Origin of the sequence: Pseudoalteromonas sp. SW0106-04 (assembly GCF_001293805.1) — a bacterium.
Lineage (GTDB): Bacteria > Pseudomonadota > Gammaproteobacteria > Enterobacterales > Alteromonadaceae > Pseudoalteromonas > Pseudoalteromonas ruthenica.
This window is the reverse complement of sequence record NZ_BCAI01000001.1, coordinates 1-57,671: the sequence shown is the minus strand read 5'-3', so window position 1 is coordinate 57,671 and position 57,671 is coordinate 1. Positions and strand designations below refer to the sequence as shown.

Sequence of the window (57,671 nt, the reverse complement as noted above, 5' to 3'; positions counted from 1 at the left end):
ATTGAAATTAAATAGCTTTAAGCGCACAGGTGTACGCTGAATTTTTTTGTTTTTTATCTTGGTATCGGCTGAGACAGAAAAGGCGGGCGAGCTGTAAATCAAAACAATGGCCAAAAGCTTGGGTAGTAAAGATAGGAAAAGGCACAGAGCCTGTGTCAGAAGGAACCGAATTTTACTGGGAGTAACTGTGCTAACACATCAGGTGCAATTGCCAGCTCAACGCCCCGCTTGCCTGCGCTGACATAAATACGCGGCTGTTGCAGTGCACTTTGGTAAACAAAGGTCGGCAAGCGCTTTTTTTGCGCAAATGGGCTGACTCCCCCAAGCACATAGCCGGTAATGCGCTCAACTTCACTCGCACTGGCCATCGCCACCTTTTTACACCCCACTAATTTTGCCAGCGCTTTGGTATCGACCGTACGATTGACTGTCGTAATGGCGACAACAAAGTCATTATTCGCAGTTTTAAGAACCAAGGTTTTGAACACGCTTTCACAATCTAGAGAGAGCTTGGCAACGACTTCCTGGCCGTAATTGTCAGCCTGAGGGTCATGGCTAAAACTGAGCAACTCGTATGTGTGTTTGTGCTTTTCTAACAGGGTCACAGCGGGGGTCATAGTGTGTCCGTATCTTTATCATCTGTAGCTTAGAGCATACTGCTGGGTTAGATCTTTGTCTATGTTTCAGAACCTAGCTAACTACTAGCTAACTATATGATAACAAGGCTCTTATGTTAATTCAGTGTAACTTTAATCTAAGTTTCATAAAAGCTTCGTTAGGATGTCATGAAATCACATATAAGGGGTTGTCTACGTATTGATTAAGTGCGTCTCGAGGGATATGATAATAGCTATCATTTACACTTATACTTTTCGGTAATCTAATTATGAAAACATGGTCACACTCTATAAAACTCGCGGGCCTTGGCCTTGTTCTAGCCTCTGCCGTAGCCACTCAACCAGCCTTTGCAAACGGTCCAATTGGTGAGCACGTAAATCACCTACAGGAAAACTTAAAAGACTATTCAGAAGAAGTTGAATGGATGGTTGGCAAGGTTGATACCTTAGTCAGCAAATATGAACAGCAAGGCAAGAAGTCAGTAAACAGTGATGAGCTCATTGAATACTGGGAATCGGTTAAGTTCCACAGTGCCATTGAAACTAATTATGTGCCGGTTTATGCCTCGATTTGGCAAGGTTTGTATGGTGTAAAAATGGCCATTGATAATGGCGAACCTAGCAGCAACGTGCGTACCCAGCAACAAGCCATGAATGCAGCCTTGTGGCAGGGTCTTGGGGCTGTTAAACTTGCCGCGCAGTACCAACAAAAAGGCTTGCTTGAGAGCGTTAAAACCACAGCAACAGAGTCCATGACCCAAAGTGCGACCATTGTTGAAATCAAGCACAAACTAGACCGCGTCGTTGCCAAATACGCAGAGCGCCTTAATGAAGAAGCGACCAGCATTGTCCACGATACCTACTTGCACCTTTTTGAAGGCGTAGAGGGCACGCTGATTGAGCAAGACGCTAACCTCGTTGAAGTACTAGAAAAAGATTTTAACGTTACGCTGCCTAAAGCCATCGCCGATGATAAAGGCGTTGATGCGGTGCGCAACGTTGTCATTGATATGCAAACAAAATTAGACCGCGCTAAGGCGTTGATTGAGAAAGCCGAAAAAGCACGTAAGGATGTATTTTAAGTGAAGCGTAGGACCTTTATTCAAGGCCTAGCTGCGTTAGGGGTGGCTGGTGCCTTGCCGCTGCCTCTGTCACGTGCATTTGCCGCGACCACAGCCAGTCCTGTTTCTGTTGATCAATTACCGCGTTTAGAGGGGAAGCTGACGCTTTACCTTGGTCGCGGTGAAGGTGGCCTGTATGAAAACGTGTTACAAGCCATCCAAGACAAAAACCCCAAACTAGAGCTTGGGATCCGTCGTGGTCCGACTGCCGCTTTGGCTAATACTATTGTGGCCGAAGCTAAAATGGGCGTGCGGCGCGCCGATTTATTCTGGGCCGTCGACTCTGGCGCTATAGGTCTGGTCACCGATGCAGGACTAGCTCATCCCCTACCAGATGATCTGTCTGCCCAGCTTCAGCCCCAGTTCCGTTACCCTGGTTGGGCACCGGTGACTGGCAGGGTTCGCACTTTACCCTACAACACTGAACGTCTCAGTGCTGAGCAGATCCCAACGGATATTATGGATATTGCCGAGAGTGACTTGAGCATAGGTTGGGCACCCGCTTACGCTTCGTTCCAATCTTTTGTCACGGCCATGCGCCTCATAGAAGGTGATGACAAAACCGCTAAATGGTTAAAGAAGGTGCAAAAACGTGCCAAATCCTACGCTGGCGAGCTGGGCGTAGTGATGGCTGTTGAACGCGGTGAGGTAGATATTGGTTTTGCCAACCATTATTACACCTTAAGGTTGAAATCCGGTAAGCCCGATGCCAATTTAGCGTTAGCCTTTACCAATGATGATGCGGGCTGTTTAGTCAATGCCTCTGGTATCTTGGCTCTGAGCGAGGACCCATTAGCGGTGAATTTTATGCGCTACTTACTAAGCGCCGAAGTGCAAAGTTATCTCGCCCAAGAAGCCTATGAAATTCCACTTATAAGCGGTGTTTCGCAGCCACAAGGGCTGCCGCCACTGGCCAGTATTTCACCACCCAAAGTAGACTTAACGCAACTAGCAGATTTGCGACCGACTCTCGATTTAATGCGCGCCAGCGGTGTGTTGTAATGCGCCTACCTGCGTCTTACCCTCTAGCGCTGCTCGCGGCGCTAGTTGCCCTAACCCCTGTGTATGTGCTGCTGAGCTTAGCAAGTGACGCTAACACCCTATTTGACAGTCATAATCTCGAGATTCTCGGCAACACCTTAGCGCTCATGGCATTGACCGTGTTGGGCTCTATCCTTATCGGCGTGCCTTTGGCGTTTATAAGCGCTTATGTGCATCTGCCACTGAAGAAGTTTTGGCTCGTACTTTTTGCCGCTCCCCTCGCTATCCCGAGTTATATCGGTGCATTTACCTTGTATGCCGCATTCGGTCCTGGTGGCGAAATAGAAGGGTTGTTTGGCCTGACCACCGCGCCTATGTATGGTCTCAGCGGCGCAGCGATAGTGATGACCCTTTATACCTTTCCTTTTGTGATGATGACCACCCGCTCGTCGCTATTAAGCTTAGATGCCAGTATGGTCAACGCTGCGCGCACTTTAGGAATGTCCATGACCGGCAGTATTTTTAAGGTGATTTTACCGCGCGTGGTCAATGGTATCGCCGCCGGCTCGCTACTGGTGGCACTGTATACCTTATCCGATTTTGGCACCCCAGCGATGATGCGCCTGGATACTTTCACCCGTGTTATCTACGTTGAATACAATGCCTTTGGCCTAAACCGAGCAGCAATGCTGTCATTACAGTTGATGTGCATTGTTGGCTTTTTATTGTTTTTAGAATCACAGATAAAAACCGCCACCGAGCGCCATGGTCGTGCGCTTATCCTGTTCCCCAGTCGCTTGCAGTTAATGGGTTTATTTACCATTTTCACACCTATTCTGATGCTTGCTATTGGTTTGCCTTTGGCTATTTTTATGCTTTGGCTCGCCCGTGATGGCGTTGCCGATTTTGACATCAATATCGCCTGGAACTCGGCGTATGCTTCGATTATAGCCGCGCTCACCGCCGTGATTGTCGCTATCCCCGTTGCCCATGCAGCACTGACCGGCAAGGCCGGGCGTATAATGGAGCGCGTCACCTACTTTGGTTTTGGTATTCCCGGAATTGTTATGGGCACCGCATTGGTTTATGGTGGCCTGCAATTACCCCTGCTCTATCAAACCCTCGCTTTATTAGTGATTGCCTATGTACTGCGCTTTCTCCCTTTAGCCGTAGGTAGCATTCGTACCAGCACTGAACATTTGGATGGCAGTTTAGTCAAATCGGCGCGTGTATTAGGTGCTTCTCCGAGGGAGGCCTTTATGCGCGTGACTTTGCCCCTGACTGCACGCGGCATTGTCGCTGGTGCTGCACTGGTATTTTTAGAGTCTATGCGCGAGCTCGAAGCAACTTTATTGCTTGGTCCAACTGGCTTTGAAACCCTGTCTACCTACCTATGGCGAGTGTATGAGGCCGGATATTTTGGTCGCGCAGCAATTCCAGGGCTACTTCTAGTAGTGATCTCCGCCGGCGGCCTCGCTATTATGCTTTCAGGCGAGAAACGCAGCAGTTAAACGTGAAGAGGAAACCTAAACATGCTATCTGTAAGTAAGCTGTCTATCGATTACGGTAGCAATCGCGTTGTCAGTGAACTCGACCTGGCCCTTGATAAAAGCGAAATCTTGATGCTCGTAGGCCCCACAGGTTGTGGAAAAAGCACGATTTTACAGGCCCTCGCCGGGCTTATTCCCATCAGTGAGGGGCAAATCGATGTTGGTAAGTGGTGCGCTACCCCCACGCAAACGGTGCCTCCTGAAAAACGCAGCGTAGGTATGGTATTCCAAGACTTTGCGTTGTTCCCACACCTAAATGTGCAGCAAAATATTTGCTTTCGTTTAAAAGACCACACCTTGGCCGATCATTGGATTGACTTACTTGGCCTAGAGGCGTTTCGCGATAAAAAGCCAGCCACCCTCTCCGGCGGCCAAAAACAGCGTGTTGCCCTGGCACGCACCTTGGCGCATCAGCCAGATTTTGTGCTACTGGATGAACCTTTATCAAATCTAGATGCAGCGCTCAAAGACACGCTACGCTGGGATATTCGCAACGCTTTGAAAGAAGCCGGTGTGCCCGCCATTTGGGTGACCCACGACCAAGAAGAGGCGCTCTCTGTGGGCGACCGCGTCGGGGTACTCCGCGATGGTAAAATTCAACAGATTGATAGCCCAGAAAAATGCTTCAGCATGCCTAGCAATCGCTTTGTGGCACGATTTTTGGGCGAAGCAAGCTTTATTCGCGGACAACATCAACACCACCAAGCCAGTACCGCGATAGGAATAGCGCCAATAGCAGGCATAGACGACAACGCAGCGGAAGTAGATGTGTTGTTGCGCCCAGACGATGTGTTATTAGCGCAAGATACAAACAACAGCAATGGTGTTGTTACTTGGGTCAGGTTTGAAGGCGGCAGCAGACTGTGCGCGATTGAACTACCTTGCAAAACCACGGTTACCAGCCGCGTGAGCCATGAAATGCTAGTGCGCCCTGGCGATAAGGTGCATGTTTCCTTAAGCACCTCACACCCATTAGCCGCATTCACAATCCAGAGCAGCACCTAGTTACGGGATAAAACTCGCTCTCACCGCTGGTTGTGTACTAAGGTTAGTTAAGGTATACGAGCAAGTGGGAGAGAGACAATGCTGAGTCGAAATATCCGCCTTGCCAGCTTAGCGGTCGTGGCGGTACTCCTTACGTGGCTGATTTCAGGTGAGTACGATTACTGGCAGCATCAACGTCAATGTGCAGCACGGTGCGAGCAACTAACGCGTAGCGCGCCATCCGTACACGAGGTGAGATACCAAGAAGATGTGCAGTTGTGTCGTTGCTCAGACGTTACAGAACAAGCATTGCTGCTCAATTGATACAAAAAAAGCGCCTTAAGGCGCTTTTTTACTTTGGCGAGCTCACCCTTACTTGGTTAAGTCATCAAAGAACTTTTTCACCCCGTCGAAGAAACCTTTCTCCTTCGGGCGGTATTTTGAGCTGTCTTTACCCAAGCTGCTTTCTAACTGCTCAAGTAACTCGCGTTGCTCACTGTTAAGGTTCACTGGCGTTTCAATCACCACCTTACAGATTAAATCACCTACTGAACCAGAGCGCACTGACTTGACCCCTTTACCGCGCATACGGAACATCTTTCCAGTTTGCGACTCTGCTGGGATTTTCAGCTTAGCGCGACCATCTAGCGTTGGTACTTCAATCTCACCGCCTAACGCTGCTGTGGTAAAGCCGATAGGTACTTCACAGTACAGATTGTTGCCATCGCGAACAAAGATAGGGTGTTCGCGTACACTCACTTGTACATAGAGATCGCCTGCAGGCGCACCATGAGCACCGGCCTCACCTTCGCCAGCAAGACGAATACGATCGCCAGTATCCACTCCTGGGGGAATTTTCACCGACAATGTTTTGGTGCGTTCTACGCGACCTTGACCATGACAACTATCACAAGGGTCGGAAATAATTTGCCCCGTCCCCTGACAAGTTGGACACGTCTGTTGCACTGCGAAGAAACCTTGGCGCATTTGTACCTGCCCTGCACCATGACAAGTATGACAGGTTTTCGGTTTTGAGCCTGGTTTGGCACCTGAGCCATCACAAGGCTCACAGGCCACCCAAGTAGGCACTTTGATTTCGACGTCTTTACCACGCACTGCCTCTTCTAGGCTTAAGTCCATGTTGTAACGTAAATCGGCGCCACGTTGTTGGCGTGACTGACGACGACCGCCGCCAAAGATGTCTCCAAAGACATCCCCGAAGATGTCACCAAAATCGCCTGCGCCACCGCCAAAGCCGCCGTGGCCGCCACCGCCGCCTTGTTCAAATGCTGCATGGCCGAACTGATCATAAGTTTGGCGTTTTTGCTCATCACCGAGGACTTCATAGGCTTCTTTGACTTCTTTGAACTTATTTTCAAGCTCTTTATCGCCGGCAGTACGATCCGGGTGATATTTCATCGCCAGGCGCTTATAAGCCTTTTTAATATCTCGGTCACTGGCGTCCTTTGCTACGCCAAGGACTTCGTAATAATCGCGTTTTGACATATCTACCACTACTGTTAATAAATGCAGCAAGGCTGCAAAGTGAAAAAGGGTTTACCGTTGAGCCTTAGCCATGGCAACCCTCATTCCTAAAATCTACATACACTAAGGGCGCGTCAAGCGATCTCGCCAGCGCGCCCTTACAAAGTTCAAGACTTATTTATTCTCGTCTTTCACTTCTTCAAACTCAGCGTCAACAACATCGTCGTCTTGCTTTGCTTGTGATTGCTGCTGTGCACCGGCATCAGCGCCACCTTGCTGTTGGGCTTTCGCTTGCGCGATTTCCATTAGCTTTTGTGACTTCTCAGCAAGCGCTTGGGTTTTCGCATCGATTTCTTCTTTGCTTTCACCCTTAATCGCAGTTTCAAGTTCCGTTAACGCACTTTCGATAGCTGTTTTATCTTCTGCCGGTAAATCATCACCCGCTTCTTCGATTTGCTTACGTGTACCGTGTACTAAAGCATCAGCTTGGTTACGCGCAGTCACTAGCTCTTCGAACTTTTTATCTTCCTCGGCGTTTGCCTCGGCATCACGTACCATTTTTTCTACTTCATCATCGCTTAGACCTGAAGAAGCTTGGATAGTGATTTTTTGCTCTTTACCTGTGTCTTTATCTTTTGCTGACACATGTAAGATACCATCAGCATCAACATCGAAAGTGACTTCGATTTGCGGCTCGCCGCGACGCGCTGGACGAATACCCTCAAGGTTGAACTGACCAAGCGACTTGTTGTCGGCAGAGCGCTTACGTTCACCTTGCAGCACATGAATCGTTACTGCATTTTGGTTATCTTCCGCTGTTGAGAACGTTTGCGACTTCTTCGTTGGAATGGTCGTGTTTTTCTCGATCAACGCGGTCATCACTTGGCCCATGGTTTCGATACCAAGAGACAGTGGGATAACATCAAGCAGAAGTACGTCTTTTACGTCACCAGCAAGAACACCACCTTGCACTGCCGCACCCATAGCTACTGCTTCATCTGGGTTTACGTCTTTGCGAGGTTCTTTGCCGAAGAACTCAGTAACCGTTTTCTGCACTAATGGCATACGTGTTTGACCACCTACTAGGATAATGTCATTCACATCACCGACCGATAAATCGGCATCCGCAAGTGCTTTTTTCAGTGGCTCGATAGACTTGGTAACAAGGTCTTCAACCAATGACTCAAGTTTAGCGCGAGTCAGCTTCACGTTCATGTGCTTAGGACCGCTAGCATCGGCCGTAACATAAGGAAGGTTCACCTCAGTTTGCTGTGCACTTGAAAGCTCAATTTTAGCTTTCTCGGCGGCTTCTTTAACACGCTGCATCGCTAACGGATCGTTATTAAGCTCAATACCTTGCTCTTTTTTGAACTCTTCTACTAAGTAGTTGATAACGCGGTTATCAAAGTCCTCACCACCTAGGTGCGTGTCACCATTGGTTGCCAGTACTTCAAAGGTGTGCTCGCCTTCTACTTCGTCGATTTCAATGATAGAGATATCGAAAGTACCACCACCGAGGTCATACACGGCAACCACGTTGTCGCCTTTTTTCTTATCCATACCATAAGCAAGCGCAGCGGCCGTTGGCTCGTTAATGATACGCTTAACTTCTAGACCCGCGATACGACCTGCGTCTTTTGTTGCTTGACGCTGTGAATCGTTGAAGTATGCAGGCACAGTGATTACAGCCCCTGTTACTTCTTCACCTAGGTAATCCTCGGCGGTCTTTTTCATTTTCTTCAAGACTTCAGCAGAAATCTGAGGAGCAGCACGCTTTTCGCCTTTTGCTTCGACCCAGGCATCGCCATTGTCTGCTTTAACAATCTTAAACGGCATGATGCCGATATCGCGTTGTACTTCTTCGTCTTCAAAACGACGACCAATTAAACGCTTGATTGCAAATAGTGTGTTAGTCGGGTTGGTTACCGCTTGGCGTTTCGCCGGCTGACCTACTAGCGTTTCACCGTCTTCAGTGAATGCGATAATAGAAGGAGTCGTGCGATCGCCCTCGGCGTTCTCAATTACGCGTGGCTTATCACCGTCAAGTACTGCTACACACGAGTTAGTAGTACCTAAGTCGATTCCAATAATCTTACCCATGAATCTTCTCCAACTTCAAAATTCTGTTAACGTGTTCGATGACTACTAGATAGGGGCCGCTTTTGTTAATTCAAGCGTCATAATTAAAAAAATTTCGTTTTTTTGTCATTTTTTTCAATTTTCCCCCTCGCCAAGGAAGAATTTGCCGTTAAACTGGTCTGACAAGTTTGATTAAGGTGAGACAGATGACCTTTGATACCCTATTGGCCAGCGTGACTGGCGAGAACCAACAAACGCTCGAATTTCCTGCTTCATGGACACAAGGGCGCACAGCTTTTGGCGGCTTGTCTTGCGCATTAGCCTTGCAATCCATGCTGAAACATTGCGATAGCGACCGTATTTTACGATCGTTTAGTGCACAATTTATTGGCCCCATTGCTCCAGACACGCCCTTTACCCTGACCTTCCACCATTTACGCGAAGGCAAAAGCTCTAACCAATACAGCGCAACCATTGAGCAGCATGGACAAGTGTGCTTATCTGTCCAAGGATTATTCGCCAAAGACCGCGCCTCCGAGGTTGAAGTGCCAGTGGCCGCTGTGACCGTCCCTAAAGCCGCAGATGCAGAAAACTGCTTACCCTATGTAGAGAATGTCATGCCGGCTTTTTTTCAGCATGTGGACTTAAACCTAACCGAGGGCAATATGCCTTACAGCGGCGCCGAGTGCACTGACCTAACAGGCTGGATGCGCTTTAAAGGACAACAGCAGCAGTACGACTGGACCCATGTCATTGCCCTGATTGACAGTTGGCCACCATCGCAATTACAAGCATTTAAGCAACCGGCACCAGCAAGTAGCATGAGTTGGCATGTAGAGTGTTTAACGCTACCTCAATTAGCGGCGTCACAATGGCTAGGCTTGCACGTACACACCACCGCCGCACATAACGGCTACGCTTATGAAGACGCCACTGTTTACTCTGAGTCAGGGCAGGTGCTTGCGCGCTCTAAACAAACTGTGGCCTTATTTGCTTGATTGGCGCTGAGCATACGATGGCGCGCTGGCAAGCAATGCTTTGTAGCGCGGTGTTTTTTTAAGCTCTGCAAGACCTTGGTTGAAGCGCTCACGCAGCTGTGAATCAGTAAATACCACGTGTCGGGGAGAAGGAGGCCAAAGCGCATGGATGGCAACTTGCTTTGTCTGTTGCCCTTGGCTCATTGCAAAGGTGTGTAAGTAATACTGAAAAATGCGCTTCTCCAACACAATCACATCCACCCACCCCTTCATGAGGTGGTCTATTTGCGCATACTGATTGACTACCTCATCATAACTCAAGGCCTTAGTAATGGCCTTGGCATAGTCAGGTCCAAGGTAGTTTTTTGCATTCTGAAACGCAAGAATGCTTTTACCATGTAAATCACTGAACTGCTCAATGCTGAAGTTATGCTCAGCTAAGCTAATAGCTACATTCTCAAAATACAATAAGGGCTCACTGTAGTAGCCTTCGAGCCCTGACTCTTTCGGAATATTAATCGCGCCGCTAATTTTACCTTGGCGTAACTGCTCCTCAGCACGGCGATTGCTTAAAAAGTGCAATGTTAATGGCCCAAGCTGCGCTTTTTCCAAAGCATGTTTGATAATGTCAATCTCAATCCCATGGTGTCCATCTTTAAATACATAAGGTGGGATGTAGGCACTAGCGGAGAGCTCCACAGCGTCATCGTCGAGGTTATTGGCAGCATTTGCCGTGCACATAAACAACATACACAGCATTAGCTGACTGACAGCTAGCCAGTTATTTGTTGCCAGACCCCTTACCATAACCCGTCCTTAGTCACTAGGAATTACATAAAATAAGCGCTATGCTCTAACATTAGCAGTTAACTGGATAAAGTTTGAGAAAACATGCAACTGGCCTGCCCGCAATGTGATCTAGTGGTCGATGTGCCGCGACTCCGAGCCAAACAAGTTGCCCAGTGCCCTCACTGTCACTCGAGCTTAAATGCAAGCAACGTCAATAACGACCCTAAAGTTGTAGCCCTCACCCTGAGTGCCATTATTTTATTATTGAGCTCAGTGTTTTACCCTTTTATTTCGTTCTCCAGTCGAGGCATCACGCAAACCATGACCTTGCCTGATGCTGGACGCATGCTTTTTAACTACGACAGCCCCCTGTTAGGGATATTTATTGATATCAGTATCATTATCTTACCCTTGGTGATGTTGTTGTTACTGCTGCCTTTGCACTTAGGTTTTTTGCGCACCTTGCCAAAGCATTGGGGACGCAAGCTGCTGAAATTGACCCTGGCATTGGATACCTGGGTGATGTCGGAGATTTTCCTCGTCGGCGTATTGGTCAGTATGGTCAAGATAATGTCTATGGCTGACATTACCTTTGGCATTAGCTTTTGGGCCTATGGCGGGTTTGTGCTGACATATATAGGTGCTCTATCTTACGTCAACCGTCCTCGACTGTGGCGACAGATTGCCCCTCATAAAGAGGTCGCCGTTCCACAAGGAGTGAGGGCAATTGATGTCAATCTACGAGCCTGCCATGTTTGCCAACAACTTACCTACAACAAACTATGTCCACGCTGTCATAGCACTACGCATTATCGCAACATGCAAAGTGTACAAAAAGCCGCTGCCTGGCTGGTGACTTCGGTACTGTTGTACATTCCTGCCAATGTACTGCCCATCATGTATACCACCAGCTTGGGTGACAGAGAGCCATCAACGCTAATTGGCGGCGTAATACTGTTATGGCAAAGTGGTTCATACCCCATTGCTTCGATTATCTTCCTTGCCAGTGTGGTGGTGCCATTTGCTAAAGCATTAGTGCTTGCGACCTTATGCGTGATGGTTTATCGCCAAGCCAGTCGCCGCTCTATGGTGTACACTCGGCTATATCAGGTTACTGAATTTATTGGCAAATGGTCGATGATTGATGTATTTGTTGTTGCTATCTTGGTAGCCTTGGTACAGCTAGGCAACCTGATGTTGGTCGAACCCGGGTTGGGCGCGTTATGTTTCGCAGCGATGGTTATTTGCCAAATGATGGCGGCCCATGCTTTTGATCCACGTTTGATTTGGGATCCCCCTGAAAAAGTGAAGAGAGTCGTGAATGAGTAATACTGCGCGCATTAAAACGGCGCCTAAACTGTCCCCTATTTGGCTGATCCCTATCATCGCCCTGTTTGTTGGTGCATGGATGTTACTGCAACACCAGCTCTCACAAGGGCAAACTATTTACATCAAAATGCCCCATGCTGAGGGCATCGTTGCAGGTAAAACAGAAATCAAAGTTCGCAGTGTAAAAATAGGCACTGTCGATGCAATTCGATTGGCGTCAAGCCGCGACCATGTCATCGCCCGAGCTCAAGTAGATAACCATTACGATAACTTACTCACTGAAGATGCAAAAATATGGGTGGTCAAACCGCGCGTGGATGAAAGTGGCGTCACCGGCTTTAGTACTTTATTTTCGGGTGTTTATTTAGAATTCGCCCCCGGGGAGAGCAAACAGCTTACCGAGCGTTTTGAATTGCAAGAGGAGCCTGCGCTGATTGCCAATGATGTCAAAGGCGGGCGTTACAAGTTAATCAGCCGAGATGCTGAAGTGCTCGAGGTGGGCACAGGGGTTTACTTCAAAGGGTATAAAATCGGCCAAATCGAAACTGCCAATTTTGATTGGCAACAACAAGTGATGCGTTACGGTTTATTTATTAATGCGCCGTACGAAAACCTAGTGACATTGAACACGGTCTTTTGGGTTAATTCAGGACTCGAATTTGACCTATCCGCTGATGGCATCAACGTCAAAACAGGGTCAATCGCGAAAATGCTAAAGGGAGGTATTTCGCTGGCCACCCCGGAGGGCGATCCTCCAGGAGCCATCGCCAAGCAAGATCATACCTTTAGCCTAAGTGACAGCTATAAAGCCGCATTAGAACAGCGATTTTATGATTACCAGCACTACCTCATTGAGTTTGAGCAGTCTATTCGCGGCCTACGAGAGGGCGCGCCGGTCGAATACAGGGGCATGCGCATAGGCACTGTCGAGCAAGTCCCTGCTGAGGTTATAATTGATGGTCGCCCTGCTCACTTTAGCAATACCAGCAATGCCGTTCCGGTACTTATACGTATCGAGTATGGACGCCTGTACCGCGACTCAGCACAAGCGAGGGAGTTTTGGCAATCCCATGTTGATGAGCTCCTGCAACAAGGCCTTAAAGCTTCTTTGAAGCCTGGCAACCTGCTTACTGGCGCCGTTTACGTTGATTTTGATATCTACCCTGATAGTGAATTGGTCGGCTTAACACAACGCGGCGACTACACTGTTTTCCCCAGTACCTCCAGCGGCATCACGGTGCTGGCCAACCAAGTTAATGATGTACTCAATAAGGTGAAAGGCCTTCGTATAGAGGAAAGTTTGGCTCAGTTTGAAAGCACCATGGCCCGTTATGAAACGCTTGCTGTGGATATGCGCCAGTTCATGAGCGACCCGAGTATGAAAGCGCTGCCCAAAGAGTTTACCCAAGATATGGCAGATATTAGCCAAAGTATGCGCCAATTTGAGCAAAGCATGGAGCAATTTGAGGTCACCATGGCGAGCTTCCAAAATGGTTCGAAAATGTATCAACAAATGCAGTCTTCACTTGAGCAAATGCAGCGCCTAATGGATGAACTGCAGCCCTTATCGAAAGGGTTAAAGGAGCAACCTAATATGCTGATCTTTGATAAAGAGCTACCTGCTGATCCGCTGCCAAGGAGTGATAACTAATGCTTCGACTTATTTTATTACTGATGCTGCCATTACTGGTACTAGGCTGCGCCACGGACTCGCGAACTAGCAATATCCGCTACTACCAGTTAGATAGCGCGCTGTTTAATAACAATCTGCTACGCACCGATGAGCAGACCCAACACCTATTGCGTTTAAGCCCTATCAGTTTACGCGGTAACCTTAATAACCGCGCCATGGTAGTACGACGCTCACCGCAAGAAATATACAGTGCTAATTACCATTTTTGGGCCGATAGCCCAGCACTCATGCTCGAAAGTAGCGCCCAGTTGCAGCTAATGGCTACATTAGAGCAAGTGCTGGTCGTCAAAGGGGCTGATGTCTATGCCGAGCAGCTGCAGTCATCGTTTTATCAACTCGATATCGACATCGACCATTTTAACGGCGGCCTCGATAACAATGCAGAAATAGCAGGCTTGTGGCGTTTATCCCGAGTTGATGAGAAAGGTAAGTTACACGTACTCAGTATGGCGCGCTTTAGCCAAAGCGAGCCTCTGGCACAAGATGGCTACGCTGCTTTGGCATCCGCCCTGAGTAAAGCATGGCAAGCCAGCTTGAAAGAGATTGCTAACGCCCTTCCTCAGCACTTTAATCAAGACTAAATCAAACACATAAAAAAGGCTCCCATGGGAGCCTTTTCTGCACGTTATTATCCAGTAAACTACTGCTGCCAGCTGATTTGCTTTTGGAAGTCAGCCACCGATTCCACCTTGGTTTGCTCAGGTAAATCAGCGAAGTCCTTGTCGGCAAATTTACTGCCACGAAGCTGCACGTTGAGCCTTGCGGCTTCTGGGTTCATCATCGTTTGCTGGTAGAATTCTTGAATGTCTGCAAGCGTCAGTTGCTCGACCGCCGCAATCAGTTGGCTACGGCTGTTGAAATCAAACTGTTCGCGATACCAATCGGTAATAAGGCGTCCAAGTTCATCTTTTAGATTTTTTGGCTGCTCTTTGAGCGCCACGAGAGTGGCATTTTTGAGCTGCGCAAACGTCGCCTCATCCATCTCATTAAGCTCTTGTTGATATTGTTGCTTGAAGCTATCAAAACGGGCCTGCATAGCCTTCGGGCCTTTGACCGGAGTTTGAATAAACAACCCTATGGCGGCATAGTCCTCAAGTGGACGGGCGATAGCACCGACGGCGTAAGCAAGCTGCTCTTCGGTGCGCAGTTTATCAAAGGCCACTGTGCGGAAATGCCCTTGTAATACCGCCGCTGCTGCTTTTTGCGCATAACCTGGGGTTGGGTGATAAACCATGTCAATAATAGCGACATCAGCCACCTCTATGTCTTTATGAACAACATAGGTTTCGCCCTGCTTAGGTTGCCAAGACTGAGAACGCGTATACGGGCTATCTTCTTTTTGCGCCGGCAGCGCCTGAGTAATGTTTTTGGCAATAACGTCAATACTGCTTTGATCATAGTTACCAAAAGCAAATACCCGCACCGTGTTATGCGCCAACACTTGGTTCATCAATTGCTCTAAGTCCGCCACCGTAAGTGATTGCGCTTTGGCAATTAGTGCCTCGGTGTCGTAACTGCCAGAGCGAACTAGATTCGAGTACTCATCAAATGCTTGGTAAAAAGGAAATTGCTGCTGCGCATTGTTTAGTGCCCGTACATAGCGGTCCACGGCTTGGTTAAATGCTTGTTCATCGACCTCAACCTGCAAGTTGCTTAACGCTTCACTCAATAACTCTGGCTGTTTATCGGTGAACCCGCCGACAGTGAGGGTAAACCCGTTACCAGGGTCCATGCCTACCGACATGCCAGCAATAGAGGCCTCGGTTGCCAACGCGGTTTGCGACAAATTGTATAAATCGGCCCACAAATTCATTAACACCTTTGCAGCCATGTTGTTTTGTGGCGCTGGTGAATTAACATACACCTCGACCAACCCCTTAGGCTGCTCAGCAAAATGTTGGCTCGGCTGCTGCCAGATTTTGATACCGTTTTTATCGTAGCTCACAACCGGTTTAGTTTGCGCCGCGTAGCCTCGGGTTTTGATATCAAAATGCTGTGGCAGCAGACGATTAACGCTGGGTAGAGACAAAGCAAACTCGCTCGCTTGCTGCCAACTAGCTTGCTCTTCGCTACTGATATCTTCAATGCGGTATTCGCCGTCGTAGAAGTGCAGTTGACTATCGGTTTGCTCTTGCTGGGAAATATACCAAACTCGCAAGGTCTCGCCGTTAAGCTGTGTCAGCACATCCTGCACTGCCTGCGGATTAAACTCACCATAATAGTAAGGCGCGTTAATTGTATTGGTGAGCGGATAATCCTGCATGCTTTGCGTTAACGAAGAAACATAACTAAATTCATCGCTTTTCTCTAAGAACTGAAACTGGTTATTCAGCGACGTTCGAATTTCGTCGAAGTACTTCTCATCAACACCATTTTCCTTGATAAGCTCAATGTAACGCATAACCGTAGCGACGATTTGTTCACGGTTTTGCATCCCTGCATCCGTCAGTTCAATATCCACTGACAACGCGCCATAATTGCCGTACATATTCGCTGATGCATTGGCACTCAATTGTGAGACCCAGCCCTTATCACGCAGTATTTGCGCTGGAGAGCCTGGCATTTCATTGCTAAGTAAGTAGGCCACAAAGCGGTTCGGCTTAAGGGCAAACTTATCCATGTTATTTTTAATAGTGAAATCAAGCTTCAGCTGTTTCACATCTTCATTGGGCTTGTAGTAAATACGTTTGCCACCAGCCTGATCAAAATCCAGTTCAGCCTTCACTTGTGGCTCATCAATGTTTTTATTTTCAATATCTGCGAAATATTGCTTCGCTAGCTGGCGCATTTCATTGAGTGGGCGATTGGAGATCATCGCTACTTTCATTATATTCGCGGAGTAATACTGGTTATAGAAATCAACCGTTTCTTGGTGTAATGAGCTCCCTTCTTTATCGCCCAACGTCTCTAAATTACCAATCAGGAAGCGGTTTGCTGGGTGCTCACCCATCATTTTACGCGCGAGTTTAAACTGCCCGAAAAAGTCCATTTCGCGGCGCATTGACCACTCAGCATTGACCGCATTTTTCTCTTTATCAGTATACTCAGGGTACAGCTTTGGCGATTTGAAAAAGTCACTGAAACGGTCAAGCCCCTCTGCGTAGGCATCGTTATTCACTTTGAACATGTAGTTGGTGATATCGAGCCAGGTATAAGCGTTATGAGCACCGCCGTTTTTGGTCATAAAGTCACTGTAGCCCTTGGTATCGGGGTAGCGTTCAGTGCCTAAAAACAGCATATGTTCGAGATAATGCGCCATGCCTTGTTGCGACATGGGGTCGTGCAAAAGCCCGACGCCCACGCTTAACGCCGCCGCAGATTTCTCAGCACTGGGGTCTGAAACCAGCACCACATCAATGCCATTGTCCAACGTTAGTGTCTCATAGGCCCGCTTGTCGTTAGGGCTAACAACTAAGTTTTCCGGGATCAATTGCTGAGCCAGTTCGCTTTGTAAAGGCGCCGATGTACTTTTACAACCAGCCAGTACGGCGAGGCTCAGGGCACTCAGGGCACTCAGTGCTAATGTCTTTTTCATGAATTTGTCTCTTATCAGTGGACGTTTTCTTTTATGATCAAAAATCACTGATGAAAATGCAATGAAAAAGCTATCAAGTTTGTAACAATGTATGAAAACACTGACTATCTTTGCTAGCACTCGAATAATAAGAGTAATTCAGGTATTGTCTGGGATGTGTATAAATAATAACGAGTAATGGGAGATTAACGTGCACCAATGGCTTATTTTGGCAATGTTCGCGCAAGTACTGTTAACCCTTGTGGTGATGGTAATAATGGGGCGACGTCGTTTTGCTGCCGCACGCAACAAACAAATTAAAATGCAGCAATTTGCCACTATGGCTCTCGACAACGCCCCGGAATCAGTGCAAGTGGCTGGGCGTAACTTTATTAATCAATTCGAAATCCCAGTTTTATTTTATGTTGCTGTGCTCACTGCATTAATTACACAAACCACCGGCTACGCTTTCACCGCCTTGGCTTGGGGGTTTGTACTACTGCGCCTTGCGCATACTGTGGTACATATTAGTAGTAACCACCTAAAAACACGTTACTACCTCTTTTTGTTTGGTTGCATCACCGTGCTGGCGATGTGGATCATGTTAGTGTTGCGCATGCTTTAGTACCCGCCCAAGAAACGGCGCGCTATCGATACTATAGCACGCCGACTAGGCTTGTCTTACGCACGGCGCCAGCGAGTCAATAAGCTCAGGGGTAACAACCACCAAAATGCACCTGAGCTTGAATCATCACCTGACTCGACAGGTTCATCAATTAATGTATTTTCAACCGGAGTCAGGTTTGCCGCCGAATTGGGGTCATCATCAATGACAATAACGTCGTTAACAATAACTAGATTGTTTGCCGTTAGCTCAGCGCCTTGCTGGCATTCGTCAGTACTGTAATCAACGACCGGCGTGCTGGAACACGTAGGCAGTGCATTAATGGCTTTAACAACCTCCATCCCCTCACCTATTACCTGACCAAACACCGTAAATCCACCGTTTTGCAGATCTAAGTTACTACTGTTATCGGCGACATTGAAAAACCACTGACTTGACGCGCTGTTAGCGTTGCCACTGCGTTTAGCCATGGCGATGGTGCCAGCAACATTCGATAGCACAGGCTCATTATCTACCGTCCCCTGGGATTCAATGGCCACGGCTCCGCCATCGTAAATAAACCCGCCGCCCTGAACAATAAAATCCTGCTCGGAGCGATGCAGATAACTAAACTGATAATCGCCACGCTCAACATAACCTAGAAAATTAGCCACTGTTTTTGGTGCATGCTGATCAAAGAGGTTAATTTGAATGCTACCTTGGGAGGTTTGCATTTCAACGATAGTCGCGTGAACAGGTTGCGCAAGAGTAAGCCCCGCTGCGACCAGACCAAAGCCAATAAGTTTATTCATGGGATTTCCTATATTGTTGTTTTAAGCCACTTTACATTGACTCAGGCCATGCTTCCATGAGGCACAGTGAATAACAACAAATTGATACCTGGGGGTAAAACCCAGTTACAAATTGGTTAACAACATATAACTATAAAGTATCTTTTTGCGCTTTTTTAAAACAGATTCGACTTATCAAACTATCAAGAGTTCTCTAGTATGTGCATATCATTTGAGCAGCTAAAAACAACAACTATGGATAACAGCAACAACCTCATTTGTGACTTTGGTGTTCACAAAGGCGAGTCGTACCGCCAAGTGCCTGCATCGTTTTTAAACTGGATGGTTGGTGTCAATCATCATCAAGCACCCGTAGCACGTGCTGAGTTACGCCGTCGTGAACAAGCAGCACTGGCCAGCGTCTCGTCTTGTGCAAGCCAGCACAGTGAGTTAACTGGCTGATCTGTTGCGGCTGAGCCCGGTTGCTTCAACAAATATCTTAAGTGGGGGATAAACAGGCAGATTTGCACAGTCCGTCTCAGACTAGTGAAATTGTCATAAAATTTAATTAAAATCAGGCGCAACGATAATCGCCGATAGGAATCCCCTGTGCGCCTAATTACTCTTTCAGTGCTTACACTGCTCAGTGCATGCTCTGCCTCCACGCCGACACCCGAGCTACACTCCAACTCCGCACAAGCGCACTATATTAGTGTGTTTCATACTAACGATCATCATGGCCGTTTTTGGCATAACGATAAAGGTGAATACGGTATGGCCGCGCGCGCAACATTACTAAAACAGTTGCGCGCACAAGCTAAACAACGAGGCGATACCGTGCTGTTGCTCTCAGGGGGGGATATCAATACTGGTATTCCTGAGTCTGACTTACAACAAGCGGAACCTGATTTTAAAGCTATGACATTGTTAGGCTACGATGCCATGGCCATTGGCAATCATGAGTTTGATAACCCATTAGCGGTATTAGACAAGCAGCAGCGTTGGGCCGACTTTCCGATGCTGAGCGCAAATATTATCGATAAACGCAATGGCGAGCCTGCTTACACTCCTTATACTCTGTTACAAAGAGATAATCTAAATATCGCTATTTTAGGCCTGACCACCACCGACACCGCGAAGATTGCGAACCCTGATTTTATCGGTAATTTTGATTTTATTGAGCCCGCAACCGCGACCAAAAACATACTTCCTAAAATTGAGCGTCGCAACCCTGATATCGTTATTGCCGTCACGCACATGGGCCACTACAGCAATGCTCAACACGGCATTAACGCGCCCGGCGATGTAACCTTGGCTCGCAACTTACCCAAAGGGGCGGTGGATATGATCATCGGCGGCCATTCCCAAGAACCAGTGTGCATGACGGCACAGAACAGCAACAATGATGATTACCGCCCAGGCATGCCATGCCAGCCAGATAATCAAAACGGTATTTGGATCATGCAAGCCCATGAATGGGGCAAGTATGTGGGTCATGCCCGATTTAAACTGCTAGATGAAGAGTTGACTCTTGAAAGCTACGAGCTGATCCCAGTAAACCTTAAAGATGCGACCGGTGAATGGGTCGGTGATTACATCAACAAAGACCAAGAAATGCTCGACTTTTTAACTCCTTATCAGCAAAAAGGCCAAGAAAAGTTAAGCGTGACTTTAGGGCATACCGAAGTTCACCTTCAAGGCGACAGAAACAAAGTTCGCTTTGGACAGACGAATTTAGGACAGCTGATCACCCAAGCTCAAATGAATCATGTCGATGCTGATTTTGCAGTCATTAGTGGCGGCGGTATTCGTGACTCAATCAGCCAAGGAGATATCGATTACAAAGATATTCTCCGTGTACACCCGTTTAAAAACCGCATTGGCTACATTGAATTTAGTGGTCGTGAGGCTTTTGCATACATCAGTAAAGTCGCATCATACCCTGTTGATTCTGGCGCCTATGCCCACTTCAACCAAGTGGCGCCGGTGTGCGAAGGGGATGAATTGGTATCAGTGCGCATTGACGGTCAGCCGTTACAGCTAGATAAGACCTATCGTATGAGTATCAATAGCTACAATGCGGCAGGTGGTGATGGCTATCCGCGTTTGAACACCGACACCCGCTTCGTTGACACTGGCGACTCAGATGCCAGTATTTTGAGCGAGTATGTAAGCAAGCACAGCCCAATTAAGGCAATGAAAGTGCCTCATCCGGTTACTTGCCAATAACCTCAAAATCATCGTCATTGACGGCCCTAAGCCCATAGTGATGGACACGCGAGCGTGACCCTTCACCATGGGCTTTAGGCGGAAAATAAGGTTCTTTATCTTGCGAGTCTGCTGCAAACACTTCATCCAGTGCAGCACGAATTTCACTCAGCGTTTTCTCTAAACTATTGCCAAAGTTGGGGCGCTTTCTAATCGTGTGTCCTAAATCGATAAGGCGGCCAAAATACTTATGAGCCAAATCCAATAGCTCTTGTGGCACCTCTTTATTTTGATTTAACGTCACCTCAGGGTATTCAATGCCAAATTCCAACAGCGCCAGATAAAAACAGAGGGGCTTGTTCGCTAATTGCACCTGCCTGCCCTGCTCACCATAGCGTAGGCTTTTATTCGCTAAATCAATAAGTAGGCGCTTGCGCTCGAGTATCGGCGTACCCGCTTCTCGCGCTTTATCTAATTTGCTTTGGAGGGTTTTAAACCATGCTCGCATGGCGACAGACAGCAGCAGCACGATGAGTAAAGGCCAAGGGCTCAATAGCTGGGATAGAGGCATCACCGCTGGTGACAGCGTCACGGTGAACGTCTCACCACCTGTGCGAACGAGGTTGAAGCTCTCAAGATTGCTTGTCTCATTCCCGATCGTAGTACCCGCTATTGCATGCACTTGAATTGCGTAACCTTGTGATGCGAGGTGAGTGTTGAGCTGCTTGAGATAATGCACCACGCGTTTGCGATCGCCCGGTACCTCCAACAACCTATTGGGTAGTCCAATGTATTGAGCATCCAGGGCGATGCGTGTTTTGACCTGGGCTATCGCTTGTTGCTGTTGATGATGCCAGCTATTCAATGCCCCCACTGCGTAACTGCAGTAAGCGATAATCATAGCCAAACATGCAAATAATACCGTGGCGATATTGGCATTAAAGCGCCGAACCCAGCTGTGCACATGCTTTAGCAACGCAATTTTAATCGCTCTCACAGCGGCTCTCCTTGAAATGTTGCGGGTGCCGAATCACTACATCGCCAATAAGGTTTGGCTTGTTTAAAGTATTGTGCCGATTGCTCTTCTGCTTGGCTTAAAATAGCGCCCTGAATAGCGCAGGCTAAGTCAGGATTGTCACTGGCTTGGCGTAAAAACCAATGGCTACCACTGATATTGTCACTGATTGCGGTTATATAGTTTGCAGAAAAGCGCTCGTTATCTGCTTGTTGCCAATAGGAACTAATGATATCCACTTCACCTAGCGCTAACTTATCTCGCAACGCACTGTGCGAGTTCACAAAAGTGATATTCAGGCTATTCATATTAATATCAAGCTCCTTGAACACTTGCTTGGGCATAATGTGACCGGAGCGACTGGTGGGATATTCAATTAAGCCAATGCGCTTATCAAGAAAGTAGCTTTTCTCTAAACGCGGTTTTTCTTTACTCGCAATAAAGTAGGCCGTGTATGAAGGATAACCGACAAGGGGCGAGTAGCCATAGGTTTCATGGGCGGTAAAGGCACTGAAGAGGTTTTCCTTCGCAAGGATTAAATCCGCTAGACCTTTTCCTAGCACATTCACCTCAAACTCAGAAGAGCCTCCCCAAAAAGCTTGGACAGCGCCGTATTGCTTAGACACAGTGGTGTCACCACATAGCGATTGAGCCAATCGTTTGACGACATTTTCGCTTGGAGCAAACAACGTAAGCTGCGTTTTATTTTCTGGCTGGGTGGTATTACAACTGTAGTGAGTCGCTATAACATTACCCAGTTGCGTGGTTGCCAGGGTAAAACGCATTGTTCCGATAAGGTAACTAGTTAACGCCAGTACCATTAATGTAACCAGGATAAGCGCAGTGTCACGTCTGTTAAATATGCTTGTCACGGGCTTTTATGCTGCTTTTATTGAATTCAATTACTATTTCAACAATTATAATTACTTATTGCAATAGGTAATTTTATTTATAAACCATAAGCAGTTGTTTTATATACTTTATTAACAAGTAATTATGAATCCCATCAAGTCCTGTTTTTTCGCTTAAAAATCCGGACAATTTGCCTTCACTTAAGCAAGCCAGTAACGTGACAACAACAATGAGTTTACAGTTCAATTATACGCATCTGAGCAAATTGCCGCTTATTTGCACCCTCGCTTTTGTTAGTTTTTTCGCAACGAAAGTGAGCGCTTGGGGCGCCAACGGTCACCGTATTGTAGGAGCCATTGCTGAACACCATTTGGACGCCGAAGTAAAGCAACAGGTGTCTACCATTTTAGCGGGCCACAGTATGGCCAGAGTCAGTACTTGGGCTGATGAAATGCGCTCTTCCCCCGATACATTCTGGCAAAAGCAGGCCAGCCCATGGCATTACATCAATATCGACTCCGTTGAGGAGTTTACGCACCAGCACTTCACAGCAAAAGAACACAAGCATGATGTAAAAGACGCTTATACAGCCATCCTAACGGCTATGAAGGCACTGCGCTCACCAAAAACAAGCCAACAACAACAGCAATTCTATTTGCGTTTTTTAATTCATATTATTGGCGATATTCACCAACCTATGCATGTCGGTAATGCCGAGGACCGAGGCGGTAACCGCATCGATGTCACCTTCTTTCGTGAGCAAACCAATTTACATCGTTTATGGGATACCGACCTTATTGGGAGCCAAAAGCTGTCTTATTCCGAATACGCAGACTTTCTATGCTGCGTTGATACCAAGGCAATCAATAAAGACCTAGATATTAAAAGGTGGCTCATTGAGTCTCACCACTTAGCGCAAGACATTTACGCCAATACCGGTGAGCAAGTCAGCTACGACTACTTATTTACCTACCGTCCAGTGATGGAGCAACAACTGCAGCGTGCGGGTGTACGCCTAGCAGCGGTACTTAACGCACTATACGGACAACAATAGACCGAATTAATAACAATAAAAATATTCACTCGATTACACACTGTTTAACCAATGAAACAAAACACGGGAAACAACATAATGAAAAACGTTCGCTTAACGAAAGTGGCCGGCGCGCTCGTACTCGCTTTGGGCGTGTCAGCAAACGCTTTCGCAGCCGATACTTCATCATCTCTGCGCGGTAAGATCACCACGCCTAAAGGCGATGCTGCAACTAACGTGCAAATCTCAGTGATTCACGAGCCTACCGGCACCGTAAGCACCTTCACGACTAACGATTCTGGCGCGTTCATCGCCAAGGGTTTGCGTGTAGGTGGTCCGTACCGCATCCTCATTGACTCAGATAAATACAGTGATGCAGAGCTGGATAACATCTACCTTGAACTAGGTGAAACTCGCCGAGTGACTTCTCAGCTTGAGCCTATCAACGTTGAGCGTATCGAAGTATCAGGCTACCGTATTTTGCAAAAAGCAGGCGGTTCAAGCAGCGTATTTGGCCAAGACACAATTGCTAACACTCCGAGCTTTAATAACGATATCAAAGACATTGCTCGTTTGAACCCGTTAGCAAGCATTAATGGTAGCGGCGAGCTAACCATTGCCGGTAGCAACCCAAGAAGTAACAGCTTAACTGTTGACGGCATCGGCCAAAATGACGATTTCGGCTTGAACTATGGCGGTTACCCCACTGAGCAGCCACCTGTTGCGCTAGACGCTATTGAACAAGTGTCGGTGGATACCTCTCCGTTTTCAGCGAAAAAAGGTAACTTTGGCGGTGGTGTTATCAACGCGGTAACTAAATCGGGAAGCAATGAGTTTGAATTCACCGGTTTCTATGAATTCACTAACCCAAGTCTTGCTGGAGAAGTAGAGAGTATTTCTCAGGTATACGCAGATGGAAGACCGGCACTCGACGAGAATGGTCGCCGCACCTTCGAAACAACCAAGTCAGACCCGATTCAATCTGAAAAGCGTTTCGGGATCAGCACCGGTGGCGCCATCATCGAAGACGAATTATTCTTCTTTGTGAACTACAACAGCTGGGCCAGTGAACTGGAAATGGACTATGGTTTTGAAGGCTCAGGTGCTACGCACGAGTACGATACCTCAGAGCAAAACTTTAATGAGTTCCTTTCTGTACTAGACAGCACCTACGGTCTGAGCGATGAGCTTGGTGGTGACCCGGAAGATACCAACGACAGCTTACTGGTAAAACTAAGCTGGAACGTGGCTGAAGATCACCGCGCTGACTTCACCTACCAATGGCAAGATGACGCCGACGAGCGAAACTACGGTACCGGTGGCGACACAGTAATGTTGGCTTCGAGCCGTTATACCTACGAAACCAAGTTTAACAACTTTGCTGCTAAGCTATACTCAGATTGGTCAGGTAATTTCTCGACCGAAATCGGTATTGCCTATAAAGATGTCAGTAGCGACAGCCTCACCAACTCAAGCATTGGTAGTGTTAAGGTAGAAGAATACTATCGCGGCCCAGCCTATCAGTTCGGCACCGATGAATATCGTCATAAAAACCAATCGGAAACGGAAAACCTCACCCTGACCTTCGATGGTACTTACTTCTGGGGTGACCACGAAATCAACTTTGGTGCTCAGTACGAGTCACTGCGCCTATACAACCTATTTGCAGCAGGTTCATTAGGTGTGTGGGAATTTGATAGCCTAGAAGGTTTCCAAAACCGCGAAGTGGGTAACTACAACGGTAACTACGACTTCGATTATAGCAATGCCTACACTAATAACGCCGATGACACGGCTTATGACGCACGTCGTAATCAGTTTGCTGTGTATGTTGAAGACAAATTCTACCCAACTGATGAGTTGGAACTTACTGTCGGTCTTCGTTATGAGCGCTTATCATCAGATGATAAACCCACGCTAAACGAAAACTTCCTAGCCACTTATGGGTACTCAAACCAAGAGAACCTTGATGGCTTAGATATTATTCTGCCGCGCGTTGGCTTTAAATACTACGCGTCCGAGAACCTCACCATCAATGGTGGCGTAGGTCGCTTCCAAGGCGGTATTCCAAACGTTTGGTATAACAATCCATACCAAAATGATGGTCTAACTTATGTAGCAGCCACTTCGCAAGCGATTGCGGATTACTATTCACAAGACGGTGTTGAAGCGGATATCACCCGAGTACCTGAAGCAATCCAAGCTTCTATGACTCAAGGCGCGGGAAGCACTAACTACACCGACCCTAACTTTGAATTACCGTCTTCAATTCGTGCTCAACTTGGCTTTGAATATGAGTTTGATTCAGAGCTACTAGGTGATGGCTTTAGCTGGACCGGTGAAGCGGTTTATCACAAAAAAGAAAACGAAGCAGTATGGCACAATACCGCTTTGGTTCCAGTGGGTGAATCAGCTGACGGTCGGGTGATTTACAAGAGCCGTTATGATGGTGAGCGTGAAGAAAATTACGATATCATGATGACCAATGCTGACGAAAACGGTCGCTCAGTGATCCTAGCCACGGCACTTGCCAAAGAGTGGGACAACGGTCTGTATGCGTCTGTGAGCTACGCGCACCAAGATATTACTGAAGTAGCGCCTGGTTCATCATCACGCGCGATCAGTAACTATAAGCATGCGCTAGTCGAGAGCCGCAATATTGATACTGTGGGCCGTGGTCACTATGAAGTAGAGCACAGCTTTAAAATTAACCTTCGCTACAAGACCGAGTTCTTTGAAGGTTATGAATCACAGTTCAACATGTTCTTCGAGCGTCGTTCGGGTCGTCCTTACAGCCATTCAATGGGCTTCTACAATGATTACGACTTCGGCGATATCGGCAGTGAGTTCCAAAGCCACTCAGCCTACCTAGCCTATATTCCATCTGGCGCTGATGACGCAGCGGTCAACTGGGATGAGTCACAGGTGACGTGGAATGAGCTAGAAACCTTGCTAAACCAAGCTGGCATTGCTGAGCGTGGTGAGATCATCGGCCGTAACACCGGCACACAACCTTGGGTAACCACCATGGATGTAAGCTTCAAGCAAGAGATCCCTGGGTTTGCCGAAGGCCACAAAGGCCAGCTTTACGTGATGGTTGAGAACTTCGCCAACTTACTTAATGATGATTGGGGCGTAGAAAAGCGCCTAAGCTATTCAGACCAAGCAGTCTATGACTTTGGTGGCTTAGATGACGAAGGTCGCATCATCATTGACCGTCGCCACAATGGCTTCGACACTCGTAACTACAACTCTATTTCAAAGAGTTCGTCGGGTTGGCAAGCTAAGATTGGTGTACGCTACACTTTCTAATTAGTTAGAAAATCGCAACCTCAAGCCCACCTCCTCGGTGGGCTTTTTTATACCTAGACTTCCCTCTTCCCTAGGGTTATTCGTGATCATTATACCCCTGACACTCTGGTGTGCTTTTATGCAACCGCCTCACCCGACGATATATACATCCCGCTGCTAGTTAATACTCCAACTTACAGTTTATAAACAAAGTTCAATCTAAAGCGGACAAATGGCCTTTAATTTGCTGAAAAAGAGTGACTAAGCTGGCTATGATGGGTACAATTCACCCACTTTCAACAGCCACTAAGCCAAGCGCATCAGAGTGTGTCGATATACTGGCATCTATGAGCCGATGAACTAGGCTTAGCTGTTAATATATTTAAAGCAAGTAACAATAAGAGTCACGCCGTTGAGCAAGTTAAGGGCTTATTTTTGCAATAAAATGTGCAATTTTAGCTTTTCGCAATACCACGGTAACAATAATAGTTTTTAATATCTTACGATAATTAATGACCGTCTAACTAATGACACTTAAACACGGGAAAACAACATGAAAATGCAACTTAGGAAATCGGCACTGTCGATGGCCATTGCCGCTACTGTGGGCATGTCTTCAGGTGCTTTTGCTAACGAAACCGCATCCTCAGTCAAAGGTCAAATCACTGGACCAAACGGCAACCCGGCTGCAGGCACTGAAGTGACCATTATTCACTTGCCGACAGGCTCTGCAAAAACCGCTGTAGTCAATGATGCTGGCTACTTTAGCGCTAAAGGCTTGCGCGTTGGCGGCCCATACAATGTACTGATCGACTCAGATAAATTTGAAGACCAAGTCGTTGAAAATGTTTATCTATCACTGGGTAAAGAGTACCCAGTAACAGTGCAACTTCAAGCGAAAGGCGATATCGAGCAAATCGTAGTCACCGGCCGTCCTATTAGTTCATTTTCAGGTGGCACCGGCCCGGCCGCGACCTTTACTCAAGCAGATTTAGAATCAGCACCAGCCATTAACCGTGACATTAAAGATATTGTACGTGCCGACCCACGTATTTATGTGGACGATAGCCGCGATGCGATTCACTGTGGTGGCGCTAACCCGCGCTTTAACAGCCTAACCCTTGATGGCGTTCGTATGAACGACAACTTTGGTTTGAATTCAAATGGTTACCCAACAGTGCGCCAGCCGTTCTCGTTTGACGCGCTAGAGCAAGTCGCCGTTGAAATGGCCCCGTTTGACGTTCAGTACGGCAGCTTTACCTCTTGTAACATCAACGCCGTTACTAAATCTGGTACTAATGAGTTGCACGGTGGCGTATTCTTTGATTACACCAATGACTCGATGAAAGGCGATAGCATCGACGAAATCGATGGCGACATCGATAACGGCAACTACACCGAAAAACGCTATGGCTTTAATGTGGGCATGCCACTAATTGAAGATAAGCTATTCTTGTTCACCTCTTACGAGAAGTTGGAAGGGGTAAAACAGTTCGATTACGGCCCTGTCGACAATGGTAATATCAGCCAATCAGATATCGACCGCATTCGCCAAATCACCAGCGATGTTTATAACTACGATATCGGCGGAACGCCAGGCAGCATGCCTATTGAAGACGAAAAGCTGTTGGTAAAATTGGACTGGAACATTAACGAAGATCACCGCGCCAGTGTAGTGTATAACTACAACGATGGTTTTGATCTTTCACAGTCTGATGCTGACAACGACGAATTGGCATTTTCTAGTCATTTCTACGAGCGTGGCGCAGAGTTCTACTCTATCGTCGGTTCACTTTACTCAGACTGGTCAGCCAACTTCTCCACTGAAGTACGTATCGGCAAGTCAGATCTAGATGCTCGCCAAGAGTCACTTGATGCAGCCAGCGGTTTCGGTGAATTCCAAATTACTTATGGACCGAATGACGACACCGTATACATCGGCCCGGATGATTCACGTCAGTCAAACGACCTTAACTGGGACAACCTGACTGCGAAAATCTCAGGTACATATTACCTTGACCAACACACCATTACTGCCGGTTATGAGTATGAAGATTTGAACGTGTTCAACCTTTTCGTACAGCATACCGAAGGTGAGTTCCGCTTCGACTCAATCGAAGATTATGAGCAAGGTATCGCTGATCGCGTTTATTATTATAACGCAGCGGGCAGCAACAATCCGAACGACTTAGCGGCAGAATTCTCATACCAAGTGCACACTCTATACGTTCAAGACGAATATAGTTTCACTGATATCGATGCGACCTTGTTGTTTGGTTTACGCTATGACAAATACCAAAGTGACGACTATCCAAACTTTAATGCGCAATTTGAAAATCGCTATGGTTTCTCTAACCAGCAAAACCTAGATGGCGTCGACTTGTTGCAACCGCGTGTTGGCTTTAACTGGTTCGTAGACGATGCCCTTGAGATTCGCGCTGGTTTCGGTCTTTACTCAGGTGGTAACCCGAACGTATGGGCTTCAAGTGCTTACCAAAACGACGGTGTAACACAAATTCAATTGAGCGCATCTGGTGTAGATCTGTTCAATACTGCAATGACCAATGGTGACACTCCGGGTTACGGCGTACCACAGTCACTGTTTGATGAAATCGCGGCAACCACTCCAGGCGCAGGTGATTCAGCAACTCACTCTATCGACCCTGATTTTGAAATCCCGTCAGAGTGGAAGTACTCAGTCGGTGCTACGTACACCTTCGAAAATGACTATGTTGTTAACCTAGATGTATTGCACACGCAAAAACAAGATTCAGCGTACCTACAAGACATCGCTTTACGTGATAGCGGCGAAACAACCTTTGACGGTCGTCCTATTTTCGAAAGCATTGAAGGTCGTAACCAAGAGTACATGCTCACCAATGTGGACGGCGATGATGGCGAATCAACCATTATCTCGGCAGCACTAAGCAAGTCCTACGATAACGGCATCGACTTCACTGTGGCCTATGCATTTACTGATTCAGAAGATGTAAACCCAATGAATAGCTCAGTGGCGGCATCGAACTACAGTAACTTCGCAACCACCAATCCGGGTATGCCAGGACCGGCCACTTCAGATTACGAAGTACCGCACCGCTTTACGTTGCGCCTTGGCTACACCCAAGAGTTCTTCGATGGTTACGAAACTCGCTTCAACCTACTCGGTCAAGCAAGCGAAGGCTTACCTTACAGCTACGTATTTGATACCGCAGACAGCCAGTTCGGCGATTTCAACAACTATGGCTATGGTTCACGCCAATTACTGTACGTACCGTTGGAAAACGATCCAAACGTTGTTTATAACATGAGTGCCGAAGACCTCGCTGCATTCAATGCATTCATCGAAGAAGAAGGCTTGAAGCGTGGCTCAGTGACTGATCGTAACTCTGAGAATGCCGAGTGGTACGTGAAGTTTGATTTGAAAGTAACGCAACAGCTGCCTGGCTTCGCAGAAGGCCACAAAGGTGAAGTGTTCTTTGTCATCGACAACCTAACTAACCTGTTGAACGACGATTGGGGCACTTATAAAAAAGGCTCATTCGTAGGCAACCGTATGGTTGATATGAATATCGACAGCAATGGTCGTTATGTTTATACCGGCTTTAACGATGGCAACCAAGACACGTCTGTACAACGCGACGCGTCACTGTGGGAAATGCGCATCGGTGTTCGCTATACGTTCTAATTGCTAGTAAACACGATAATAGGAGGCTCACCTAAGGTGGGCCTTTTTTATGCCTGACGACTGGCGCTCGCCTCTGCAGCGCGGTTTAATTTCTGCAAACAACCTTTCAGCAAGGCCTGTTCCTGTGCGCTTAGCTCGGTTATTAAGCTCTCTTGCCACTGCAAAGCCCTCACCTCTAACTCATCCATCAATGACTCGCCCAAATGCGTTAAACGCACTTGTTTGGCGCGCCTATCCTCCGCACAAGGCTGCACCTCAACCCATAATTGTGCGTGCAAACCATTAATTGCCCGCGATGCCGTTGATTTGTCTAATAGCGCATAGTCACATAGTTGGCGTGACGTTAGGCCTGATTTTTGTTGTCTTAAATGACACATAATGCGCCATTGGGGAGTTGATAATGAATCTTGATAAACAGAGGCAAAAGCAGCGCTGACTTTGGCCCCAGACAAGGTGAGTAGATAGGGGATGAAGTTATTTAAATCAAATGGCATCGACTTTACACGTAAAATTTATGTTACACCCGCCCTGTGCGTGATGTTTGAAATTACTCTCACATGAGAGTATGTTGGCTAACAATACAACAGGAGCCTACTAATGAGCAAACATACACTGCAATACATGACCGGCTTTGGCAATGAATTTGACACCGAAGCCCTTGCCGATGCCTTGCCAATTGGTCAATTCAGCCCACAGAAGGTCAACTATGGCCTTTACGCTGAACAATTCTCGACAACCGCGTTTACCGCGCCGCGCGCCGACAATCGTCGCTCTTGGCTATATCGTATCCGCCCATCGGTGGTTCAAGGAGATTATCAACCCCTGGACAATGGCTTACTGCGCAGTGCCCCCATCACCGAAGTGCCAACACCACCGACCATGCTACGTTGGGATCCCATAGACATTCCCGTTGAGCACACCGACTTTATTGATGGTCTGGTGACCATGGCAGCAAACGGTAGCGTCACCGGTCAAGCCGGGATTGGTATTCACGTCTATGTGGCCAATACCTCGATGCATGAGCGCTACTTTTATAACGCCGATGGCGAGATGCTGTTTGTGCCGCAACAAGGCGGCCTGCGACTGCGTACAGAATGCGGCATCATCGAAATTGTCCCTGGGGAAATCGCGGTGATCCCTCGCGGAATGAAGTTCCTTGTCGAATTAATCGATGGCCCCGTGCGCGGTTATATCTGCGAAAACTACGGCCACCCCTATATTCTTCCCGAGCGCGGTCCGGTGGGCGCCAATGGCTATGCCAATGACCGCGACTTCCAATACCCTGTCGCTGCATTTGAAGACAAAGAAGGTGACTTTGAATTGGTGGCCAAGTTTAGCGGCCAACTGTATCGAGCAGATATCACTCATTCACCACTGGATGTGGTGGCTTGGACCGGTAACAGCGCGCCATACAAATATGACCTGTCACGTTTTAATGTCATGAACACGGTCAGTTTCGATCACCCAGATCCATCCATTTTCACGGTATTGACCTCTCCTTCAGGCACCCCTGGAGTGGCCAATGTTGACTTCGTTATTTTCCCAGAGCGATGGATGGTCGCCGAGCACACCTTTAGACCACCTTATTATCACCGTAATGTCATGAGTGAATTTATGGGTCTGATTAAAGGCACCTATGACGCGAAAGAAGCGGGCTTTGTGCCAGGTGGCTCGAGCCTACACAATTGCATGTCACCACACGGCCCAGAAGCTGAAGTGTTCGACAAGGCAAGCCAGGGCGAGCTTGAGCCGGTTCGCTATGAAAACACCTTAGCCTTTATGTTTGAATCCCGCTATATCATTGCCCCCACAAAGTACGCGTTAACTGGCAAAGAGGGCCAAAGCAACTATCTTGATTGCTGGAAAGGGATAAAAAAACACTTTAACGGAGAGAAATAATGAAGCTATACAGTTATTTTCGCTCATCGGCGGCTTATCGCGTGCGCATTGCACTAAATTTAAAGGAGCTGGAGCATGACATTGTACCGGTCAATTTGCTCAAATCCGAGCAGCGTGGCGAGCCCTATCTCAGTAAAAACCCCCAAGGCTTGCTACCTGCCATTGAAACCGAGCAAGGCGTACTTAGTCAATCACTGGCTATTTTAGAGTGGTTGGACGAAATAGCCCCGCAGGCGCCGCTGGTTAGTGGTGATGCCTGGGAAAAAGCACAAATTCGCTCGCTGGCATATGCCATTGCCGTCGATATTCACCCCATCAACAATCTGCGTGTGCTAAAGTATTTAACAGCAGAGCTCAATGTCAGTGATGAGCAGAAAACCAAGTGGTATCAAGACTGGATAGTGACTGGCTTTGACAGCCTTGAAAGTCAGCTCGGCGCGGGTCCATTTTGCTTTGGCAGTGCGCCAACACTTGCCGACATCTGCCTGGTACCTCAAGTGTTTAACGCGCTGCGGTTTAAGGTCGATATGGACCGTTACCCCAAAATCATGGCTGTCTATGAGCACTGTAATACGCTCAAAGCCTTTGCTGATGCAGCGCCGCAGCAACAGGTGGATGCCACCTAAACACGCAAAGCAACAGGTATCACAATTGTGTCTGTTGCTTTGACATAACGATTACACCTCGGAGAAACCGATATGCGCACAGCGCTTGTGGTATTGATAACACTGATGTTCGCCCCGCAAGGGGTGGCCGATACCAAGAAAACCAAAACGCGTGTTTGGGTCGATGCGCAGCACACATCGGTGTGTTGGTATGAAGAGCGTCGTTACAGTGAAGGGGCGGTAATTGATATGTTTGGGGCGCCGAAAATCTGTGCCCGTAAACACCCAAACCAGGATAACGGCGCGCTTATCTGGCGAGCTGTAGACAAACAGGGCCACCCTGTTTATCCCGAGCAGCAAGGCAAAATCCGCGTACACTAACTAATGCTATAAGGTGATTGAGCCCAATGATCTGGGCCCAATCACTTTGTGCTTTTAAGATGACTCTTCGTTGCGCTGCGGAGCCATTACACGCAATGATGAAGGCTGAATTTCAATGACCAACTCATCTGCCTGACGAGTTTCACCATCAATTACGTAATCAATAGGCTCATTGGCTGTAACACGCACTTTACGGGCATTGGTATGGTGCGCATTCACGTCAAGTTGAGTTTGAGTCACACTGTTAAACGCAAGCTCAGCAATACTAAGTACGTTAACGCTGGAGTCTTTGGCCGGTTCGAGCCAATTGACATCTAATAAACCATCGTCATGCTCAGGTTGCCCTCGCCCTTGCGCTAACAAAGTGAAAATAGGCGCTGCGTTGGCAATAATCATACTGTTTGTATGCACGGACTGAGGGGCCATATCATCCAATGTTAACTCGTAATCTTTGGCCTTATGCTCGCCAAGCGCTTGCCAGAAGCCTTGCAAATAGGCGAACTGGCCGCTGCTATTTTTGGCGTCGCGATGAGCGCTTTCAATCATTTTTTGCTCAAACCCTAGGCCGATGAGTAGCAGCGTTAACTCATCATTACAGCGCGCTGTGTCTATGGCCTGAACATCTCCACTGATCAACACATCAAGGGCCTTATCAACCCCAAAGGCTTTAGACTCAATCCCCATAATCACATGCGCTAAGGCGTTGGCTGTGCCCATGGGAATAATTCCTAGGACGATATCGCTATTACAGATCACAGAGGCAACTTCGGTGACCGTGCCATCGCCCCCGCAAGCGATGATCATATCAGGATGTTCGGCCAACGCTTGCTCGGCTAGCATCGCCGCATTAACCTCCTCTGTGGTGGTTTTCACCGACATATCAAAATAGCCATTGAGGCGTGACATGATCTCGTGCTTTTTTTCACCCCATAACTTACGTCCAGAGACTGGATTAGCAATTAAGCACACTTTATTGCGTACTTCGAGTTCACCACTGCTGTGCATTTTCTTCAGGGCCTTGCGCTGGAAGCGATTGAGGTTGGCCGTCTCACGGGTCTCCTGAATTCGCGACAATACTTCGTCTAGGTCCGCCTCAGGCTCTTTAGCCAGTAAGTAAGCAGCCATCACTAACACCGAGCGCCCGCGTCCAAGGGCACAATGTACAACCACATTGCGGTTGCGTTTGCGGTGGTGATGAATCCAGTTGATGGCTTGGCGCAGTTGCGCACGGTTTGGCGCCGCATGATCCAACACAGGGATATTTAAATAGCTGATGTTTTCACCGATAAGCGACCAGTCCAAGCCATCAAACTCGCAGGTAGCATCTAGTATGGCAGTGACATTTTCATGCTTAAGGGTTTCCACATCGGAAGGAAACAGTCGGCAGGCAAGAAATAAGCCTGGCTCAACCTCTTGAATAGGTGGCACTTTATCTGTGCGCCGTTGCCAAGAGTTATATAGTTGCGCACCCAACAAGAAGGGAATAAATGCCCAACGAATATACCAAGGTATACTGCCGTCTTGACGCTTTCTAAAAATGCGCCCTAAATTGGCGATATAGGCCAAGGAAACCAGTAGTAACGACAGTGCGCTCCAATAGAAAAAAATTGCGAAATAAGGAATTTTAATAACTACGGCAATGGCACAAAGCGCCACGGCCATCAATAAGTAAGCAACAGCAGCGTACATCAACCACTCCTTGTATAGTGTTATAGTAAAACCATATCACGATCATCAGTAAGCGCAAGCGCTAAAAGCCTCTCTTTAAATATCCATGTGTAACGCTTTAATACAACGAAGTTATTGATGTCGTTGCTAATTATCAGCCCAATTAATTGTTAAAATAGTGTTATGTGCTAGTCTGGCAAGAGTCTATGCATCCAATTAGGCTTACTAATCGTTAAGGGGATAACGTCGTGCAAAAAGAACATCATTTAGCTTGGTTGACAGCGGTGGCGCAAGGTGATCAACGCGCTTTTGAACACCTCTACAAAGACACCAGCGGTCTCATCAACGCTATTTGCCGTAAAATGTTGAATAGCCCAGCCTTAGCTGATGAAGCGCTGCAAGAGGCCTATGTGCGTATCTGGCACAATGCCAGCGATTATCAAACAGATAAGGGAGAAGTGCTCAGTTGGATGGTGAGCATTGCGCGATACCGCTGCTTAGACATGCTGCGTTATCAAAAGGTCCGCCAAGAGGAAGAGTATGAAGAAACTCATGGCAGTGAGCAACCCATCATGGCTGAAGAAAACTCACAGTTGGCGCACTGTATCGAGGCGCTTGCTCCAGAGCAACGTCATGCGATTCATTTAGCTTACTTTCGCGGCTTTAGCCATGGCGAAGTCGTTTCCCACTTGGGCGACCCACTTGGCACAGTTAAAAGCTGGATCCGTCGAGGGTTATCGCAATTAAAGAGGTGCTTAGGAATATGAACTATGACAACCACAACCTCATTGACCATTTAGCCGCCGAGTACGTGCTCGGAACGCTCAAGGGTCCCGCACGTAAACGCTTTGCGCGTTTATTGATGACCTCAGAGTATGCGCGCCATGCAACAAATCAGTGGGAGCAGCACCTCAACACACTCGGTACGCAGTTGCCCCATGATGCGCCCAATCCACAGGTATGGCAAAAGATTCAAGCTCGTATCAACAACACACAGAATGTCACCGCAATCAGCCACGGCAAATCAGTGACTAAAACATCAACGCCTTGGTTCTGGCCAACAATCAGCGCCGCCAGCCTTGCAGCCTGTGTATTGCTCACAATACTGCTGATGTTGCCTTCAGAGCCGGTGGACCAGCGCTTTGTCAGTGATCAGTTTGCGCTTGTAAAAGATCAGCAGCAACAACCACTTTGGCTTATTGATGCTACTGACAACGCTCTGCTGGTTAAAGCCAATGAGCAGCTAAAAGCAAGACAAGATAAAGACTACGAGCTATGGATGATTGTAAAAACTCAAGAAGCGCCAATTTCCTTAGGTTTGTTACCCAAATCAGGGCAGGCATCGCTCCCTATCCCCAAAGATTTCGCCGATGGCAATATCAACCTGCTCGCTGTCAGCTTAGAGCCACTCGGTGGCTCTCCCACTGGCACGCCCACCGAAGTGCTATATACGGCTGAGTTAGTCGACATTTAAAGCAAACCATTTTTTTAGGGCCCGTACGGGCCCTTTTTTATGCGCCTAATCAATTGAAAATATAGAGTTTTTAAAAAATTTTTAGCTTTTTAATTTTTTTTGCATCCAAAGTCCTTTTTGCCCCGTTACGGCCATGAACTCAGCAAAAAGGAGAATCCCATGCGGACTCATGCTAAACACTTATCACTTTCTATCGTCGCCGGTGCTCTCGGTATTCTTAGTGCCCTTCCCGCTCATGCCTCAAGTCATCGAGAAGCACCTAATATCGCGCGAATGCCTACGGTCGATTCCACCGACTTTTATGCCTTCAATAGTTACGAGGCACAACGGGGGGGCTATGTAACCGTTATTGCTAACTACATTCCGCTACAAGACCCCTATGGGGGCCCCAATTACTTCGCTATGCACCCAGATGCCAAATACGCCATTCACATCGACAATGATGGCGATGCCATCGAAGATTTAACCTATGTCTTCGATTTTAGTTCGGCACTCGCCGGTGGCGATGGCATTGCACTCAATGTGGGTCCTGAAGGCAATACGAAAAGTATCGCCGTCCCGCTAAAAAACGTGGGGCCAATCAGTGCCAGCGATCAAAGCGCAGCTAACTTCTCTGAAAGCTACACCCTAAGTGTCGTGCAAGGCCCAATGGCCTCAGGTACAGGCACCCCCGTGACTAACCCAATGACCAGCACAGAAAATTTTGCCAAGCCATTGGATTACATCGGTAATAAAACGTTTACCAGCCCTGCTGCCTATCAGCAATACAGTGACCAATTCGTCTATGAAGTGGCTCTACCTAATTGTGGCTCACCGGCAAAAGTGTTTGTTGGTCAACGCAAAGACCCCTTTGTCGTCAACCTTGGCAAAACCTTTGATTTGGTCAACTATGTGCCCGTGGAAGGCGATAGTGCACCTGGTGCCAACGACGGTGAAGGGTTCCCCGGTGGTATTACTCAGGACACCGCTAATGACGACTTAGCAACCAAAAACGTGACCGCTTTAGCGCTAGAACTACCTAAAGAATGTGTTACTGGTGAAGGCAACGGCACCATTGGTACATGGACTACAGCGTGGATGCCACAAGCGCGTATTCTTAATCCGCGAGCAAATTTTGCCAAGCCAGCGGTTAACGGCGGAGCATTAGTACAGGTTTCACGCCTTGGTAACCCTCTTGTTAATGAGCTGGTCATTGGCCTGAAAGATAAAGACACCTTCTCCAGTGCTCATCCAAAAGATGATGGTCAATTTGCTGACTATGTGACCCACCCTAGCTTGCCAGAGCTACTCAATATTCTTTTCAAAGATGCGGTTAATCAAACGCTAGGGACCAATATTGAAACCTTGGCGCCAACTAACTTTCCGCGTATCGATTTGGTTACTGCCTTCCTAACCGGATTTGAGGGCGTCAACCAGTTAGCAACCGTGACTCCTTCTGAGATGTTACGCCTAAACACTGCGATTACAGCCACACCACAAGAGCAGCAGTCTACCTTTGGTGTTGTTGGCGATGATTTAGCGGGTTTCCCCAATGGCCGTCGCCCTGGTGATGATGTTGTCGATATCGCCTTACGCGTCGTGATGGGCCGTTTATGTTACCCCATCCCCGTTGCCGGTAACGACACTGATTTAGGACTTTGCAGCTCTGACGATGCAAGCGTTGGTAATGTACCGTTCACCGATGGCGCGCCCATTAGTGCACAGGACACCAACGCACAATTTCCTTATTTAGCGACCCCGTTACCGGGTTCGCAGTAATAAAAGGTGATCATCATGCGTAACTTAATCCAATTAGCAGTTGCTGCCACCCTCGCACTGGCTCTCAGTGGTTGTGGCAGCGATAACGATGGCACAGACAAGAAGCAGCCTATGCCAAGCAATAGCGCACCCAGTGTCGCGGATGCAAGCTTTACGACGCAAGCTGACACCGAGTTGAGCGGACAACTGCAAGCGTCCGACGCTGATGGTGATACGTTAACGTTCACCTTAGATATGGCGCCGACTAATGGCACTGTCACCGTCAACGCTGATGGCAGTTTCAGCTATCAACCAATGCTTGAGTACACCGGCAGCGATAGCTTTAGTTTTACTGTCGACGATGGCAAAAACATGGCCGTTGCAGCGACAGCGCAAATAACTGTCGACGCTTTGCAGGTCAGCTTCTCAAGCTACAGCCGAGCGGCATTTACCGCTGCCAGTGACGCCATGCCGGCGCGTGTAAATGGCCGCATATTTAGCAACGATGTCGACACCACCGAGTTCTATCAAGACTTAGTCGACGCTAGTAATTAGGCAATACGGACCTGCCTTGTTAAACCTAGGCCATGGAAGGCCTTTTTTAAGGAGCTGTTATGAAACTCGCCACCCTTAGCTTTTTATTCGCAGCGACAGTGTCGGTGCCCTGCATTGCCCATTTGGAACATATACATGAACCTAAAAGCCAGGAAACACGCTTGAACGACCTGAGTTTCGATGAGTTAGTAGAGCATATAGCTGGCAATAAGTTTGTGACCCGCCAGCAATTTACCCATAAAGCACTGAGTAAAGAGTTAGCTAAGCGCACAAGCGATGACCGACCTATCAGTCATTTTTGGCACGCCAGCATGTTGCAACGTGCCCACCATTTTCAACCGGCTTTAAGTACACTTGAGCATTACCTAGCACTACGACCTGGCGATGCGAATGCGCTATTATTAAAAGCGAATATTGAAACCGTACTTGGCTCTTTTGATAAGGCGCTTGCGACCTGTTTATCACTGGCCGCTAAACACAGTGTTGATTTGGCCATGGTGTGCACCCTTGATGTCAAAATGCAAAGTGAACCACTGCAGCCAATTATTACTCGCCTTGCTCACTCGCCGCTGCGCGAGGGCGACTCTGAGCTTGCTTATTTTACGCAAGAGCTCTTTGCTACCGCGCTTTATTTTGATGGCCAATACCTGGCCGCAAAACAAGCACTCACCCCCATGATGGGCGCAAAGCTTAGTTCCAGCACTTGGCTACTTTTTGCCGATACACTTATGGCGCTGGGTCAAGCGCAGCAGTTTGTTGAGGAGTTTTCTCGCCTTAAGTTGAACATCGACGACATTCCCGATGCCATACTTGTGCGCCTAGCACATGCGGCTCCAAAACAGTGGCTCGCACGTGCGCAACAACGCATGGCTCACCGACTAGCGGATGATGCCAATAACTATGCCGATGCACTGGCCTATTATTTCTACCATGTCGTCGATGATCCCATCACTGCGCTGCACTGGGCCAAGCAACAAACCCATATCAGTGCATTGAAGGTCGACACAATGTTATATGAGCAAATTCAAAGCGAGCTGCGTGCGCAAACCATTAATTAAGCTTGAAGCGCCCGCTACTGGTTTGCAACTCATAGGCTAGACGTTGAAGTTCCTCGCTGGCCGCTTTAACCTGCTCAGCAGTAGCGACATTATCGTTGGCGGCATCATTAATGCGCGTCATACTTTTAGAGATATCTTGAGCGGTGTAGCTCTGCTCATTGGCGGCCGTGGCGATCACTTCAACATGGCCTGCCACTGTTTTCAACTGCTCTAGCGTTTGCTGCAGTGCTTGTGTGCTTTTGATAGATTTATCTGCTGTATCACTGGCGTATTGACTGCTTCGAGCCATCGACTCGCGAGCGTGCTTAGCATCCTTTTGTAGCATGCCAATCATCGACTCTATGTCTTTCGTAGAGCTCTGCGTTTTCTGTGCCAGTTGCCTCACTTCATCGGCTACCACGGCAAATCCACGACCCTGATCGCCAGCCCGCGCTGCTTCAATTGCGGCATTTAATGCCAACAAATTTGTTTGCTCAGCAATAGAGTTAATTACATCGAGCACCGACCCGATTTCTTGGCTACGTTCACTCAGGCTATTGATGGTATTCTCACCACGACCAATTTCTTCACATAACTGTTGCAAAGCACCCGAGGTTTGATTAATAGACTCATTGGTCTGTTGCGATGTGCCTTCTAAACCATGCGTTAAATCAGCAACGTTACGAGCACTTTTTGCCACTTCATCAATGGTGGCCGACATCTCTTGCATGGCTGTGGAAATACTAATGATATTTTCCATTTGTGTGCGATTATTCTCCAGCTCTTGTTCGGTACTGGCCGATGTTTGCTCAACTGTAGAGCCCAAGGTATCAACGGTATCGCTGAGCTGACCGACCAACTGCCGCAGATTGGAATTCATCGCTCGCATGGAGTTGTATACATTTTTGCCCTCGCCTCGTGCGCTTAGTTCGCAGCTTAAATCACCATGGGAGATACGCTCACTGATATCTTGCATTTCCTCAGGCTCGCCGCCAAGAGGGGTGATGATCATTCTTACCACCCACCACGTTGCCAGTAATATTGCCGCAATAACCAAGACCAGCAATACAGTCATACTGGATATCAGCTTATCAACACTACTGAATACCTCTTGTTGATCGATTTCTACCACCATCGCCCAACGCGTGTCGCCAATATCAAGGGGCTCATAAGAACTCAAAACTGGATTACCGTTATAATCGATGATCACTTCGGTGTTACTGCGACCAGCCAAGGCCTCAGTGACCGCTTTGGTTTTAATCCCATTATCAGCAATGGTACCGGCAAAGCTGGCTTTAACTGAACGTCCCTGAGCATCTAAGAACGAGTCTGAACGCATACGATAATCTTGACCAACTAAATAGCTCTCACCACTGCGCCCCATTCCCTCGCGCGTGTTCATGACCTCGTTGATAGCATCAATGGATAACTGCAACGCAAGCACCGCCTGAACTTCACCACCAGCAACAACGGGCGCACCGACAAACGCAGCGGGGGCGCCGCCGCTGGGTGTATAAGGCTGAAAATCGCTGAATGTGTATTCGCCTGTTTCCATCACTTGACGATACAGTTGGGCAAGCCCCGAGTCACGGTAAGGGCCACTGACGAGGTTGCTTTGATAATCCGCCTCTTTAGTGACCGAGTAGCTCACCACCCCTGTGTCATCAATAAGAAATAAATCGTAGTAGCCTCGGCGCTCAATGTAATCAGCGAAGCGGCTCTGGTTTTGGTGCGCACTTCTAACCCAGTCCGACTCACTCATGCGTGCTGACCAATCGTTGGCTGCACTGAGGGTATCCACTTCAATGCGCTCGAAGTACTGTTTAATTTGTAATTTTTTGATAGTTTCGATGGAGCGTGATTGGTTGTAGGCCTGCTCGCGCAGAGCCTCACTGCTGATGTAGCCACTGATCAAAGTGATAACCAGAGCTGGGATCAGTCCCACCAATAAAAAAGCGATAAGTAATCTAAATTTCAAAGGCATAACCGTTCTCCCTCACGCTGCAACTCCCTCAGTATAGTTAAAATAGGGACTGAGACTAATTACAACTAGGAAAAAACGCTTACACAGCATTACGCGATATGATTTATTGCCATACCTGCTATTGTTGCTACCAAAAGTATCAAAGATAAGCTGATGACAAAGTATGTACTAGTAATGGCACCCAGAGCTCGGTGCCATTTTAGTTTATAGTGCGAGATTACTGGGCTTTAGAGAAGCTTATAAGTAAGTTCTCAACGGCGCAGGCATTATTACTTATAGCGGTGTTGACCATGCGAGTCTGCTCGTCTGCATTTAGAGTAAAGTGCCAATACTGGCCATCGGCAAATTGCTGCGCTAGGGCTTTTTTAGTGTTGGTCATACACATTGCCTGAGTCAGGCTGCGAAGCTTAGCATCGTACATAATATCGTTGAACCGAATATCCGGTAACGCTTGGTTGGCAAGCTGAGGGCTACTGACTTGCTCGGTATTCTCAGCCAGCTGCCAGTGCCCATCGTTTAGTTTTAAGCGCACACCCGCAGGGTAAAAGCTGTAGCGAAAGGCATTTTCTGCCGTGGGAGTTATCTTTACCACACCTGCAGCACCGAGCACTGCAGCGCCGCTGCCTGAGGTCGATGACAGCGTGACCAGTGCCGTGGTCTCATCCACACCATAGCCATGATGTTGACCAATGTGTTGCACTAAAGTGTGCAGACGCACACTACGATTACGCTCACTAAAGTGGGTATCCAATACCCCGTAGGTAAAGCTTCCTAGTCCCCCTTCTTGCTCATACGTCACGCCACCACGTTGCTGCACTCGCGCTGAAGGAGCAGAATGGGGGCTGGCGCCCGCGTTAAGAGCGCCTATCGAATCACCGCTGGTGATCATAGCCACCGCGCCGTGCTCATTACTGCCGCCACTTTGTACCGCCGTCCCAGCACTGGTGCCAACAATAACAGGACGCGCCTTTAGCGCGGCTGTCCAAGGATAGGGGGCGCCATCGTCTGCAAAGAGTATCTTGCGCGTTAAGCTCTGATCGCCGCCATTAAACATCACCGCTGTCGCACTTTGGATTTTTTCCACTAAGCTAGCAACCCCGGATTCGCACAATGCATGCTCTTGGGCGATGCGCTCTGGGTAGATTCGTGAGCGCGCAAAACTGAGCGCTTTCGCGCGCAGAGCAGGTAAGGCCTCGCAGCGATTCTCGGTAATGGCCTGCGCCAACGCTGGCGTCAATGCCAACCACTGCGTTTCGACCCCATCAAATTGCAGTAGTTGCTCATAAAAGTCAGCGGACTCATAAGGGTCTCTGCTTGATGCGGTGATCGCCAATATCTTTGCAGGTTGCTTCTGTTGTTGCGCTGCCACCAGCGTGGCTTTTTCAATGAAGGCGACAATATCTTTGGCCGCCTGCGAACGAGTGCGAGTTTTATCTACATGCTCTACCAAACGCTGGCGTTTATCTCCTTGATAGACTTCGAGGTTATCGAGGATGAAGTAATAGAGCTCATCGGTGATTAACGCCACTTGCTCATCCACCGCATGCCATTTGTCGAGTAGCCCTTGCCGACTCATTTTTTGCTCACTGGTGATAGTTTTTAGCACTTTGATGATGCGCGCCTTTTGCGGTTGGTATTGCTCTGGCCAGTGTTTTTCTAGCCTATCGATAGCTTGTGCATCGAGCTGATAAAGGTTACTACGCTTGCCCTGCAAATTCATTTTACCAAGGCAATGCTTAGCACCTAGCGACGAACAAGTGTGCAAAGCGCCGCCAATCAATATGTGTGTCTGGGCATGTGCAAGTGGTAACACGAATAGAGAAATGAAAAACAAGACAGGGTAAAAGAGACGATTATGAGTCGAAAATGCGCGAATAGCGCCTAAATCCTTAATCATGGTCATAAGTTTCCAAGGCTGATTTAAATGTAAAACAATTGTTGCTTTAGCAATAATTGGGTGTTATAACGAAAAGGACTCAAAAATCGAGTACAAGCTAACCCGTTTAGTTTGCGTTGTCAAAAACCTATGAGGAATGCGAGAAAATGTTGAAAAAAGCCCCGGTGCTTGCTGCATATTTCTACTCGCCCCATTACCTGTCGGAGTGGTTTGACGAGTAGCCCACCCGTTGTCTTTACAACGCGGTGGTTAAGTACGTCTTAGCCATCTCACCCTAACTCTATCTACGAATAATAAAATTCTGTGCATGAAAGCGCGCACTCACTGAGCGTGTGCATGACGCGCACAGTAACATCGACAGGTGAAATATGTTTCGCAAGTTATCTTTAGCTGCGGCCGTGACTGCGGCTGTATGCCCTTCGCTATCGGCGGCTGAAAAGCCCCAAGCCCCTGCTGAGCAAAATATTGAGCGCATCGATGTCACCGGCTCCCGCTTAAAAGGCGTGGATTTGGAAGGTGCACAACCGCTTACTGTGTTGGACCAAGATGATATCGCTCGCTCCGGTGCCGATAGTATCCACGACCTACTGAAAGACATCTCCCAGCTACGTGGGGGGACTGGCACGTTTTCCACATCTCAAAGTGGCGGTACTTCCAACTCCACTCCTGCTGGGCAATCAGCAGCGAGCCTGCGCGGGATGGGCCCGTCCTCGACACTGACACTGGTTAATGGCCGACGCATTGCGCCGAGCTCATTTGCTGCGGGCACGGAAAACTTTGTTGACGTTAACGCAATTCCGCTCGCGGCCATTGAACGTATTGAAATTCTTGCCACCGGTGCCTCGGCCATTTACGGCGCAGACGCTGTTGCCGGCGTTATCAACTACATCCTTAAAGATGATTTTGAAGGGTTTGAAGTCAATGCCTCATACGGCGACAGTTTGGCACAAAGTGATGAAAGTAAAACGCAAATTAATTTGCTTTGGGGCACGCAACTTGGCAAAGGCAACCTCAGTGTATTCGCCGATTATTTTCACCGTAATGCCTTCAAAGCGACGGATCGCGACTACACCAAAGACCCTCTCCTAGTCAGTGGCTATTCTTATTTACCCAAGCTCGAGAACACGCCAAACATTTATTATTACTCGCAGCGAGATGGCTTAGAACTGCCTGCCCCTGGATGTAAAACCGAGTTAGTAGAGACCGAATATGGCGAGCAAATATGTGCCTACTACGGCAATGAGGACGACTACCTCGATAGCCCATTTGAGAGCCTCGCCACCGGATTTACCTTTACGCAAGCCGTTGGCGATCTTAATTGGAAAACAGATTTTTTCTACAGCCATACGCAATCAACAGCTTACTCTTCGCCAGCGCCTATCAATCAAATTGATGACAGCGAAGGCCCTTATGCCCTTGAGCAAAGCCTGTTTATTTTTGACCAAGCAGATGGCTCAAACCCGCTTTTAGAGCAGCTCTATATCGACCCCTTTGACACCGTAAATAATCGCCAAGTTTATGGTTTTGCCTTTGATGCCCGTTTTGGCGACCCGCGTACCATTGAAGTAGAGTCGGATAACATGCGCTTGGTGAGTGAACTTGAAGGAAGCCTCGGTGAGTGGTTTTGGCAAAGTGGTGTTACCCTGTCGCGCTCAAAGTCAGAGCAAGTTGCCATTGCTGGCGTCTATAATCGCTTCAAGTTTCACGCTGCATTAACCGGTGAGCTGTGCAGTGACGGACAAATTGCAAGCTACGATGGCACTACTTTAAACTGCGCAGGCGACGCGACATTACGCCCGTTTTATAACCCGTTTTTGCTCGGCGATAGCACCAATGATGCGACTTTGGCGTTAACACAACAACAACCCTCTCGCTCAGGTAAAAGCTCGGTTTATGCTTGGGATGCCAATATTAACGGTGAATTACTGCTGCTTGATGCGGGCGCAGTGAATGCAGCTTTTGGTGTTGAAGTTCGCCGCGAGGAGCTTGAAGACATCCCCTCTTTAGACTCACAAGCTCAGGCGCAAAATGACTATTTAGTGGATGTATTCGGTTTTGGCTCTAGCCTGGCCGAGGCCGACCGCACTCAGTGGGGCGCCTATGCAGAGTTCAATATTCCACTAAGCACAGAGCTTGAGCTGCAAGCCGCCGGGCGTTACGATCATTTCGATGATTTCGGCAGTACCTTTAACCCCAAGCTTGGTTTCACCTACCGCCCCACCGACACTATGGTGCTACGGGGCTCATGGTCTACCTCCTTCCGCGCTCCGTCATTGACTCAGGCTGGCGTAAAGCTGCGCACGACCACCTCAACCTTTGATTGTGGCGCCAACCAAGCGGTAGCCGATTTATATTGTATGGGCGATGGCACCGAAGTAACGGTCAATTCGCTTGAACTTGGCAACCCGGCATTAAAAGCGGAAGAGTCGCAGGCATTAAGCTTAGGTTTTGCATGGAGCCCAAGTGCCCAAACCAACCTCACCATTGATTACTGGCAGTTCAATCACGAAAAAGTCATCGATACCAATATGACGGCGGTACTCGACAGAGCACTAAGCGATGCAGCCCTACGTCATTGCAACCTGGTACCACAAGGGCAGCAAGGCATTGCCTACGATCAACAGCTGTGTGAGGTGACTGACGAACAAGGGCTCAACATTGAGCAACAGGGCGCTGATCTCTCTGAGATTCTTGACAATTATATTGCCGCTTTTGACCCCCGTGACAGTGAGTTATACCTGCCTTTATCTCGCGATCACGTGATCCCCTTAGAAAATACCGGCAGCCAAGATTTACAAGGCCTGGATATTAAATTTGATCATCGCTTTGCACTGGCCCAAGGAGATTTAACGCTGCGTTTTGACGCCACTCATTATCTCGAATATGAACGTAACCGCCCAGGCTCCGATGCCATTGAATCTTTAGTGGGTAGTTATCGTTACCCCGAGAATGTAGGCCGCGTCAGCTTAGCTTGGGATAGCGACAATTACTATATCGTTATAGGGGCCAACTATACTGACAGCTACAGCGACGATATCGATGGCCTGAGGGGTCGTGAAATTGACGAGTTGGAGGCGCTTGGCGCGCTCGATGCGCAAGGTGAGCGAGAGGTCGACTCATGGTTAGTATGGGATCTCTCTGCTGGCTATGAGCTGAGCAACGCACTCACCCTGCGCGTTAATATCGACAACCTCACAGATGAAGAGCCGCCCACAGCATATGGCTCTGCCCGAGGTTTTGATGCAATAAATCATAACGCCCTTGGCGCCACCTATCGTGTGGGCATGACCTACCGCTTTTAATGGTCAGCGCCCAAAACTTAATAAGGGGCCGTGCGCCCCTTTGTCCTTTTATAAGTGAAGACTCATGACTAATCACACGCGTTTTTCTTTGCCCAGTGCCAGCGTTATTTTGATGTCGGTGGCCTTACTTGCCTATGCCAGTACCTGGTTTGTGCAACCTGGCTGGTTTGCTATGGACGCTCAGCAAACTACGGTCAGCTTGGCGCAATTTCAACAACAACAAACGCAGCTGCAATTGCCGTTATTTGCAAGTAACGGCGAAGTCGGCTTTGTGAATGTACTATTCGAAGGGCTCGTTGCTGGTGATAAATTTGGCGCTACCATTGGCGTCATGGCATTTATTCTTATTACCGGCGGGGCGTTTTCGGTTCTGATGCACACCGGCGCTATAAACCGCGCTGTTTTAGCACTGATCGGCCGCACCCAAAAGCTACAATGGCTATTTATTCCTGTGCTGTTTACATTATTTTCTCTTGGCGGCGCCATATTTGGCATGGGTGAAGAGGCAATCGCCTTTTGCGTCGTGCTGCTGCCAATTATGAAGCAGCTGGGCTACAACGCTCAAACCACAGTGTTAGTGACTTATGTGGCAACACAAATCGGGTTTGCGAGCTCATGGATGAACCCATTTAGTATCGCCATTGCTCAGTCTATTGCTGAACTCGGCGTGTTCTCCGGTGCCCCCTTGCGGATGTTCGCTTGGGGGTGTTTTACACTGCTGGGCATGACCTACACCTATCGCTATGCAAAACACAGTCGCGCATTACCCGCTGAACCTGCGCCGAGCACAAGTTATGCGCCTCTTTGTCGAGCTGATAAAACGCTATTATTGCTGTTTGTCGGTGTCATTGCCTGGGTAGTTTGGGGAGTGACCTTGCACCAGTATTACATTCCGCAACTTGCTGGCCAATTTTTTACTTTGGCGGTGTTAAGCGCCATTGTTGCCAAGTTCATGTATCGCACCTCGTTTTCGCGCAGTGCAGAGATGTTCACCCAAGGAGCACAAGAGCTGCTACCGGCCGCCTTATTGGTCGCCTTAGCCAAAGGTATCGTGCTCTTACTCGGTGGCAATGAGCTCAGTGAGCCTTCGGTGTTAAACACGCTTTTGTATTACAGCGCCACCCTCCTACACGGCATGCCCGAAGCGCTGGCAGCATGGAGTATGTTGGTGTTTCAAAGCTTATTTAACTTTTTTGTCTCCTCAGGTTCGGGGCAAGCTGCGATCACCATGCCGATTATGGCCCCTTTGGGCGACTTGCTTAATGTTGGTCGGCAAACCGTGGTACTCGCCTTCCAGCTCGGTGACGGCCTGACCAATATCATTATCCCCACCTCAGCAAGCCTGATTGGTTGTTTGGGCGTGGTGAAGTTAGAGTGGGGCCAATGGTTTCTATTTATTTGGCGCCTGCAGCTTGCGCTATTTGCCCTCGCCAGCGCTTTTGTTATCGGCGCTCAATTTATGCAATACAGTTAAGTCATTATGATCACACTTATTAACAACGTTACTACTTACAACCCCGACCCTATGGGGCAACAAACTATCGCCCTGGGCGGCGAGTATATTCTCGGTATAGACCCTGATCTCACGTTCACCAGCTCCCTGAAGCAAACAGTCATAGATGGCAGCACGCTGATTGCCGTGCCCGGCTTTGTTGATTCATTAGTGCATATTTGTGGCGGTGGCGGTGAAGACGGTTTCGCCAGTCGCACGCCGGAGATGATGCTAAGTGATGCGATAACCGCCGGGATCACCACGGTTGTTGGCGCCCTTGGCACTGATTCAATCGGCCGCACACACAGTAATTTACTGGCTAAGGCTAAAGGACTCAAAGAAGAAGGGCTCAATGCCTTTTGCTATACCGGTGCGTATCATCTGCCAGCGCCCTCGCTCACCGGCAGTATTGAAAAAGACATTATGTTCATTGATGAAGTCATCGGTGTCGGTGAAGTCGCTATTAGCGATCATCGCGGCTCTCAGCTGAATGCGAAGCAGCTTAGTGAGCTGGCAGCACATGCTCGGGTTGCAGGTATGCTAAGTAATAAGCGCGGCACGATTAGTATTCATGTCGGCCCCAGTGACAGTCATTTAGCGCTCCTGCATGAGGTGGCTGCCCACTATGATGTGCCATTAAACCGCTTCTATCCTACCCATATGAACCGCAACCAGCAGCTGCTTGACGCCGGTATCGCCTTTGCCAATGCCGGTGGCTGGATAGATTTCACCACCAGCACCACCGACTATGACTTAGCACATGGCGAAGTCAGTGCGGCGCGCGCTTTGGCACAATGCTTAGCCAAGGGTGTTGAAAAAACCCGTTTAACGATGAGTTCTGATGGCCACGCTAGCTTGCCAGTGTTTGATGAGAACAACCATTTGGTGGGTCTTGAGGTCGGGCATGAGCGCTCGTTATTACTGGCATTTATTGAAGCAGTCAAAGAGCATAAGGTGGCGTTTGCCGATGCATTACGAGCGATAACCAGCAACCCTGCGAACGTACTGGGAATACAAAAAGGTACGCTGGCAGCGGGGGCGTGTGCTGATTTAGTGTTGCTTGATAGCACTTCACTGTTGCCACGGTGGGTGTTCGTGCGCGGTCAATGCATGATGGCCGATGGTGAGCTGATACGCAAAGGCCGTTTTGAATAGCCAAAGAAGCGCTTATCAACAATGAAAAAAGCGCCGAAAGGCGCTTTTTTTGGTCACTGGTAGAAGTGGAGCCTTACTTGTTCATTGCTTGAAGCAAGAACGCTGAGATTTTAGCCCCTTCGCGCAAGGTCGTCTCTGAGCTGCTTTTGCCTTCCAATGAACTGTCGGTGAAAGGAGCGATTTCCATCATGTCGGCACCCGTTATTGGGAACTCATCAGCCAGTGCGCCAAGAATAGTGAGTGCTTGTTGTGGATTCAAACCGTCTTCTTCGGGTGTGCCGGTGGCCGAGGCAAACTCAGCGTCCAAAGCGTCAATATCAAAGCTTACATACAGCTCGTCAACACCATCATTGCGCAGTTGCTGAAGTACTTCGGCAATAACGGCTTCACAACCACGCTCATTGATTTCGTGGGCCCAGTGTTGCTTCACACCAAAGGTAGACTCCCAATGCTCTTTCGGCTTACCGCTTGAGCGAATACCAAACTGGATTAAATGCGCAGGGCTCGGCAAGAATTCTAGAATATGCGTACACCAAGAGCCAAAGCATAAGTCAATGCCCAAACGCTCCACGAGCAAATCGGTGTGCGCATCAAAATGGATGATAGCCACTTTCTTGCCCTGCTCGCGCTTGGCTTTAAGATACGCTTTCGTCAGCGGGTAACTGATTGAATGGTCACCACCGATACCAAAAATGCCTTTTTCGGGGAAGTTTGCATAAAAATCAGTGCATACATCTTCGGTGATGGATAGCGGGCTAACATGGTAGTCGCTCTGCTCGTTTGCGTACAAGGCTTTTTGACAGTTGCTGATAGTGCCTTCGTTGAGGTACTTATCATGTAATAAGTGTGGGATCACACGAACATCACCGATATCGAACGCTTTCGCTTGCGGTTGCTGTTCAATTAATGTACTACGAAGGAATAACGGGCCCCAGTTCGCACCACGTAAAATACCGCCACCACAATCAGAGCTGATCCCCAGCATAACTGCTTTGTGCTCGCTAGTGGGTAAATCTTGAAGGGATGATTTCCACAGTGGTTCAATGTTTTCAGTTTGACCGTAGAGCTTGTGATGCAGGGCCGCTTTGCGCTCTTTGGCGGTGTTAACAGTAAATACACCATTACCTGGCGGGCACAAGCAGTGCTCAACTTTTTCTTGAAAATCTTGCCACTTAGCAGTCATGCTCTCTCCTCAATAGTTATGCAATTATATGGTGCATGCAGAAAAATCGTGTTGCTGTATGTTGTTATCTTATTCTGTGTAATCTGTACCTCGACACCAAGTCACCTGCAAAACATAACATTATGTTTTTTAAAGGCTTATTTAGCATCCATATACACCTTAGCACCCAAGGTAAACGATTAATATACAAGCTGAGTGAAGAAGTCAAACTGACGTGGAGGGGCCGCAAGCAAAGGCGTGACTGGCTATGCATAAAAGCTGCATAAGCCAGCCAGAAAGTTACTCGTAGCTACGCGGACGCTTAGTTTTAATAATAGCGATATAGCCGTGCCAACTGGCGTAACTGAGCAGAGGCATAATGACTATAAAGCCCGCAGTACCGGTGATAAAGCCAAGCAAAACCAAAGAGACAATACAGGCACACCACACCACCATTGCCCCCACATTGTTTCGCACTGCGTTCATCGAGCTCACCACCGCAGTCATAATATCAACGCGACGTTCCATCATAATTTGCGGAGTAAAGGCAGAGATGGCGAATACACTTACCAGCAGCACGCCGCCAATAATAGAGCCTAAGGTTAGAAACGCGCTCAGCTCTTCCAATGTTGGGTTAACGGTGTTGGGATAAAGCGCATGCACCAAAGCGGCCAAGCGCATCCACACTATCATAACCACCATTAAGAGTACGGCAAAGCCCCACTCCCCTGCGGGGTTACGAAACATTGATTTGAGGCTATGGCGAAATGTTGGGGTGTGCCCTTTTTCCAACTCCCACGCCACATCGTAGAGGCCGGCCGCAAAGGCTGGTCCAACGAGGGCAAAGGCGACAGCAGCAGGCAAAATGACCAAATGCGACTGACTAGAATAAACAAAAAACAACAGCGCAGCGGGGATAGCGGTGAACACTAAACCATAGACTAAGCTCAACAGCGGTGCCCGAGCCATATCTTTAAACGCTAACGCTAACCAATGTAAAGGAGCAAAGACGCTCACCTTGTTACACTCGAAGCAACGAGCAAATTCACTGCGGCTCGAAGCACTAGAAGAAAGCCCCATAATTTATCTCCTATGATACATTCAATTAACATCTAGTTGAGATCTACTCAGTTCGCAAGCTAGGGGATCACTTGTATCGGACATTTGTCCTTATTGGCATGGACCGCAACACCGCAGCATGGCACCTTTAAAGGCACTATTATGCGTAAGATAAATCAGAGGCTTACATGAAAAAAATGTTTCACCTTGGCATCACTAAAGAAGACATTGCAGGGGCAACCTTGGCTATTATCCCCGGCGCTCCTGAGCGTGCAGGCGTTATTGCAGAGCAGCTTGAGCAATCGCGCTGTCTTGCCAAGCATCGCGAATTTCACGTTTATTTAGGTCAGTTAGCGGGTCAATCTGTGGTGGTGTGTTCAACCGGTATTGGTGGACCTTCTACGTCCATCGCCGTTGAGGAACTCGCGCAGCTAGGCGTAGATACCTTTTTACGAGTGGGGACCACAGGAGCCATTCAGCCGCACATAGCCGTGGGAGATTTATTAATCACCCAAGCCTCGGTGCGTTTAGATGGAGCGTCGCACCACTTTGCGCCAGCCAACTACCCCGCAGTGGCCAACTTTGAAGCCACCGCCGCCCTAGTGAAAGCATGTCAGGATAGCGATATCACTCATCACGTTGGCATTACCGCATCCAGTGATACCTTTTACCCTGGGCAAGAGCGTTATGACACCCACAGTGGTTATGTTCCCACCCACCTTCAAGGGTCCATGCAGCAGTGGCAAGCGCTTAACGTGATGAATTATGAAATGGAGTCTGCCACCTTACTGACCATGTGCAGCGCATTAGGGCTGCGCTCAGCGTGCATCGCCGGAGTATTAGTCAACCGCTGTGAAAACGAGATACCCGACGTGGATATCTCGGCTGTTGAACAAAGTGCGATAGATCAGGTTATTGCGGGAGCACAGCTGCTGCTTAGTAATTCGTAATTAAATTGCGCGTGCGGAGCAAGTTGAGCTAACACTGTTTTGCTTGCTCCAAGGTGTGATTTGCCCGCCTGCTGCTCCAATAAAGTCACCGCTGTAATAGCGCTAAAATCGACTTCTTGATTGGCCAACACAATTTGGCTTAGCGCCGCTTGCATGGGTGAAAAGCTAGGATTAAACGCGGCATTCTCCATATAACGGCCAAAATAACTCGCGCCTTCATATTCAATGGCTACCGCCGCTTTCCCACCACTGTAAGGGGCATAGCTTTGCGCAAAATGGTGGTGTAATGAGCGGCTCTCATCATGATGGCTAGCAGCATTACCCAGCAAGGGCTGCTCTACCCCCAAATCAACTGGACCAAAGGCTTGAGGCAACAACTCGTTCAAGGTCGTTGACTTATCACCTATGGTTATAGCGATGTTCTTCGCACCTTTGAACTCATTAATAAATTGACGGCAATGCCCGCATGGTGCGGCGCTGATATAGATGTGCTCAATCTCTGTTGCGCCGTGTAGCCAGGCATTATGCAATGCGCACTGCTCTGCATGGGTGGATACCTCTAACCCCAAGCCTGCTAGCTCAACATTTACACCGACTGCATAAAACACGTCACCTTGGCTATTTTTTGCCTTAACAAGCGCGGCGACATGAAATGACGAAATGGGCGCCACCGCCCATGTTTGGGTTTGCGCTAGCAGCCAATTGATGGTGTCTTTAAAAGAGGAGCCCAGCGCCTGCTGAAGTTCTTTGAATTGCTGCTCAGAGGCGATACCGCCTTGGCGTTTTAGTTCTGCGAGTAACCCTGTAACCTGCATGTTCAGGCCTGTTGTTATTTTTTGGGCTTGGGATACTAACCTAGCACGAAAGTGGGCGCAACCAATTACGTGCCTGCTCCTGGCAATCAAAGTTTTTCACCCTGACCCCAAGCTCTCGTACTTTTTGCGTCACCAGTTCATGCATAAAACCCTGATAACTAACCACCCGAGCGATAATAAACTGGCCGAGCAATGGCGCTAGCTTGTTGCACACATCAATGAACTCATCCTTAGCATAAGCATGTTCAAATTCGCGTACATCAATTAACACCGCTTTCGCATTGTAACTATTGGCGAATTCAATAATGGCGTTGGCGTTATTTAACACATCAATTGATTGCGCTTTACCGCGCATGGTTGCGCAGACAATATTTTCTTCAGCGCAATAACTTAAACTCGCAAAAACAGAGTTGGCCATGTCGTTCTCTCTAATAAATACAGATACAACAAAGGCACAAGTTCGTTTGCACTAGGGGGGCAAAAGTGGAAGCGGCTCAGCCATCATAGCCAATGTATTGACCTTAGACCTGGAGCTTTGCGTGGAAACTCTTTCGAGCACCGTGCCTTTATTCTGAGCAGGCCTTAATACGTAAATTAGAGCTTTTATTCAACTAAGCTGAATAATTACCACTCTACGCTGTGATCCGCTTTGACCCCGTTATTATCGCTAACACCGAAATTCGTTTTACTGTTTGCAGACGCCTCAACTTTTCCTCACAGCGGCCTATCATCCATACAACCAATTAGATCCAGGCTTAATAAAATGATGAATAGACGTTTCATGCTTTCCTAGGTAGGTGATGCTTTGCTATGGAGTACATTAAGCTTGGCTAAAAATAGCAACGAAAGAGTGCAAGCTAGGCTTTATACGTCTCATACATAATTGATTTATGTTAGGTAACTTTCAACGTAACCACCCAATCTGCCCATGAAATGCTTCGACCAGGGAATGCAACTTTTGAAAATGGCCAATCTTTTTTTAGCCAATCAAAGACCGTGTGGTAAAGCGCTATGTCTAAAGCAATAGCATCGTCTCTAACCCACAAATATACTTCACAATCATACTTGGGTGACTGGCTAGGGTCTATGTAAACAGAACCGAGGCATGTATCGTTTGAGTTATTGAACACTGAATAAGCAAACGCTACTCGCGATTCAAACTCTCGTTTATGAACCTTCAGGCTTTCATTATTCTCTTCGAGAGTCATCGATGGCTTAGGCCACTCTGGCCCGAAAACCCCTTGCAGCCTTTGCTGACTGGACATCACAGCGTCAAAGTCTAATTCAGCAACCGCCTCTTCAAGCACTCTAAAATGAAAAGATTCAGTGTCAAAACGCTTAGGCGCCTCGAAATTATCAGGAATAAAGGGCTCAAACATACTTAGAACAATTCATGGCTTTTTTTTAAGCCGCATTAAGGGGAGCCGGCACGCAATAAAAAAGCTGTCACACAGCGCCATAAACACTATTTTGGCTCTGGTAATACTGGCGGAGTACTATCCATATAGGTTAAGAAGTGTGCCCAAACCTCATGTGTCCTTTGCCTAGTTAGCTTAGTTTCACATGAAATAGCCATAACATCACGAATTGTACCTTCACGCCATTTTGTGTAGATAGAGCCACAATGGGAATCAACATAGATTTGCCAGTCATTTTGAGCAACTTTTATAGCTTCAACTAACTCAGAATCATAAGAATTGTGATCAATACTTGCGTCCAGATACTTCGATAACTCTGCTTTTGCTGAGTTCAGTTCAATTATCGCGCAATCATTAATTTGCCGGGTGCTAACCGCATTATCACAATCGTAAACTGCTTCCTCAACCATAGCGGTAGCTGTGAATGCAAAAGCAGGTAGAGCCAATAACATACGTTTTTTCATAATATTCCTCGAAAGCACATAACACCTGCATAAGGGGCTGATAATAGTGCGCTAAGGTGTGAAGTGAAGCGGAATCGAGCAAGCTGTTACGAGACCAACTTTAAAGCCCTTATTAGGCATTTTAACTATAAACAAACTACGCACCAACCAAAAACGGTACATGGTTTAATTTTATGATGTTCATCTAGTTCATATTTGATTTTGAACTGCAAGCATCAATAAAATCTTGAGGTTCAATAACTATAATTTGCCTATTCTTTCCAACTTTTTTTTCTATCGCTTTACGGTCAAAAACAATGGTACAACCTGCATAATTTGTCGCCTCAATCGTAGATAAATCTTTATCTATCTTGTCAGTGAACAGTGATGATTGTTCATATTCCCATATACGATTTTCATTCGCTTTAATTGGTTTCATTTCCAAAAAATGAGTGCCGTACTCGTTAACGAAAGTAAGCTTTACCGTAATAACGTCGTTGGTTTCGTTTATAATGTTTCCCCAGTAAATATTTGAACAGGCACTAAGTAGGATAGTTGTCAGTATTATAAGTAAATATTTATAGGTTTTTATTAGTCTTTCCATAGGATTTCAGAACTCCATATTCAGCGTTCTATATCTATTTCCATGGCAATTGAATCATTGGCTCTTTGAAATTTATCTTCTTTTTGCTTGTTCTGATCATAATATTTCATTCAATCAAGGTTGCCACTCGTAGGATACCCAAGTGTAGATGATTTTAAGGAGCTACAACGCTTCATTATGATGCGCGACGAAGTCGTGTCACGGCGAAGCAGCATAAACGTCTTGTTATGCACCATTTTTTAAAACAACCACGCGTATAAATCGTAAATCCATCTACCAATATTGGGTAAGAGCAGACCTACCACTACACCCCACCTAAAGCCTTTCGAGACTCGGTGCTTGATTTTTCTTTCTGCTATTTCATTCTCAATTTCATTCACTATCTCTTCAACAGAGCAATTTTCAACGATGTCCCTATTCAGTTTAAATTTGTGATTTTCAATTGGTAGGAAGTATGATTTGTTTTCTTTTATAAAAGTTCGCAAAGATTCTTGACTAATACCTGTGCGCAAAGATAGCGAAATCAAGCCACTGCCGCTTTCGCCACTAGCGTCTAGTGCCTCGATAATTGTCCTTGCGTTCTCTGACACTTTAAAAACCGCTCCCTCTAAAAACCCCGGCTAGTGCTGGTCTTACCCACTAAAAATGGACATCCATGTTAAGCGTATTCTGCCTCGCATTCATATGGGCTGACATAGCCCGGTGTTGAAAGCTGACGTACGCGATTATAAAAAATTTCAATGTATTCTAAGATACAAGATTTGATTTCCTGAAGCGAGTTGAATTTCTCGCCGTATAGGAGTTCGACTCTCATACGGCTGAAAAACGATTCCATCACCGCATTATCCCAGCAATTGCTCTTTCGGCTCATGCTGATTATCGCACCTGATGAACGCACTAAATCCTGATAAGCCACCGCACGGTACTGCACGCCTCTATCTGAGTGAAGCATCAAACCTGGTTTAACCTCCCTGCGGGCCAGTGCCATGTTGAAAGCATCTGAAATCAGCTTGACCGTCATCGACGTGTCTAATGCCCAACCGACAATCGCCCTTGAGAACAGGTCCATCACAGCGGCCAAGTAAAGCCACTGGCCGCGAACACGGATATAAGTGATATCTGATACCCATTTCCTGTTGGCACGCTCTGTGATGAACTCCTGGGCAAGCACATTCCCTTCTATATTCGAGTTTGAATAGCTGCTGCGACTGTAACGGAACGCTTTGCCATTTCTTGCCTTGAGAGCCAGCTCTTGCATGATTTTAGCGACCGTATTGAGGCTACATCGAACACCGCTGGCATTGAGTTCATAGGTTAGTCTGGGCGCGCCGTAGCGTGCCTTAAAGACCTCATAAGCCTCTTTCACATGATGGGCCAACTCAGCATGTCTCTGTGCTTTATCGCTCGGCTTTCGGTTCAAGTAACGATAAAAGCCA

The 57,671-nt window shown here is 47.8% G+C and carries 48 protein-coding genes and 1 riboswitch; of the genes, 27 read left to right on the top strand and 21 right to left on the bottom strand.

What is annotated here, in order from left to right:
- Positions 1-155 precede the first annotated feature (155 nt).
- A complete protein-coding gene (gene ybaK, locus W04_RS00240; RefSeq protein ID WP_053909334.1) occupies positions 156-617 on the bottom strand; it encodes a Cys-tRNA(Pro) deacylase in 462 nt (153 codons plus the stop codon).
- 269 nt (positions 618-886) lie between these two features.
- Between ybaK and W04_RS00235 the strand changes: the two genes are divergently transcribed.
- The 5 genes from W04_RS00235 (at position 887) to W04_RS00215 (ending at position 5,577) form a co-directional block, all read left to right on the top strand.
- Positions 887-1,699 (top strand): hypothetical protein, encoded by an 813-nt coding sequence (locus W04_RS00235; RefSeq protein ID WP_045979908.1) that lies wholly within the window; start codon positions 887-889, stop codon positions 1,697-1,699.
- Entirely contained in the window at positions 1,700-2,740 is a 1,041-nt protein-coding gene (locus W04_RS00230; RefSeq protein ID WP_053909333.1) for a substrate-binding domain-containing protein, read from the top strand.
- On the top strand, positions 2,740-4,230 hold the full coding sequence (locus W04_RS00225) for an iron ABC transporter permease (RefSeq protein ID WP_045979906.1): 1,491 nt from the start codon (positions 2,740-2,742) through the stop codon (positions 4,228-4,230). Before W04_RS00230 ends, W04_RS00225 begins: the two co-directional genes overlap by 1 nt.
- Before the next feature lie 21 nt (positions 4,231-4,251).
- On the top strand, positions 4,252-5,274 hold the full coding sequence (locus W04_RS00220; protein ID WP_053909332.1) for an ABC transporter ATP-binding protein: 1,023 nt from the start codon (positions 4,252-4,254) through the stop codon (positions 5,272-5,274).
- A gap of 78 nt (positions 5,275-5,352) precedes the next feature.
- Positions 5,353-5,577 carry a hypothetical protein gene (locus tag W04_RS00215; RefSeq protein WP_045979904.1) on the top strand — a complete coding sequence of 75 codons (225 nt, stop codon included), beginning with the start codon at positions 5,353-5,355 and terminating at the stop codon, positions 5,575-5,577.
- Between the two features lie 48 nt (positions 5,578-5,625).
- Here W04_RS00215 and dnaJ read toward each other — a convergent pair whose 3' ends face one another.
- Together dnaJ and dnaK are read right to left on the bottom strand one after the other, a co-directional pair.
- Positions 5,626-6,759, bottom strand: coding sequence for a molecular chaperone DnaJ (gene dnaJ / locus W04_RS00210; protein WP_022945190.1), 1,134 nt, complete (start codon positions 6,757-6,759; stop codon positions 5,626-5,628).
- 153 nt (positions 6,760-6,912) lie between these two features.
- Positions 6,913-8,838 (bottom strand): molecular chaperone DnaK, encoded by a 1,926-nt coding sequence (gene dnaK, locus W04_RS00205; protein ID WP_022945191.1) that lies wholly within the window; start codon positions 8,836-8,838, stop codon positions 6,913-6,915.
- A gap of 185 nt (positions 8,839-9,023) precedes the next feature.
- Between dnaK and W04_RS00200 the strand changes: the two genes are divergently transcribed.
- Positions 9,024-9,815, top strand: a complete 792-nt coding sequence (locus W04_RS00200) for an acyl-CoA thioesterase II (protein ID WP_053909331.1) — start codon at positions 9,024-9,026, stop codon at positions 9,813-9,815.
- On the opposite strand, the gene W04_RS00195 is transcribed toward W04_RS00200, so the two are convergent.
- Positions 9,804-10,601 carry an ABC transporter substrate-binding protein gene (locus tag W04_RS00195; RefSeq protein WP_053909330.1) on the bottom strand — a complete coding sequence of 266 codons (798 nt, stop codon included), beginning with the start codon at positions 10,599-10,601 and terminating at the stop codon, positions 9,804-9,806. The genes W04_RS00200 and W04_RS00195 overlap by 12 nt on opposite strands.
- An 84-nt stretch (positions 10,602-10,685) precedes the next feature.
- Between W04_RS00195 and W04_RS00190 the strand changes: the two genes are divergently transcribed.
- From W04_RS00190 to W04_RS00180, 3 genes are read left to right on the top strand one after another with little or no spacing between them, the layout of a single operon-like run.
- Positions 10,686-11,912: a PqiA/YebS family transporter subunit gene (locus W04_RS00190; RefSeq protein WP_053909329.1), complete on the top strand. Its 1,227-nt coding sequence runs from the start codon at positions 10,686-10,688 to the stop codon at positions 11,910-11,912.
- Entirely contained in the window at positions 11,905-13,563 is a 1,659-nt protein-coding gene (gene pqiB, locus W04_RS00185) for an intermembrane transport protein PqiB (RefSeq protein ID WP_053909328.1), read from the top strand. The genes W04_RS00190 and pqiB overlap by 8 nt, the downstream gene beginning before the upstream one ends.
- A complete protein-coding gene (locus tag W04_RS00180; protein ID WP_053909327.1) occupies positions 13,563-14,186 on the top strand; it encodes a membrane integrity-associated transporter subunit PqiC in 624 nt (207 codons plus the stop codon). Before pqiB ends, W04_RS00180 begins: the two co-directional genes overlap by 1 nt.
- A 59-nt stretch (positions 14,187-14,245) precedes the next feature.
- Here the strand turns inward: W04_RS00180 and W04_RS00175 are convergent, their stop codons facing one another.
- Positions 14,246-17,140, bottom strand: coding sequence for an insulinase family protein (locus W04_RS00175; RefSeq protein ID WP_053909326.1), 2,895 nt, complete (start codon positions 17,138-17,140; stop codon positions 14,246-14,248).
- 190 nt (positions 17,141-17,330) lie between these two features.
- On the opposite strand from W04_RS00175, the gene W04_RS00170 reads away from it, so the two are divergent.
- A complete protein-coding gene (locus W04_RS00170) occupies positions 17,331-17,744 on the top strand; it encodes an MAPEG family protein (RefSeq protein WP_197275924.1) in 414 nt (137 codons plus the stop codon).
- 56 nt (positions 17,745-17,800) lie between these two features.
- Here W04_RS00170 and W04_RS00165 read toward each other — a convergent pair whose 3' ends face one another.
- Positions 17,801-18,535: a peptidylprolyl isomerase gene (locus tag W04_RS00165; protein WP_053909325.1), complete on the bottom strand. Its 735-nt coding sequence runs from the start codon at positions 18,533-18,535 to the stop codon at positions 17,801-17,803.
- A 198-nt stretch (positions 18,536-18,733) separates the two neighbouring features.
- Between W04_RS00165 and W04_RS00160 the strand changes: the two genes are divergently transcribed.
- Together W04_RS00160 and ushA are read left to right on the top strand one after the other, a co-directional pair.
- Positions 18,734-18,976 (top strand): hypothetical protein, encoded by a 243-nt coding sequence (locus tag W04_RS00160; protein ID WP_306341141.1) that lies wholly within the window; start codon positions 18,734-18,736, stop codon positions 18,974-18,976.
- Between the two features lie 147 nt (positions 18,977-19,123).
- Positions 19,124-20,743 (top strand): bifunctional UDP-sugar hydrolase/5'-nucleotidase UshA, encoded by a 1,620-nt coding sequence (gene ushA / locus W04_RS00155; protein WP_053909324.1) that lies wholly within the window; start codon positions 19,124-19,126, stop codon positions 20,741-20,743.
- Here ushA and W04_RS00150 read toward each other — a convergent pair.
- Together W04_RS00150 and W04_RS00145 are read right to left on the bottom strand one after the other, a co-directional pair.
- Positions 20,730-21,719, bottom strand: coding sequence for a hypothetical protein (locus tag W04_RS00150; protein ID WP_053909323.1), 990 nt, complete (start codon positions 21,717-21,719; stop codon positions 20,730-20,732). The genes ushA and W04_RS00150 overlap by 14 nt on opposite strands.
- Positions 21,716-22,558, bottom strand: coding sequence for a PhnD/SsuA/transferrin family substrate-binding protein (locus tag W04_RS00145; protein WP_157576169.1), 843 nt, complete (start codon positions 22,556-22,558; stop codon positions 21,716-21,718). Before W04_RS00145 ends, W04_RS00150 begins: the two co-directional genes overlap by 4 nt.
- 260 nt (positions 22,559-22,818) lie before the next feature.
- Here W04_RS00145 and W04_RS00140 point away from each other — a divergent pair, with 260 nt between their 5' ends.
- The 3 genes from W04_RS00140 to W04_RS00130 all read left to right on the top strand — a co-directional run bounded on the left by W04_RS00140 (position 22,819) and on the right by W04_RS00130 (position 30,598).
- Positions 22,819-23,643 (top strand): S1/P1 nuclease, encoded by an 825-nt coding sequence (locus W04_RS00140; RefSeq protein WP_053909321.1) that lies wholly within the window; start codon positions 22,819-22,821, stop codon positions 23,641-23,643.
- 78 nt (positions 23,644-23,721) lie between these two features.
- A complete protein-coding gene (locus W04_RS00135) occupies positions 23,722-26,934 on the top strand; it encodes a TonB-dependent receptor (RefSeq protein ID WP_053909320.1) in 3,213 nt (1,070 codons plus the stop codon).
- Between the two features lie 532 nt (positions 26,935-27,466).
- Positions 27,467-30,598 carry a carboxypeptidase regulatory-like domain-containing protein gene (locus W04_RS00130; protein WP_053909319.1) on the top strand — a complete coding sequence of 1,044 codons (3,132 nt, stop codon included), beginning with the start codon at positions 27,467-27,469 and terminating at the stop codon, positions 30,596-30,598.
- A 47-nt stretch (positions 30,599-30,645) separates the two neighbouring features.
- Here W04_RS00130 and W04_RS00125 read toward each other — a convergent pair whose 3' ends face one another.
- Positions 30,646-31,092, bottom strand: coding sequence for a MarR family winged helix-turn-helix transcriptional regulator (locus tag W04_RS00125; protein WP_053909318.1), 447 nt, complete (start codon positions 31,090-31,092; stop codon positions 30,646-30,648).
- Between the two features lie 103 nt (positions 31,093-31,195).
- Here W04_RS00125 and hmgA point away from each other — a divergent pair, with 103 nt between their 5' ends.
- From hmgA to W04_RS00110, 3 genes are all read left to right on the top strand, one after another.
- A complete protein-coding gene (gene hmgA / locus W04_RS00120) occupies positions 31,196-32,497 on the top strand; it encodes a homogentisate 1,2-dioxygenase (protein ID WP_053909317.1) in 1,302 nt (433 codons plus the stop codon).
- Positions 32,497-33,123 carry a maleylacetoacetate isomerase gene (maiA, locus tag W04_RS00115; RefSeq protein ID WP_053909316.1) on the top strand — a complete coding sequence of 209 codons (627 nt, stop codon included), beginning with the start codon at positions 32,497-32,499 and terminating at the stop codon, positions 33,121-33,123. Before hmgA ends, maiA begins: the two co-directional genes overlap by 1 nt.
- Before the next feature lie 72 nt (positions 33,124-33,195).
- On the top strand, positions 33,196-33,483 hold the full coding sequence (locus tag W04_RS00110) for a DUF1496 domain-containing protein (protein ID WP_053909315.1): 288 nt from the start codon (positions 33,196-33,198) through the stop codon (positions 33,481-33,483).
- 54 nt (positions 33,484-33,537) lie between these two features.
- Here the strand turns inward: W04_RS00110 and W04_RS00105 are convergent, their stop codons facing one another.
- Positions 33,538-35,172: a diacylglycerol kinase family protein gene (locus W04_RS00105; protein WP_053909314.1), complete on the bottom strand. Its 1,635-nt coding sequence runs from the start codon at positions 35,170-35,172 to the stop codon at positions 33,538-33,540.
- Between the two features lie 227 nt (positions 35,173-35,399).
- Here W04_RS00105 and W04_RS00100 point away from each other — a divergent pair, with 227 nt between their 5' ends.
- The 5 genes from W04_RS00100 (at position 35,400) to W04_RS00080 (ending at position 39,975) form a co-directional block, all read left to right on the top strand.
- Positions 35,400-35,918, top strand: a complete 519-nt coding sequence (locus W04_RS00100) for an RNA polymerase sigma factor (RefSeq protein ID WP_022945212.1) — start codon at positions 35,400-35,402, stop codon at positions 35,916-35,918.
- Positions 35,915-36,625 carry an anti-sigma factor domain-containing protein gene (locus W04_RS00095; protein ID WP_053909313.1) on the top strand — a complete coding sequence of 237 codons (711 nt, stop codon included), beginning with the start codon at positions 35,915-35,917 and terminating at the stop codon, positions 36,623-36,625. The genes W04_RS00100 and W04_RS00095 overlap by 4 nt, the downstream gene beginning before the upstream one ends.
- Before the next feature lie 159 nt (positions 36,626-36,784).
- Entirely contained in the window at positions 36,785-38,383 is a 1,599-nt protein-coding gene (locus W04_RS00090) for a DUF4331 domain-containing protein (RefSeq protein WP_053909312.1), read from the top strand.
- Positions 38,384-38,398: 15 nt separating this feature from the next.
- Positions 38,399-38,917 (top strand): Ig-like domain-containing protein, encoded by a 519-nt coding sequence (locus W04_RS00085; RefSeq protein WP_053909311.1) that lies wholly within the window; start codon positions 38,399-38,401, stop codon positions 38,915-38,917.
- Between the two features lie 59 nt (positions 38,918-38,976).
- Positions 38,977-39,975, top strand: a complete 999-nt coding sequence (locus W04_RS00080; protein ID WP_053909310.1) for a hypothetical protein — start codon at positions 38,977-38,979, stop codon at positions 39,973-39,975.
- Here W04_RS00080 and W04_RS00075 read toward each other — a convergent pair.
- Both W04_RS00075 and W04_RS00070 read right to left on the bottom strand, forming a co-directional pair.
- Entirely contained in the window at positions 39,968-41,938 is a 1,971-nt protein-coding gene (locus tag W04_RS00075; protein ID WP_053909309.1) for a methyl-accepting chemotaxis protein, read from the bottom strand. The genes W04_RS00080 and W04_RS00075 overlap by 8 nt on opposite strands.
- A gap of 217 nt (positions 41,939-42,155) precedes the next feature.
- Positions 42,156-43,841 carry a cyanophycinase gene (locus W04_RS00070; RefSeq protein WP_053909308.1) on the bottom strand — a complete coding sequence of 562 codons (1,686 nt, stop codon included), beginning with the start codon at positions 43,839-43,841 and terminating at the stop codon, positions 42,156-42,158.
- 362 nt (positions 43,842-44,203) lie between these two features.
- On the opposite strand from W04_RS00070, the gene W04_RS00065 reads away from it, so the two are divergent.
- The 3 genes from W04_RS00065 to iadA all read left to right on the top strand — a co-directional run bounded on the left by W04_RS00065 (position 44,204) and on the right by iadA (position 49,784).
- Positions 44,204-47,137: a TonB-dependent receptor domain-containing protein gene (locus tag W04_RS00065; protein WP_053909307.1), complete on the top strand. Its 2,934-nt coding sequence runs from the start codon at positions 44,204-44,206 to the stop codon at positions 47,135-47,137.
- A gap of 64 nt (positions 47,138-47,201) precedes the next feature.
- Complete coding sequence (gene yfcC / locus W04_RS00060) at positions 47,202-48,611, top strand: putative basic amino acid antiporter YfcC (RefSeq protein WP_053909306.1); 1,410 nt, start codon at positions 47,202-47,204, stop codon at positions 48,609-48,611.
- Between the two features lie 6 nt (positions 48,612-48,617).
- Positions 48,618-49,784, top strand: coding sequence for a beta-aspartyl-peptidase (iadA, locus tag W04_RS00055; protein WP_053909305.1), 1,167 nt, complete (start codon positions 48,618-48,620; stop codon positions 49,782-49,784).
- Between the two features lie 73 nt (positions 49,785-49,857).
- On the opposite strand, the gene W04_RS00050 is transcribed toward iadA, so the two are convergent.
- Both W04_RS00050 and W04_RS00045 read right to left on the bottom strand, forming a co-directional pair.
- Entirely contained in the window at positions 49,858-50,967 is a 1,110-nt protein-coding gene (locus W04_RS00050; RefSeq protein WP_053909304.1) for an arginase family protein, read from the bottom strand.
- A 279-nt stretch (positions 50,968-51,246) separates the two neighbouring features.
- Positions 51,247-52,026: a DUF2189 domain-containing protein gene (locus W04_RS00045; RefSeq protein WP_022944402.1), complete on the bottom strand. Its 780-nt coding sequence runs from the start codon at positions 52,024-52,026 to the stop codon at positions 51,247-51,249.
- Between the two features lie 167 nt (positions 52,027-52,193).
- Between W04_RS00045 and udp the strand changes: the two genes are divergently transcribed.
- Positions 52,194-52,955, top strand: coding sequence for a uridine phosphorylase (gene udp, locus W04_RS00040; protein WP_053909303.1), 762 nt, complete (start codon positions 52,194-52,196; stop codon positions 52,953-52,955).
- Here the strand turns inward: udp and cdd are convergent.
- From cdd to W04_RS00005, 7 genes are all read right to left on the bottom strand, one after another.
- Entirely contained in the window at positions 52,913-53,770 is an 858-nt protein-coding gene (gene cdd / locus W04_RS00035; protein ID WP_053909302.1) for a cytidine deaminase, read from the bottom strand. The two genes, udp and cdd, sit on opposite strands and share 43 nt — an antisense overlap.
- A 40-nt stretch (positions 53,771-53,810) precedes the next feature.
- Positions 53,811-54,188, bottom strand: coding sequence for a hypothetical protein (locus W04_RS00030; protein WP_053909301.1), 378 nt, complete (start codon positions 54,186-54,188; stop codon positions 53,811-53,813).
- Positions 54,189-54,255: 67 nt separating this feature from the next.
- Positions 54,256-54,345: riboswitch (cyclic di-GMP riboswitch) on the bottom strand.
- A 318-nt stretch (positions 54,346-54,663) separates the two neighbouring features.
- Positions 54,664-55,149 (bottom strand): hypothetical protein, encoded by a 486-nt coding sequence (locus tag W04_RS00025; protein ID WP_053909300.1) that lies wholly within the window; start codon positions 55,147-55,149, stop codon positions 54,664-54,666.
- An 86-nt stretch (positions 55,150-55,235) separates the two neighbouring features.
- Positions 55,236-55,652, bottom strand: a complete 417-nt coding sequence (locus W04_RS00020; RefSeq protein WP_022944407.1) for a lysozyme inhibitor LprI family protein — start codon at positions 55,650-55,652, stop codon at positions 55,236-55,238.
- A 184-nt stretch (positions 55,653-55,836) separates the two neighbouring features.
- Positions 55,837-56,235, bottom strand: a complete 399-nt coding sequence (locus W04_RS00015; protein WP_053909299.1) for a hypothetical protein — start codon at positions 56,233-56,235, stop codon at positions 55,837-55,839.
- Between the two features lie 239 nt (positions 56,236-56,474).
- Positions 56,475-56,825, bottom strand: coding sequence for a hypothetical protein (locus tag W04_RS00010; protein ID WP_053909298.1), 351 nt, complete (start codon positions 56,823-56,825; stop codon positions 56,475-56,477).
- 68 nt (positions 56,826-56,893) lie between these two features.
- Positions 56,894-57,671 (bottom strand): IS3 family transposase (locus tag W04_RS00005; RefSeq protein ID WP_157576166.1); only part of this gene is annotated, 778 nt, incomplete at its 5' end.

What these genes read in the sequence shown, in the direction of transcription:
- W04_RS00165 (WP_053909325.1), bottom strand. Translation starts at nt 18,535, where the DNA reads ATGAATAAACTTATTGGCTTTGGTCTGGTCGCAGCGGGGCTTACTCTT.
- udp (WP_053909303.1), top strand. Translation starts at nt 52,194, where the DNA reads ATGAAAAAAATGTTTCACCTTGGCATCACTAAAGAAGACATTGCAGGG.
- W04_RS00080 (WP_053909310.1), top strand. Translation starts at nt 38,977, where the DNA reads ATGAAACTCGCCACCCTTAGCTTTTTATTCGCAGCGACAGTGTCGGTG.
- W04_RS00190 (WP_053909329.1), top strand. Translation starts at nt 10,686, where the DNA reads ATGCAACTGGCCTGCCCGCAATGTGATCTAGTGGTCGATGTGCCGCGA.
- W04_RS00160 (WP_306341141.1), top strand. Translation starts at nt 18,734, where the DNA reads ATGTGCATATCATTTGAGCAGCTAAAAACAACAACTATGGATAACAGC.
- W04_RS00110 (WP_053909315.1), top strand. Translation starts at nt 33,196, where the DNA reads ATGCGCACAGCGCTTGTGGTATTGATAACACTGATGTTCGCCCCGCAA.
- W04_RS00075 (WP_053909309.1), bottom strand. Translation starts at nt 41,938, where the DNA reads ATGCCTTTGAAATTTAGATTACTTATCGCTTTTTTATTGGTGGGACTG.
- pqiB (WP_053909328.1), top strand. Translation starts at nt 11,905, where the DNA reads ATGAGTAATACTGCGCGCATTAAAACGGCGCCTAAACTGTCCCCTATT.
- W04_RS00095 (WP_053909313.1), top strand. Translation starts at nt 35,915, where the DNA reads ATGAACTATGACAACCACAACCTCATTGACCATTTAGCCGCCGAGTAC.
- W04_RS00235 (WP_045979908.1), top strand. Translation starts at nt 887, where the DNA reads ATGAAAACATGGTCACACTCTATAAAACTCGCGGGCCTTGGCCTTGTT.
- iadA (WP_053909305.1), top strand. Translation starts at nt 48,618, where the DNA reads ATGATCACACTTATTAACAACGTTACTACTTACAACCCCGACCCTATG.
- W04_RS00065 (WP_053909307.1), top strand. Translation starts at nt 44,204, where the DNA reads ATGTTTCGCAAGTTATCTTTAGCTGCGGCCGTGACTGCGGCTGTATGC.
- W04_RS00200 (WP_053909331.1), top strand. Translation starts at nt 9,024, where the DNA reads ATGACCTTTGATACCCTATTGGCCAGCGTGACTGGCGAGAACCAACAA.
- W04_RS00070 (WP_053909308.1), bottom strand. Translation starts at nt 43,841, where the DNA reads ATGACCATGATTAAGGATTTAGGCGCTATTCGCGCATTTTCGACTCAT.
- W04_RS00105 (WP_053909314.1), bottom strand. Translation starts at nt 35,172, where the DNA reads ATGTACGCTGCTGTTGCTTACTTATTGATGGCCGTGGCGCTTTGTGCC.
- W04_RS00145 (WP_157576169.1), bottom strand. Translation starts at nt 22,558, where the DNA reads ATGGTACTGGCGTTAACTAGTTACCTTATCGGAACAATGCGTTTTACC.
- W04_RS00050 (WP_053909304.1), bottom strand. Translation starts at nt 50,967, where the DNA reads ATGACTGCTAAGTGGCAAGATTTTCAAGAAAAAGTTGAGCACTGCTTG.
- yfcC (WP_053909306.1), top strand. Translation starts at nt 47,202, where the DNA reads ATGACTAATCACACGCGTTTTTCTTTGCCCAGTGCCAGCGTTATTTTG.
- W04_RS00130 (WP_053909319.1), top strand. Translation starts at nt 27,467, where the DNA reads ATGAAAATGCAACTTAGGAAATCGGCACTGTCGATGGCCATTGCCGCT.
- W04_RS00015 (WP_053909299.1), bottom strand. Translation starts at nt 56,235, where the DNA reads ATGGAAAGACTAATAAAAACCTATAAATATTTACTTATAATACTGACA.
- ybaK (WP_053909334.1), bottom strand. Translation starts at nt 617, where the DNA reads ATGACCCCCGCTGTGACCCTGTTAGAAAAGCACAAACACACATACGAG.
- W04_RS00140 (WP_053909321.1), top strand. Translation starts at nt 22,819, where the DNA reads ATGAGTTTACAGTTCAATTATACGCATCTGAGCAAATTGCCGCTTATT.
- cdd (WP_053909302.1), bottom strand. Translation starts at nt 53,770, where the DNA reads ATGCAGGTTACAGGGTTACTCGCAGAACTAAAACGCCAAGGCGGTATC.
- W04_RS00045 (WP_022944402.1), bottom strand. Translation starts at nt 52,026, where the DNA reads ATGGGGCTTTCTTCTAGTGCTTCGAGCCGCAGTGAATTTGCTCGTTGC.
- W04_RS00180 (WP_053909327.1), top strand. Translation starts at nt 13,563, where the DNA reads ATGCTTCGACTTATTTTATTACTGATGCTGCCATTACTGGTACTAGGC.
- dnaJ (WP_022945190.1), bottom strand. Translation starts at nt 6,759, where the DNA reads ATGTCAAAACGCGATTATTACGAAGTCCTTGGCGTAGCAAAGGACGCC.
- W04_RS00085 (WP_053909311.1), top strand. Translation starts at nt 38,399, where the DNA reads ATGCGTAACTTAATCCAATTAGCAGTTGCTGCCACCCTCGCACTGGCT.
- W04_RS00125 (WP_053909318.1), bottom strand. Translation starts at nt 31,092, where the DNA reads ATGCCATTTGATTTAAATAACTTCATCCCCTATCTACTCACCTTGTCT.
- W04_RS00225 (WP_045979906.1), top strand. Translation starts at nt 2,740, where the DNA reads ATGCGCCTACCTGCGTCTTACCCTCTAGCGCTGCTCGCGGCGCTAGTT.
- W04_RS00020 (WP_022944407.1), bottom strand. Translation starts at nt 55,652, where the DNA reads ATGAAAAAACGTATGTTATTGGCTCTACCTGCTTTTGCATTCACAGCT.
- hmgA (WP_053909317.1), top strand. Translation starts at nt 31,196, where the DNA reads ATGAGCAAACATACACTGCAATACATGACCGGCTTTGGCAATGAATTT.
- W04_RS00090 (WP_053909312.1), top strand. Translation starts at nt 36,785, where the DNA reads ATGCGGACTCATGCTAAACACTTATCACTTTCTATCGTCGCCGGTGCT.
- W04_RS00135 (WP_053909320.1), top strand. Translation starts at nt 23,722, where the DNA reads ATGAAAAACGTTCGCTTAACGAAAGTGGCCGGCGCGCTCGTACTCGCT.
- W04_RS00220 (WP_053909332.1), top strand. Translation starts at nt 4,252, where the DNA reads ATGCTATCTGTAAGTAAGCTGTCTATCGATTACGGTAGCAATCGCGTT.
- dnaK (WP_022945191.1), bottom strand. Translation starts at nt 8,838, where the DNA reads ATGGGTAAGATTATTGGAATCGACTTAGGTACTACTAACTCGTGTGTA.
- W04_RS00025 (WP_053909300.1), bottom strand. Translation starts at nt 55,149, where the DNA reads ATGTTTGAGCCCTTTATTCCTGATAATTTCGAGGCGCCTAAGCGTTTT.
- W04_RS00215 (WP_045979904.1), top strand. Translation starts at nt 5,353, where the DNA reads ATGCTGAGTCGAAATATCCGCCTTGCCAGCTTAGCGGTCGTGGCGGTA.
- maiA (WP_053909316.1), top strand. Translation starts at nt 32,497, where the DNA reads ATGAAGCTATACAGTTATTTTCGCTCATCGGCGGCTTATCGCGTGCGC.
- W04_RS00175 (WP_053909326.1), bottom strand. Translation starts at nt 17,140, where the DNA reads ATGAAAAAGACATTAGCACTGAGTGCCCTGAGTGCCCTGAGCCTCGCC.
- W04_RS00030 (WP_053909301.1), bottom strand. Translation starts at nt 54,188, where the DNA reads ATGGCCAACTCTGTTTTTGCGAGTTTAAGTTATTGCGCTGAAGAAAAT.
- W04_RS00195 (WP_053909330.1), bottom strand. Translation starts at nt 10,601, where the DNA reads ATGGTAAGGGGTCTGGCAACAAATAACTGGCTAGCTGTCAGTCAGCTA.